56 protein-coding genes and 1 pseudogene (2 of these 57 only partly in view) are annotated in these 56,610 nt (G+C 53.0%); 31 read left to right on the forward strand and 26 right to left on the reverse strand.

Annotation, left to right across the window (positions count from 1 at the left end):
- The 7 genes from HV261_RS04075 to greB form a co-directional block, all read right to left on the reverse strand.
- On the reverse strand, positions 1-675 hold the 5' portion of the coding sequence (locus HV261_RS04075; protein ID WP_202037553.1) for an Rpn family recombination-promoting nuclease/putative transposase. Its footprint begins 276 nt before the window's first position; the window shows 675 of its 951 coding nt (coding positions 1-675); it begins with the start codon at positions 673-675; the stop codon falls past the left edge of the window.
- Positions 665-874, reverse strand: a complete 210-nt coding sequence (locus HV261_RS04080; RefSeq protein WP_202037554.1) for a hypothetical protein — start codon at positions 872-874, stop codon at positions 665-667. The genes HV261_RS04075 and HV261_RS04080 overlap by 11 nt, the downstream gene beginning before the upstream one ends.
- A gap of 38 nt (positions 875-912) precedes the next feature.
- Positions 913-1,149, reverse strand: a complete 237-nt coding sequence (gene feoC / locus HV261_RS04085) for a [Fe-S]-dependent transcriptional repressor FeoC (RefSeq protein WP_038634895.1) — start codon at positions 1,147-1,149, stop codon at positions 913-915.
- A gap of 11 nt (positions 1,150-1,160) precedes the next feature.
- On the reverse strand, positions 1,161-3,479 hold the full coding sequence (gene feoB, locus HV261_RS04090) for a Fe(2+) transporter permease subunit FeoB (RefSeq protein ID WP_202037555.1): 2,319 nt from the start codon (positions 3,477-3,479) through the stop codon (positions 1,161-1,163).
- Between the two features lie 18 nt (positions 3,480-3,497).
- Complete coding sequence (gene feoA, locus HV261_RS04095; RefSeq protein ID WP_115257296.1) at positions 3,498-3,725, reverse strand: ferrous iron transporter A; 228 nt, start codon at positions 3,723-3,725, stop codon at positions 3,498-3,500.
- Positions 3,726-4,156: 431 nt separating this feature from the next.
- Complete coding sequence (locus HV261_RS04100; RefSeq protein ID WP_202037556.1) at positions 4,157-6,487, reverse strand: Tex family protein; 2,331 nt, start codon at positions 6,485-6,487, stop codon at positions 4,157-4,159.
- Between the two features lie 98 nt (positions 6,488-6,585).
- A complete protein-coding gene (gene greB / locus HV261_RS04105) occupies positions 6,586-7,059 on the reverse strand; it encodes a transcription elongation factor GreB (protein WP_137383524.1) in 474 nt (157 codons plus the stop codon).
- A 225-nt stretch (positions 7,060-7,284) separates the two neighbouring features.
- Between greB and ompR the strand changes: the two genes are divergently transcribed.
- Both ompR and envZ read left to right on the forward strand, forming a co-directional pair.
- Complete coding sequence (gene ompR, locus HV261_RS04110) at positions 7,285-8,004, forward strand: osmolarity response regulator transcription factor OmpR (RefSeq protein ID WP_001157751.1); 720 nt, start codon at positions 7,285-7,287, stop codon at positions 8,002-8,004.
- The gene (envZ, locus tag HV261_RS04115; RefSeq protein WP_202037557.1) at positions 8,001-9,353 is read left to right on the forward strand and encodes a two-component system sensor histidine kinase EnvZ; all 1,353 of its coding nucleotides are present in this window, start codon (positions 8,001-8,003) and stop codon (positions 9,351-9,353) included. Before ompR ends, envZ begins: the two co-directional genes overlap by 4 nt.
- 80 nt (positions 9,354-9,433) lie before the next feature.
- Here the strand turns inward: envZ and pckA are convergent, their stop codons facing one another.
- A complete protein-coding gene (pckA, locus tag HV261_RS04120; protein ID WP_202037558.1) occupies positions 9,434-11,056 on the reverse strand; it encodes a phosphoenolpyruvate carboxykinase (ATP) in 1,623 nt (540 codons plus the stop codon).
- A 378-nt stretch (positions 11,057-11,434) separates the two neighbouring features.
- On the opposite strand from pckA, the gene HV261_RS04125 reads away from it, so the two are divergent.
- Positions 11,435-13,153: a DUF4153 domain-containing protein gene (locus HV261_RS04125; RefSeq protein WP_202037559.1), complete on the forward strand. Its 1,719-nt coding sequence runs from the start codon at positions 11,435-11,437 to the stop codon at positions 13,151-13,153.
- A gap of 93 nt (positions 13,154-13,246) precedes the next feature.
- On the opposite strand, the gene hslO is transcribed toward HV261_RS04125, so the two are convergent.
- The 4 genes from hslO to igaA form a co-directional block, all read right to left on the reverse strand.
- Positions 13,247-14,125, reverse strand: a complete 879-nt coding sequence (gene hslO / locus HV261_RS04130) for an Hsp33 family molecular chaperone HslO (protein ID WP_005121631.1) — start codon at positions 14,123-14,125, stop codon at positions 13,247-13,249.
- Positions 14,126-14,149: 24 nt separating this feature from the next.
- A complete protein-coding gene (gene hslR / locus HV261_RS04135) occupies positions 14,150-14,551 on the reverse strand; it encodes a ribosome-associated heat shock protein Hsp15 (RefSeq protein ID WP_048213553.1) in 402 nt (133 codons plus the stop codon).
- 10 nt (positions 14,552-14,561) lie between these two features.
- A complete protein-coding gene (yrfG, locus tag HV261_RS04140) occupies positions 14,562-15,230 on the reverse strand; it encodes a GMP/IMP nucleotidase (RefSeq protein ID WP_048213552.1) in 669 nt (222 codons plus the stop codon).
- A gap of 62 nt (positions 15,231-15,292) precedes the next feature.
- A complete protein-coding gene (igaA, locus tag HV261_RS04145; protein WP_202037560.1) occupies positions 15,293-17,428 on the reverse strand; it encodes an intracellular growth attenuator protein IgaA in 2,136 nt (711 codons plus the stop codon).
- Between the two features lie 322 nt (positions 17,429-17,750).
- On the opposite strand from igaA, the gene nudE reads away from it, so the two are divergent.
- Positions 17,751-18,311: an ADP compounds hydrolase NudE gene (gene nudE / locus HV261_RS04150; RefSeq protein ID WP_115602375.1), complete on the forward strand. Its 561-nt coding sequence runs from the start codon at positions 17,751-17,753 to the stop codon at positions 18,309-18,311.
- Positions 18,312-18,423: 112 nt separating this feature from the next.
- Here the strand turns inward: nudE and mrcA are convergent, their stop codons facing one another.
- Positions 18,424-20,976: a peptidoglycan glycosyltransferase/peptidoglycan DD-transpeptidase MrcA gene (gene mrcA / locus HV261_RS04155; RefSeq protein WP_202037561.1), complete on the reverse strand. Its 2,553-nt coding sequence runs from the start codon at positions 20,974-20,976 to the stop codon at positions 18,424-18,426.
- 120 nt (positions 20,977-21,096) lie between these two features.
- On the opposite strand from mrcA, the gene HV261_RS04160 reads away from it, so the two are divergent.
- The 12 genes from HV261_RS04160 (at position 21,097) to trpS (ending at position 31,280) form a co-directional block, all read left to right on the forward strand.
- On the forward strand, positions 21,097-21,876 hold the full coding sequence (locus HV261_RS04160) for a type IV pilus biogenesis protein PilM (RefSeq protein WP_202037562.1): 780 nt from the start codon (positions 21,097-21,099) through the stop codon (positions 21,874-21,876).
- The gene (locus HV261_RS04165; RefSeq protein WP_202037563.1) at positions 21,876-22,415 is read left to right on the forward strand and encodes a PilN domain-containing protein; all 540 of its coding nucleotides are present in this window, start codon (positions 21,876-21,878) and stop codon (positions 22,413-22,415) included. Before HV261_RS04160 ends, HV261_RS04165 begins: the two co-directional genes overlap by 1 nt.
- Positions 22,399-22,866: a HofO family protein gene (locus tag HV261_RS04170; protein WP_202037564.1), complete on the forward strand. Its 468-nt coding sequence runs from the start codon at positions 22,399-22,401 to the stop codon at positions 22,864-22,866. Before HV261_RS04165 ends, HV261_RS04170 begins: the two co-directional genes overlap by 17 nt.
- A complete protein-coding gene (locus tag HV261_RS04175; RefSeq protein WP_202037565.1) occupies positions 22,856-23,260 on the forward strand; it encodes a HofP DNA utilization family protein in 405 nt (134 codons plus the stop codon). Before HV261_RS04170 ends, HV261_RS04175 begins: the two co-directional genes overlap by 11 nt.
- Positions 23,172-24,410 (forward strand): DNA uptake porin HofQ, encoded by a 1,239-nt coding sequence (hofQ, locus tag HV261_RS04180; protein WP_202037566.1) that lies wholly within the window; start codon positions 23,172-23,174, stop codon positions 24,408-24,410. Before HV261_RS04175 ends, hofQ begins: the two co-directional genes overlap by 89 nt.
- A 404-nt stretch (positions 24,411-24,814) precedes the next feature.
- Positions 24,815-25,336 carry a shikimate kinase AroK gene (gene aroK, locus HV261_RS04185; RefSeq protein WP_003023552.1) on the forward strand — a complete coding sequence of 174 codons (522 nt, stop codon included), beginning with the start codon at positions 24,815-24,817 and terminating at the stop codon, positions 25,334-25,336.
- Between the two features lie 57 nt (positions 25,337-25,393).
- On the forward strand, positions 25,394-26,482 hold the full coding sequence (gene aroB, locus HV261_RS04190; protein WP_202037567.1) for a 3-dehydroquinate synthase: 1,089 nt from the start codon (positions 25,394-25,396) through the stop codon (positions 26,480-26,482).
- Positions 26,483-26,578: 96 nt separating this feature from the next.
- Positions 26,579-27,883, forward strand: coding sequence for a cell division protein DamX (damX, locus tag HV261_RS04195; protein WP_202037568.1), 1,305 nt, complete (start codon positions 26,579-26,581; stop codon positions 27,881-27,883).
- A gap of 117 nt (positions 27,884-28,000) precedes the next feature.
- Positions 28,001-28,837: an adenine-specific DNA-methyltransferase gene (gene dam, locus HV261_RS04200; protein WP_137361508.1), complete on the forward strand. Its 837-nt coding sequence runs from the start codon at positions 28,001-28,003 to the stop codon at positions 28,835-28,837.
- Between the two features lie 17 nt (positions 28,838-28,854).
- Positions 28,855-29,532, forward strand: a complete 678-nt coding sequence (gene rpe / locus HV261_RS04205; RefSeq protein ID WP_040231743.1) for a ribulose-phosphate 3-epimerase — start codon at positions 28,855-28,857, stop codon at positions 29,530-29,532.
- A complete protein-coding gene (gph, locus tag HV261_RS04210; RefSeq protein WP_202037569.1) occupies positions 29,525-30,283 on the forward strand; it encodes a phosphoglycolate phosphatase in 759 nt (252 codons plus the stop codon). The genes rpe and gph overlap by 8 nt, the downstream gene beginning before the upstream one ends.
- Entirely contained in the window at positions 30,276-31,280 is a 1,005-nt protein-coding gene (gene trpS, locus HV261_RS04215) for a tryptophan--tRNA ligase (RefSeq protein WP_148361397.1), read from the forward strand. The genes gph and trpS overlap by 8 nt, the downstream gene beginning before the upstream one ends.
- Before the next feature lie 70 nt (positions 31,281-31,350).
- Here trpS and HV261_RS04220 read toward each other — a convergent pair whose 3' ends face one another.
- The 6 genes from HV261_RS04220 to tsgA form a co-directional block, all read right to left on the reverse strand.
- Positions 31,351-31,518: a YhfL family protein gene (locus tag HV261_RS04220; protein ID WP_202037570.1), complete on the reverse strand. Its 168-nt coding sequence runs from the start codon at positions 31,516-31,518 to the stop codon at positions 31,351-31,353.
- 264 nt (positions 31,519-31,782) lie between these two features.
- On the reverse strand, positions 31,783-33,156 hold the full coding sequence (gene cysG / locus HV261_RS04225; protein ID WP_202037571.1) for a siroheme synthase CysG: 1,374 nt from the start codon (positions 33,154-33,156) through the stop codon (positions 31,783-31,785).
- Between the two features lie 26 nt (positions 33,157-33,182).
- A complete protein-coding gene (gene nirC / locus HV261_RS04230; RefSeq protein WP_202037572.1) occupies positions 33,183-33,986 on the reverse strand; it encodes a nitrite transporter NirC in 804 nt (267 codons plus the stop codon).
- Positions 33,987-34,158: 172 nt separating this feature from the next.
- On the reverse strand, positions 34,159-34,485 hold the full coding sequence (gene nirD, locus HV261_RS04235; RefSeq protein ID WP_045448391.1) for a nitrite reductase small subunit NirD: 327 nt from the start codon (positions 34,483-34,485) through the stop codon (positions 34,159-34,161).
- Positions 34,482-37,025: an NADPH-nitrite reductase large subunit gene (gene nirB / locus HV261_RS04240; protein ID WP_202037573.1), complete on the reverse strand. Its 2,544-nt coding sequence runs from the start codon at positions 37,023-37,025 to the stop codon at positions 34,482-34,484. Before nirB ends, nirD begins: the two co-directional genes overlap by 4 nt.
- 305 nt (positions 37,026-37,330) lie before the next feature.
- Entirely contained in the window at positions 37,331-38,512 is a 1,182-nt protein-coding gene (gene tsgA, locus HV261_RS04245; RefSeq protein ID WP_202037574.1) for an MFS transporter TsgA, read from the reverse strand.
- 266 nt (positions 38,513-38,778) lie between these two features.
- On the opposite strand from tsgA, the gene ppiA reads away from it, so the two are divergent.
- From ppiA to argD, 5 genes are all read left to right on the forward strand, one after another.
- On the forward strand, positions 38,779-39,351 hold the full coding sequence (ppiA, locus tag HV261_RS04250) for a peptidylprolyl isomerase A (RefSeq protein WP_137381141.1): 573 nt from the start codon (positions 38,779-38,781) through the stop codon (positions 39,349-39,351).
- Positions 39,352-39,457: 106 nt separating this feature from the next.
- Positions 39,458-39,625: a FicA/YhfG family antitoxin gene (ficA, locus tag HV261_RS04255; RefSeq protein ID WP_137381140.1), complete on the forward strand. Its 168-nt coding sequence runs from the start codon at positions 39,458-39,460 to the stop codon at positions 39,623-39,625.
- The gene (locus HV261_RS04260) at positions 39,615-40,217 is read left to right on the forward strand and encodes a putative adenosine monophosphate-protein transferase Fic (protein WP_202037575.1); all 603 of its coding nucleotides are present in this window, start codon (positions 39,615-39,617) and stop codon (positions 40,215-40,217) included. Before ficA ends, HV261_RS04260 begins: the two co-directional genes overlap by 11 nt.
- 31 nt (positions 40,218-40,248) lie before the next feature.
- Entirely contained in the window at positions 40,249-40,812 is a 564-nt protein-coding gene (gene pabA / locus HV261_RS04265) for an aminodeoxychorismate synthase component 2 (protein ID WP_202037576.1), read from the forward strand.
- A gap of 85 nt (positions 40,813-40,897) precedes the next feature.
- Entirely contained in the window at positions 40,898-42,115 is a 1,218-nt protein-coding gene (argD, locus tag HV261_RS04270; RefSeq protein ID WP_202037577.1) for a bifunctional acetylornithine/succinyldiaminopimelate transaminase, read from the forward strand.
- Between the two features lie 90 nt (positions 42,116-42,205).
- On the opposite strand, the gene HV261_RS04275 is transcribed toward argD, so the two are convergent.
- Together HV261_RS04275 and crp are read right to left on the reverse strand one after the other, a co-directional pair.
- Positions 42,206-44,293 carry a YccS/YhfK family putative transporter gene (locus HV261_RS04275; RefSeq protein WP_202039656.1) on the reverse strand — a complete coding sequence of 696 codons (2,088 nt, stop codon included), beginning with the start codon at positions 44,291-44,293 and terminating at the stop codon, positions 42,206-42,208.
- Between the two features lie 51 nt (positions 44,294-44,344).
- Positions 44,345-44,977, reverse strand: coding sequence for a cAMP-activated global transcriptional regulator CRP (gene crp / locus HV261_RS04280; RefSeq protein ID WP_000242758.1), 633 nt, complete (start codon positions 44,975-44,977; stop codon positions 44,345-44,347).
- Between the two features lie 308 nt (positions 44,978-45,285).
- On the opposite strand from crp, the gene HV261_RS04285 reads away from it, so the two are divergent.
- Complete coding sequence (locus HV261_RS04285; protein WP_202037578.1) at positions 45,286-45,690, forward strand: OsmC family protein; 405 nt, start codon at positions 45,286-45,288, stop codon at positions 45,688-45,690.
- A gap of 98 nt (positions 45,691-45,788) precedes the next feature.
- Here the strand turns inward: HV261_RS04285 and HV261_RS04290 are convergent, their stop codons facing one another.
- The 4 genes and pseudogenes from HV261_RS04290 to HV261_RS04305 all read right to left on the reverse strand — a co-directional run bounded on the left by HV261_RS04290 (position 45,789) and on the right by HV261_RS04305 (position 50,058).
- Positions 45,789-46,658: a phosphoribulokinase gene (locus tag HV261_RS04290; RefSeq protein ID WP_202037579.1), complete on the reverse strand. Its 870-nt coding sequence runs from the start codon at positions 46,656-46,658 to the stop codon at positions 45,789-45,791.
- A 53-nt stretch (positions 46,659-46,711) separates the two neighbouring features.
- Complete coding sequence (locus HV261_RS04295) at positions 46,712-46,930, reverse strand: YheU family protein (RefSeq protein ID WP_202037580.1); 219 nt, start codon at positions 46,928-46,930, stop codon at positions 46,712-46,714.
- Positions 46,927-47,995: pseudogene (locus HV261_RS04300) on the reverse strand (hydrolase). Before HV261_RS04300 ends, HV261_RS04295 begins: the two are co-directional and overlap by 4 nt.
- 161 nt (positions 47,996-48,156) lie before the next feature.
- A complete protein-coding gene (locus HV261_RS04305) occupies positions 48,157-50,058 on the reverse strand; it encodes an ABC transporter ATP-binding protein (RefSeq protein ID WP_202037582.1) in 1,902 nt (633 codons plus the stop codon).
- 132 nt (positions 50,059-50,190) lie between these two features.
- Here HV261_RS04305 and kefG point away from each other — a divergent pair, with 132 nt between their 5' ends.
- From kefG to slyD, 4 genes are all read left to right on the forward strand, one after another.
- Positions 50,191-50,742 (forward strand): glutathione-regulated potassium-efflux system ancillary protein KefG, encoded by a 552-nt coding sequence (gene kefG / locus HV261_RS04310; RefSeq protein ID WP_137381147.1) that lies wholly within the window; start codon positions 50,191-50,193, stop codon positions 50,740-50,742.
- The gene (kefB, locus tag HV261_RS04315; RefSeq protein WP_202037583.1) at positions 50,742-52,547 is read left to right on the forward strand and encodes a glutathione-regulated potassium-efflux system protein KefB; all 1,806 of its coding nucleotides are present in this window, start codon (positions 50,742-50,744) and stop codon (positions 52,545-52,547) included. The genes kefG and kefB overlap by 1 nt, the downstream gene beginning before the upstream one ends.
- Before the next feature lie 9 nt (positions 52,548-52,556).
- Positions 52,557-52,757, forward strand: coding sequence for a YheV family putative zinc ribbon protein (locus HV261_RS04320; RefSeq protein WP_005121675.1), 201 nt, complete (start codon positions 52,557-52,559; stop codon positions 52,755-52,757).
- A gap of 94 nt (positions 52,758-52,851) precedes the next feature.
- On the forward strand, positions 52,852-53,457 hold the full coding sequence (gene slyD / locus HV261_RS04325; RefSeq protein ID WP_003023634.1) for a peptidylprolyl isomerase: 606 nt from the start codon (positions 52,852-52,854) through the stop codon (positions 53,455-53,457).
- A gap of 197 nt (positions 53,458-53,654) precedes the next feature.
- Here the strand turns inward: slyD and HV261_RS04330 are convergent, their stop codons facing one another.
- Positions 53,655-53,873, reverse strand: a complete 219-nt coding sequence (locus HV261_RS04330; RefSeq protein ID WP_003023639.1) for a protein SlyX — start codon at positions 53,871-53,873, stop codon at positions 53,655-53,657.
- 231 nt (positions 53,874-54,104) lie between these two features.
- Here HV261_RS04330 and fkpA point away from each other — a divergent pair, with 231 nt between their 5' ends.
- From fkpA to tusB, 5 genes are all read left to right on the forward strand, one after another.
- Positions 54,105-54,923 carry an FKBP-type peptidyl-prolyl cis-trans isomerase gene (gene fkpA, locus HV261_RS04335; RefSeq protein WP_137381131.1) on the forward strand — a complete coding sequence of 273 codons (819 nt, stop codon included), beginning with the start codon at positions 54,105-54,107 and terminating at the stop codon, positions 54,921-54,923.
- 167 nt (positions 54,924-55,090) lie between these two features.
- On the forward strand, positions 55,091-55,813 hold the full coding sequence (locus tag HV261_RS04340) for a helix-turn-helix transcriptional regulator (protein ID WP_003023643.1): 723 nt from the start codon (positions 55,091-55,093) through the stop codon (positions 55,811-55,813).
- Positions 55,813-56,199, forward strand: coding sequence for a sulfurtransferase complex subunit TusD (tusD, locus tag HV261_RS04345; protein WP_202037584.1), 387 nt, complete (start codon positions 55,813-55,815; stop codon positions 56,197-56,199). The genes HV261_RS04340 and tusD overlap by 1 nt, the downstream gene beginning before the upstream one ends.
- Positions 56,199-56,558 (forward strand): sulfurtransferase complex subunit TusC, encoded by a 360-nt coding sequence (gene tusC, locus HV261_RS04350; RefSeq protein WP_202037585.1) that lies wholly within the window; start codon positions 56,199-56,201, stop codon positions 56,556-56,558. The genes tusD and tusC overlap by 1 nt, the downstream gene beginning before the upstream one ends.
- A gap of 7 nt (positions 56,559-56,565) precedes the next feature.
- Positions 56,566-56,610, forward strand: partial view of a sulfurtransferase complex subunit TusB gene (tusB, locus tag HV261_RS04355; RefSeq protein WP_202037586.1) — the 5' end (the start) only. 243 nt of this gene lie beyond the right edge of the window; only the first 45 of its 288 coding nucleotides appear in the window; its start codon is at positions 56,566-56,568; its stop codon lies beyond the right edge, outside the window.

The raw sequence follows: 56,610 nt of genomic DNA on the forward strand, positions 1-56,610 counted from the left end.
AAAATGTGTGGTGTTCCCGGCCTGCATTAAATAATTAAACAAGGCTTTCAACTGGTTGTCATTAGCGTGTCCTTTAACAAGCAGGATGGCCAGTTTTTCTACCAGCCCCATCAAATCGCGTTTACGAATATGTTTTTGGATAAGTTCCAGCAGCGCCATCCGGCGATGCTGCATGATCTCGTCATCGGGCACGACGGTGATATCGATCAGTGAAAACGCGGTGCTATAAAGTTGTCTGGCGGATTTTGGGTCATCAAACTCGTCCAGCCAACAAAGTGAGTAGGGGTATGGGCTTGCTGAGCCATGATAAAAAAGCATAGGTATCACCAGCGGGAGTTTCTTGTGGCCTGCAGCCAAATGACGATGCATTACCGCAATGGCATAACGCATTAGCCGAAACGCCATATGGGCATCGGCGGTACTCTGATGCTCAATGATGGTGTAAATATAGCCATCGCCTTCGCATGTTTTTAACGACCACAGCACATCAGAGTAGTATGCGCGCAAATCGTCCTCAATAAAGCTGCCCGATTCCAGTTGTAGCGTTTTCAGATCGCACAGTTTTTGCAAAGAGGCTGGAAGATGGAGCTGAAGAAAGTCACGTGCGGTCGCTGGGTGGTTTAAGAACGTTTTGAAAATCGCGTCATGTGGCGTAGTAGAAGTGTCAGTATTCATGGCGATCCGTCACCTGAGAAACAAGATGACGAGACTCTACTTTCCTGGTCGCCAGTAAGCATCCACGAATTAATAATGGTGCGCGGTAGGCTGAAAGATAGATCTGTTTTGCTGAAACAGAGATCTCTTCGTGGAATCCATTACGCAAAAAGCCGGATATCAGCGTAAACGCTTTATCCGGCCTGGACGTTTGCATCATTTGTAGGCCGGATAAGCGTCGCGCCATCCGGCATCGAACTAGCGTAAAGCCCACCACTCGCGCAGGCAGGCTTTGCCTTCCGGGCAGCTTTTGCAGCTTCCGGACAGACACCCATCGGCATCCTCCTGAATCCGCACCGCTTTGCCCATCTTTTCTAACTGATTCAGCATGGCGTCAATCATTGGCTGTGGGGTATGCAGCGTGTGGCTAATTTGCTTCGCCTCCATGCGCCCCCGCAGAGCCAGTAAATCACGAACCTGAATAAGCGATGCCATCGTCTATAACCTTAGTGGCAATCGCCAGTGGTGCTGGAACAGCAAGAACTCGCCGTCCTGTTGGTCGCCAGCAGCGCGAGATCCACCCGACTACGGGCACGACGCAGCAGGCCCAGCAACACGATGTTAAACAAGATGGCCGCTAAAATGCACACCAGACTGTAGGTCGGGTGCTCTTTGTAGCTGACCGTCTGATAAAACAACGTCGACAGAGAGTAGGCAATGTTCAGACCCCACAGAATCGAGAAGCTCATCCAGCCGCGGCTGGACTCACGTGCGATGGCGCCCATCACAGAAATGCACGGTACATACAGCAGCACGAAAATCAGGTAGCTGTATGCCGCAGCAGCGCTGCCGAATTTCTCGCCCATCACGCCCATCGCGCCAGTTGCCATCTCACCGTCACCTTTACTGGCTTCGATAGGGTTGGCCAGCACGCTCAAACTGAAGGTGTCTTTCAGGCTTTGCCAGGTTTCATCCACCGCACCGAGCAGCTCGTCACCGAGGTGGAAATCTGCCGGATTGAACTCTTCTTCCTGAATATTTTCTGCGGTATAGAGCGTGTTAAGTGTCCCAACAACCACTTCTTTTGCCATCGCACCGGTGAACAGACCGACGGTTGCCTGCCAGTTATCTTCGTGAACGCCAATCGGCTTGAAGACTGGGGTAATGACGCGGCTGACGGAGGCCAGAGCAGAATCGTTAATGTTGTCGACGATTTTCCCGCTCAGCGAGAAGCTGTTGAATGCGCTGAGGAAAATGCTGACGATGATAATGACTTTACCGGCACGCAGGACAAAGCCTTTCAGACGCTGCCAGGTCTGAATGATCAGACTCTTAATGTGCGGTACGTGGTACACCGGCAGCTCCATCACGAACGGCGTGGCTTCGCCGCGCATGATGGTGTGCTTGAGCATCAGGCCGGTCAGTACCGCCATAACGATACCCAGTACGTACAGCGAGAAGACCGCCAGTGCGCCGTTCTGACCAAAGAAAGCCGCGGCAAAGACGGCGAAAATCGCCAGGCGTGCGCCGCAGGACATAAACGGCGCCATCATAATGGTCATCAGACGCTCACGCGGGGCGTCCAGCGTACGTGCGCCCATTACTGACGGTACGTTACAGCCGAAGCCGACAATTAGCGGGACAAACGATTTACCTGGTAATCCCAGCGCCTGCATCAAACGGTCCATCACAAACGCAGCACGCGCCATATAGCCGGAGTCTTCGAGGAACGAGAGGAACAGATACATCATGCCGATTTGCGGTACCAGCGGCAGGACGGTGTTAATCCCGCCGCCAAGACCCTGTGCGAGGAAGATGGTCAGCCAGTCCGGGAAGTGCAGGGTGTAGCCAATCCACTGAATACCATGGATAAAGAGCGCCACGGAGCCGACGTCAAACAGCGGCTGCAGTGCGCCACCAATGTTGATGGCGAGCAGGAACATCAGGTACATCACGAACAGGAAAATCGGCAACCCGAGGAAGCGGTTGAGGATGATTTTGTCAACCGCGGTGGTGAAGCGGCTGGGTTCTGCGGTCAGGGTGTTGCTGACGGTATCGCAGATAGCGGCAATGCACTGGTAACGGGCATCGGCAATATGCAGCGCCGGATCGTCCATCGTTTCGCTCAGACGAGCAACGGCAGCATCCAGGTTTTGCGCGGCATCACCGGCGTAAGCGCGGCTGTAAATATCGCCTTCCAGCATCTGCAGGCCGAGCCAGCGACGCTGTTGCAGCGGCATCTCTTTGGCCATCGCGTCTGCCAGAGCGTCGGCTTCACGCAGCAGCGGTTGGGCATAATGCACCAGCTCGACGGTGTCGTTTTCCTTGTAGCGATCAATCGCCAGCTTCAGCGCTTCAATACCACGCGCACGGGTGGAAACCAGTGGCACCACCGGGCAGCCAAGACGGGCAGAAAGGGCGTCGATATCGATACGGATTTGCTGCTTCTCAGCAATATCCAGCATGTTCAGCGCGACGATGCAGGGGATGCCCAGCTCAAGCAGTTGCAACGTCAGGTAGAGGTTGCGCTCAAGGTTTGACGCATCGACCACGTTGATCAAGAGATCCGCATCACCGCTTAAAATGTAGTGGCAGGCAATCTGCTCATCGAGAGAGGTCTGCGATGAGATGGTCGTCAAAGAATAGGTGCCGGGTAAATCGACCAGCGTGACCTGATGGTCTGTGGTCGCGAAATGACCTTCTTTACGCTCGACGGTCACACCAGCCCAGTTACCCACACGCTGGCGTGCACCGGTGAGCTGGTTGAATAAGGTTGTCTTGCCGGAATTAGGATTACCAATTAAACCAATGGTTAGTTTTTTCATTTTTATAGACTCACTGTATTAACAGGAAACCGCTTCCACTTCTAATAACGCCAGATCTTTTTTCCGCAACACCAGGCTGACTCGGCGTGTTTCAATATGGATAGGATCGCCGAGCGGGGCGACGCGAACCACATTGAACGATGAGCCTGGCAGCATGCCGAGCGACAACAGCTTCTGCCGGTACGCCGGACTGATATCACGAGAAAAACCGGTAATTTTCCACGCAGTGTCTGGAGTGAATTGCATAGGGACCTACTTATATCTCGCTAACTGGATGATTACCTCATGGGGCGAAAGGCGGCATGAGACCAGATGATTAGCCAACGAAGGAAAGAGTAAATAATCAACAAAACAATGATAATGAGAATGGTTTCTATCATCAATAGAATAAATGTGACGGGATGTTGGATTGAAGGATAATTTGAGTCAATTTTGATATGGCTCAATATTTATTCTGGTCTGACACGAATGATTCGCGGGAGAAATTATTGGATTTTCTTAATGTTTAATTAAGGTTTCAGCTGTTAATAAAGTGATAAATATATTGTAAGAAAAAGCGGGAAATAGAGTAAATATGCCGGATGGCGATGTTTAAGCGCCTTATCCGACATACACATTAATTACGGCAACCTGGCCGGATAAGGTGTTTATACCGTTATCCGGCACAAGATTAAAACTTAACGTTTTTTACCCATTGCCGCCGCCAGCGCATCCATCATCGCGCTGTTGCCAGTAGGCTGCGCGTCACGACCGCGTGGTTTTGCGGCTTTCGGTACCGGGCGGTTGCCCTGATTGCGATCGTTGCCGCCACCGCGACGCGCATTGGTTTCGCCCGGCTGCTCGTCCAGACGCATGGTCAGGGCGATACGCTTACGCGGTAGATCAACCTCCAGCACTTTCACCTTCACAATGTCGCCGGCTTTCACCACGGTGTGCGGGTCTTCAACGAATTTGTTCGATAACGAGGAGATATGCACCAGACCGTCCTGATGAACGCCGATATCGACAAACGCACCAAAGTTGGTGACGTTGGTAACTGCGCCTTCCAAAATCATGCCTGGCAGCAGATCGTTCATGGTTTCTACGCCGTCAGCAAACTGTGCGGTTTTGAATTCAGGACGTGGGTCACGACCTGGTTTTTCCAGCTCTTTGATGATGTCGGTGACGGTTGGTACCCCGAAGCGATCGTCGGTAAAGTCGGATGCTTTGAGATGACGCAGCGCGTCGCTGTTGCCCATCAGGTCACGCAGCGATTGCTCGGTTGCTGCCAGAATGCGTTCCACTATCGGGTAGGCTTCCGGGTGAACGGTAGAGGCATCCAGCGGGTTATCGCCGTGGTTGATACGCAGGAAGCCCGCGCACTGTTCAAAGGCTTTTGGCCCCAGACGACTGACTTTTAGCAACTGCTGGCGGTTCTGGAACTGACCGTTCTCATCGCGCCAGGCGACGATGTTTTGCGCCATCATCCGCGTCAGGCCGGCAACGCGGGTCAGCAGCGGTACGGAGGCGGTGTTCAGATCGACGCCGACGGCGTTCACACAGTCTTCCACTACCGCATCCAGCTTACGCGCCAGCTGGGTCTGGCTAACGTCGTGCTGATACTGGCCCACACCGATAGATTTCGGATCGATTTTCACCAGTTCAGCCAGTGGGTCCTGCAGACGGCGAGCAATAGATACTGCGCCACGCAGCGACACATCGAGGTCCGGGAACTCCAGCGCCGCCAGTTCAGAGGCAGAGTAAACCGATGCCCCGGCTTCACTGACGATCACTTTCTGTGCGCTCACTTGCGGGAATTGCTTCTGTACGTCGAGGAAGAAACGCTCGGTTTCGCGCGACGCCGTACCGTTACCAATTGCCACCAGCTCAACGTTGTATTTCTCACATAACGCCGCAACGGCAACGGCGGCTTTGGCAGCCTGTCCGGTATGCGGATAAATGGTGTCGGTGGCGACCAGCTTGCCTGTCCCGTCAACAACCGCCACTTTTACACCGGTACGCAGGCCCGGATCGAGACCCATGGTGGCGCGCAGCCCGGCGGGCGCCGCCATCAGCAGGTCGTGCAGGTTGCGGGCAAAGACGTTGATTGCTTCATCTTCTGCGCGTTCGCGCACGGTGCCCATCAGTTCGGTTTCGAGGTGCATCAGCACCTTAATGCGCCATGTCCAGCTGACAACGCCTTTACGCCAGCTGTCTGCCGGTGCGTTGTTCAGTCGCAGGCCAAGGTGATCCTGAATGATTTGCTCGCCGTGGCTCTCTTTCGGCGGCTCATCGAACTGCGGATCGGCATTCAGGGACAGCTGTAAAATGCCTTCGTTACGGCCGCGGAACATGGCCAGCGCACGGTGAGACGGCACGGTAGAAATCGGTTCGTGGTGATCGAAGTAGTCGCGGAATTTCGCGCCTTCCTCTTCTTTACCGCTTACCACGGTGGAAACCAGATGCGCGTTCTTCCACAGGTAGTCACGCACTTTCGCCAGCAGCGCGGCATCTTCAGCGAAGCGTTCCATCAGGATGTAACGTGCGCCGTCGAGGGCGGCTTTGGTATCCGCCACGCCGTTGTCGGCGTTGAGATATTTAGCGGCTTCCGTTTCCGGGTGGTGAGACGGCTCGTTCCACAACAGGTCTGCCAGCGGCTCCAGTCCGGCCTCAATAGCGATCTGCCCACGGGTGCGGCGTTTAGGTTTGTACGGCAGATAGAGATCTTCGAGTTCGGTCTTACTTAATGTGCCGTTGATCGCGTTCGCCAGGTCGTCGGTCAGTTTGCCTTGCTCGCCGATAGATTTCAGGATCGCCTGACGGCGGTCTTCCAGTTCACGCAGATACCCCAGACGGGTCTCCAGATTACGCAGTTGCGTATCATCCAGACCGCCGGTGATTTCCTTACGATAACGTGCGATAAACGGCACGGTGTTCCCTTCGTCAAGCAGGCGAACGGCAGCTTCTACCTGTTCAGCACGAGCCTGAATTTCACCTGCGATAATGCGGCAGAAAGAATCATTCATCATGGATAGCTTCGTCTATAGGATAAAAAATCAGGGGATAGTTATACGGATTGACTGGCAAAAATGCCAGTCATCTACAGGGGCTTCGGATTGTTCCGGTCTCACTTCACGTATTCGATCTCATTGACGTACCAGCTGGCTTCCCCGGCAGGGGTGTTCACCACCGCGAGATCGCCGACCTCTTTTTTCAGCAGGGCACGCGCCATGGGGGAATCGATAGAGATGTAATCTTTACGACCGAAGATCTCATCATAACCAACAATACGGAATTTGCGGATGTCGCCATTGTCGTTTTCAATCTCGACCCACGCGCCAAAGAAGACTTTGCCTTCCTGTTGCGGGGAGTAGTCGACGATTTTCAGATTCTCCATGCACTTGGTCAAATAACGGACGCGGCGGTCGATCTCACGTAGGCGCTTTTTATTATACTGGTAGTCGGCATTTTCGCTGCGGTCGCCCAGGCTTGCGGCCCAGGTCACTTTTTTGGTGACTTCCGGGCGCTCTTCACGCCAGAGATAATTGAGCTCTTGTTTAAGTTTTTCATACCCTTCACGGGTTATCAGGGGCGTTTTCATCTTATTGTTTTACCTTCGACTCTGTGATGATGCGCACAATTAGTATTACGTGAGCATATCAACAGAATAAATAATGTATTGCGAGAAACATTGTATACTTAAGCTGCTGTTTAATATGCTTTGTAACAATTTAGCCTGGAATTCATACCAGAATTCGCTGGTGACTCACGCGAGCTTTCTTAAGAATATACACTTAATTGTTGCGAACCTTTGGGAGTAATAACAATGCAAGAGAACTATAAGATTCTGGTGGTCGATGACGACATGCGCTTGCGTGCGCTTCTGGAACGTTATCTGACCGAGCAGGGCTTCCAGGTTCGAAGCGTCGCAAACGCTGAGCAGATGGATCGTCTGCTGACCCGTGAGTCCTTCCACCTGATGGTGCTGGATTTAATGCTGCCGGGAGAAGATGGCCTGTCAATTTGCCGCCGCCTGCGCAGTCAAAGCAACCCGATGCCGATCATTATGGTCACAGCGAAGGGCGAAGAGGTTGACCGTATCGTTGGGCTGGAAATCGGTGCTGACGATTACATCCCGAAACCTTTTAACCCGCGTGAACTGCTGGCGCGTATTCGCGCGGTGTTGCGTCGTCAGGCGAACGAACTGCCGGGCGCGCCTTCTCAGGAAGAAGCGGTTATCGCTTTCGGTAAGTTTAAGCTGAACCTGGGGACGCGTGAAATGTTCCGCGAAGATGAGCCTATGCCGCTCACCAGCGGTGAATTTGCGGTGCTGAAAGCGTTGGTAAGCCACCCACGTGAACCGCTATCCCGCGATAAACTGATGAATCTGGCCCGTGGGCGTGAGTATTCTGCGATGGAACGTTCCATCGACGTGCAGATTTCTCGTCTGCGTCGTATGGTGGAAGAAGACCCGGCTCATCCTCGTTATATTCAGACCGTATGGGGTCTGGGCTACGTTTTTGTTCCGGACGGTTCTAAAGCATGAGGCGAATGCGCTTCTCGCCACGAAGTTCGTTTGCTCGCACGTTATTGCTTATCGTCACCTTGCTGTTTGCAAGCCTGGTGACGACCTACCTTGTGGTGCTGAACTTCGCGATTCTGCCGAGCCTCCAGCAGTTTAATAAGGTCCTGGCCTACGAAGTCCGTATGCTGATGACTGATAAACTGCAGCTGGAGGACGGTACGCAACTGGTAGTGCCACCTGCATTTCGTCGGGAAATTTACCGTGAGCTCGGTATTTCCCTCTACTCCAACGAAGCCGCTGAAGAAGCAGGTCTGCGTTGGGCGCAACACTATGAATTCTTAAGCCATCAGATGGCGCAGCAGTTGGGTGGCCCAACGGAAGTACGTGTTGAGGTCAACAAGAGCTCGCCTGTCGTCTGGCTGAAAACCTGGCTGTCGCCCAACATCTGGGTACGCGTGCCGCTCACTGAAATCCATCAGGGTGACTTCTCACCGCTGTTCCGCTATACGCTGGCGATCATGCTGCTGGCTATTGGTGGCGCGTGGCTATTTATCCGTATTCAGAACCGGCCGTTGGTGGATCTTGAACATGCGGCGTTACAGGTGGGGAAAGGTATTATTCCGCCGCCGCTGCGCGAGTATGGCGCCTCTGAGGTGCGCTCGGTGACCCGAGCCTTCAACCATATGGCCGCCGGCGTAAAACAGCTGGCCGATGACCGTACGCTGTTAATGGCGGGCGTGAGCCATGATTTACGCACCCCGCTTACGCGTATCCGTCTGGCGACGGAAATGATGGGCGAAGAAGACGGCTACCTCGCGGAGTCCATCAACAAGGACATCGAAGAGTGTAATGCCATTATCGAACAGTTCATCGATTATCTGCGAACGGGTCAGGAGATGCCGATGGAGATGGCCGATCTGAACTCGGTATTAGGAGAAGTCGTTGCCGCAGAAAGCGGTTACGAACGTGAGATTGATACCGCGCTGCAGCCTGGCTTTATTCAGGTGAAGATGCATCCGCTGTCGATCAAACGCGCGGTCGCCAATATGGTGGTGAACGCTGCCCGTTACGGTAACGGCTGGATCAAGGTTAGCAGTGGCACAGAGCCGCATCGCGCCTGGTTCCAGGTCGAGGATGATGGTCCGGGCATCAAACCGGAGCAGCGTAAGCATCTGTTCCAGCCGTTTGTACGCGGCGACAGTGCCCGCAGTACCAGCGGTACCGGTCTGGGCCTGGCGATCGTGCAGCGCATCATCGATAACCATAACGGGATGCTGGAAATTGGCACCAGTGAACGCGGTGGGCTGTCGATCCGCGCCTGGCTACCGGTTCCTGTTTCCCGTATACCGGGAACAACCAAAGACGCATAAAAAAGGGAGGCTTTCGCCTCCCTTTTCATCTCTTTAACAGCCTGATGACGCTACGCTTATCAGACCTACGAGTCTACTTATTACAGCTTCGGACCGGCGCTGACTAATGCAGCACCTGCAGGGGTGTCGGTATACTTTTCGAAGTTCTCGATAAACAGTTTTGCCAGCGCATTGGCTTTTTCCTGCCATTGTTCTGGTGACGCGTAGGTATTACGCGGATCGAGAATGCGCGTGTCTACTCCCGGTAGTTCGGTTGGGATTGCCAGGTCAAACATTGGCAGACGGAACGTTTCTGCGTTATCCAGAGAACCGTTCAGGATGGCATCAATAATGGCGCGGGTATCTTTAATAGAGATACGTTTGCCAGTACCGTTCCAGCCCGTGTTGACCAGATAGGCCTGCGCACCGGCAGCCTGCATGCGTTTCACCAGAACTTCTGCATACTGCGTCGGGTGCAGTGACAGGAATGCTGCGCCGAAACAGGCAGAGAAGGTTGGCGTTGGCTCAGTAACGCCACGCTCGGTGCCAGCCAGTTTGGCGGTAAAGCCAGACAGGAAGTGATACTGCGTTTGATCGGCCGTCAGGCGAGAAACCGGTGGCAGTACGCCAAATGCGTCGGCGGTCAGGAAGATGACTTTGGTTGCATGACCCGCTTTTGACACCGGCTTAACGATATTGTCGATGTGATAAATCGGGTAGGAAACGCGGGTGTTCTCGGTTTTGGAACCATCATCGAAATCGATGGAGCCATCTGCGCGCACGGTGACGTTTTCCAGCAGGGCATCACGGCGGATCGCGTTGTAGATTTCCGGCTCAGCATCTTTAGACAGTTTGATGGTCTTCGCGTAGCAACCGCCTTCAAAGTTAAACACGCCGTCGTCATCCCAGCCATGCTCATCATCGCCAATCAGGCGGCGTTTCGGGTCGGTGGACAGCGTGGTTTTACCGGTACCGGACAGGCCAAAGAAGACCGCTACATCACCTTTTTCACCGACGTTTGCTGAGCAGTGCATCGATGCAATGCCTTTCAGCGGCAGCAGGTAGTTCATGACGGAGAACATACCTTTCTTCATCTCGCCGCCGTACCAGGTGCCACCAATTAACTGAATGCGTTCAGTCAGGTTGAACGCCACGAAGTTTTCGGAGTTCAGACCCTGTTCTTTCCACTGTGGGTTAGTGCATTTTGCACCGTTCATCACGATAAAATCAGGTTTGAAATCAACCAGTTCTTCGTCGCTCGGGCGGATGAACATGTTTTTGACAAAATGTGCCTGCCAGGCGACTTCGGTAATGAAGCGCACGGAAAGACGGGTATCCGCATTAGCACCGCAGAAAGCATCAATGATAAACAGACGTTTGCCGGAGAGTTGATGGGTAACTAACCCTTTCAAATGCTGCCAGGTTTCCTGGGAAAGCGGTTTGTTGTCGTTCTTACCTTTACCTTTGTCGGACCACCAGAGCGTGTCTCGTGTGGTGTCGTCACGGACAATGTACTTATCCTTTGGCGAACGTCCGGTAAAGATACCGGTATCAACTGCAACGGCGCCCAGATTCGTTAACACGCCACGCTCGTAGCCTTCCAGGTTTGGATCAAGTTCTTCCTGATAAAGCGTGTCGTAGTCTGGGTTGTAAACGATATCCTGAACGTCATTGATACCATAAGCCTTGAGATCTTGCGGGGTTAAACTGTTGTTCACACGCATTTCACTGCTCCTTAGCCAATATGTATTACCTGGAATAGTAAGGTTTTTTAGGGATTGCTAACCGCGACAAGGCTCATAGATTTACGCATCCGGTAATTCCACGAATAACCGAATACGCTGCGACTCCTGTCACAAAGAGGCGGATATTATGGCAGGAAACCCTTTTTTGTTGTGGAAAATGTTCTTAAAACGTTAATGGAGAGTGTTTTTGGCGGGAATCTTGTGAGTGTAATCGCATTCATGTAAGAAAGAAACGTAACTCAAACATAAACAATATCGATTCACCTCGCGCAGTTGGGGTCCGAAATGGACCGACAAATACTCATATTTGTGAAGTTGATGCGATAATTAGATTTTATCTTCTTTCTGGAAAACGACATGGACAGTGTTGAGCTTTCACCAACGACCCGCTGGGGTATGGTCTTTATCGGACTGCTACAAGGGGGTGTGTGCTACCTGCTGATGGCGTATCTCGCGCCGCAGAACAGTGACTGGCTGTTCTACGGGATGCCCGTAACGATTGCACTCTCCTCTGCGCTTTTGCTGACTGTCGTCTCATTTAAGCAACGTGCGCTATGGTGCTGGATGGCGCTGATCTGCGTGGTTGTGCTGGCGATGAGTGTGTGGCTGAAGTGGAGTGTGGCGGGTAGTGACAGATGGCGACAGGATGACATTTTTTTTGCCTACGGTTGGCGCTTACTGTTGATGGCGATGCTGGCTTTGCCGTGGATTCAATATCAACTTCACTCCCGTCGTGAACAGGCTCGCTATCCGCAGTTTTATACCTACCTGTGGCTTAACTCACTGACGTTGCTGATCGCTGTTGTGGCCAACGGCCTGTTCTGGCTGGTGCTTCTGCTGTGGAGTGAAATGTTTCAACTGGTCGGAATCACTTTCTTCAACAGGCTTTTCTTTGAGACTGACTGGTTTGTCTATTTGGCTCTGGGCCTGATCACCGCACTGGCTGTGGTGCTGGCGCGTACGCAGTCACGTCTGGTTGCTGCGGTGCAAAAGTTGCTGACGTTCCTCGCCACAGGTTTACTCCCGCTGGTTGCACTGTTAGCGCTGATGTTTATGCTGACCCTGCCTTTCACCGGACTGGATGCCATCTCACAGCGCGTGTCAGCGGCTGGCCTGATGTCCACGTTGACGCTGATCTTCCTGTTGCTGATGGCCATCGTGCGCGAGCCGCACAAAGAGGCGTTACCTTATCCTGGTGCATTACGTTATTTGATTAACGCTTCACTGGTTGTTGCTCCTCTCTATATGCTGATTGCCGGTTGGGCAATGTGGCTGAGAATTCATCAGTATGGCTGGACGCCTGAGCGGTTGTATGGCGCATTGGTGGTCTTTGTATTACTGGTGTGGTCCCTCGGCTACCTGGTCAGTATTTTGCGCGCGGGAGGCAACCCGCTCGATATTCAGGGAAAAGTCATTCTTGGCGTTTCGCTCCTGACATTGGGCCTGTTGATTCTGCTGACGTCGCCGGTCATTGATGTCTGGCGTATTAGCGTCAACAGCCATATGGGGCGCTACTACAGCGGGAAAATTACGGCTGACCAGGTCAGCCTGTATATGCTGGATCACAGCGGAAAACCCGGTCACGCCGCACTGGAAGCATTACAAAAAGATGATGCGTTCAACAAAGACAGCAAACGCAGGCGTGATTTAAATGCCATTCTGCGAGGGCATCGCGATCCGGTAAATGAGCTGACGGCAACGCAGTTAGCGCCGAAGGTGATGATTGCGCCGGGAAGCAAGAAGCCCGATGACGCGTTTTGGACGTTTTTAAAGGGGCAGCGCTACCGGATCGCCTCCTGTATTGAGCAGGAGGCGTGTGTGTTGGTGGATCAGGATCTCAACGCGGATGGGCAGCCCGAGCACGTATTGTATGCTTTTGGTGATGGGGAGAGTCTGGTCTTTGGCGTTAAGGAGAACAAATGGGTGTTGATTGCGACAGCCCGGCTACCGGAGGGATTCAATAAAGAGCAACTGCTGCAGGCGCTGGCGAATCATCAACTGGATTCGGCTCCCAGAGTCTGGCGGGATATCACCATTAATGGCAAACGACTGCCGATGACTTATCACAATGAGTAAATCTGTTGCCGGATGGCGGCGCGAGCGCCGTATCCGGCCGACAACAGTTTTACCGTAGGCCTTAAAGCTGCGCGCCACCGGGCAAAACGGGGATTAATGCACCTGTGGATCAGCAGGGGAGGCGTTGCTGCGGATCTCTGCAATATCCATGGCGTTAAACAGATAGTGGCTACCGCAATAATCGCAGTGCATATCGATCTCACCTTCTTCTGCCAGAATGCTGTCAACTTCTTCATCCGGCAGCGTTTTCAGAGCGCCTGCGCAGCGTTCGCGTGAACAGGTACATTTGAACTCAACATCCTGCGGATCGTAGAGGGTGACTTCTTCTTCGTGGTACAAACGCCACAGAACTTCGTTGGCTGGCAGCGTCAGCAACTCTTCGGCTTTGATGGTTTCTGTCAGTGCTGCAAGGTGATCGAAATCATCTGCCTGTGCGTTTTGCGCTGGCATGACCTGTAACAGCATACCGCCAGCAGCAGGTTTGCCGTCGACGTCGCCAGTACGGATAAACAGACGCGTCGGCAGCTGTTCTGAACGCATGAAGTAATCTTCCAGGCAGGCCGCCAGCGTGTCACCTTCCAGACCGACCACGCCCTGATAGCGTTCGCCTTCTTCCGGTGTAATGGTGATCACCAGGTAGCCGTTGCCAACCAGTGTTTTCAGATCGGCATCTTCAGGGATATCGCCCTGTATACGAGCCACTCCGCGCATTTGCTGGTTGTTGTTGCCGTTAATTACCGCCAGGCTCAACGGGCCGTCGCCTTGCAATTGAACGGTGATATCACCGGCAAACTTCAGCGTCGCGGTCAGCAGGCTGGTGGCAACCAGCAGCTCCGCCAGCACGGTTTTGACCGGCTGTGGGTAAGTATGATTTTCGAGGATCTGTTGCAGGGTTTGTGAAACGGTTACCAGTTCGCCGCGCACGGCAAAGTTTTCAAACAGATAACGATGTAATTGGTCATGTTGCGGCATAATCATCTCTCTTGCAGGTGACAGTCATTCGCTGTCGCCGTGTTTAAATCGTAACAGGTCGCGGCGCTCTTTTTTGTCCGGTCGCCTGTCCGGGTGCGGCATGGTTAACGCGTTAAGTTTACGCGCTAGCGCCATTTTTTCGCGTTTTTCCACGCTTTCCGCGGTTTCTTCATACAGCATAACGGCTTCAGTTGCCGGGCGACGCTGCTCGCTAATGGCTTTAATAATGACCGTTCGTTCGTCATTTCCCTGGCGCAGGGTGAGGGTGGCATTTAGCTCGACAATCTTACTCGGCTTGCTGCGCTGCCCGTTGTAATGCACCTTACCGCCTTCAACCATTTCGCGGGCGACTGCGCGCGTTTTATAAAAGCGTGCTGCCCACAGCCATTTATCCAGCCTGACTTCGACAGGGGGCTTCTCTTTCATGGCGTCTCCTTCACATCAGTGAGGGGATCAGTCGGCGGTAGTCATTCAATGACGGATGACGTGCATACTGTTTTTCCGCTGTACCGGAGTCGGGATTGGTTACGCCGAGGCAGTAACGAATGCCGAATTGAGCAGCGGCGTCGAGAATGGGTTCGCTGTCGTCAATAAACAACGTCTTCTCTGCACTCATTCCCGTTTCTTCAGCGACAGCGTGCCATAACCGCTGATCCTCTTTGGGATAACCAAATGTGTGGGTGGAAAGTAATAAATCAAGGTGTGAGGCCAGACCGGTATGCTGAAGCTTCACCGCCAGGTTATGCGGATGCGCATTGGTGAGCAAAATACGACGTTTGCCGCTGGCTTTCAGGGCATCAAGGAACGGTACCGTATCTTCACGCAGTACGGCGCGCGGTCCCTGTGCGGTTGTCATGGCGCATATATCCAGACCCAGGCGTTCGCTCCAGTAATCCAGGCAGTACCAGTTTAGCGTATGCTGTACGGCATGATACTGCTGACGAATAAATTCCTGGGCTTCCTGGGGAGAGATACCCTGTTGCGCGCCGTAGGTCTCCGGCACCAGTTTTTGCCAGAAATAGTTATCGAATGCCAGATCGAGCAGCGTACCGTCCATATCCAGCAGAACGGTGTCGACGTCCTGCCAGGCAATATCTATGTGCATGGAAACTCCCCAGAGGAAAACAAGATGCGCGACAGGGTAGCATATTCCGTCGCGCGGGCGTGTTATCGAATCAGGCTTTCTGGGGTCTCAATCAGCGTTGGATTCAGGCAACTCTCGTAATATTCCTGAATTTCCGTGATGCGCGAACGATGACGCTGGTAACGTCTGAATGCCTGAACGCTGTTGTAGATAGCACATCCCAACATGGAGAGCATCAGCAGCGTGGTGCCAAGGTAGCGCCATAAACCAGAACGATCCGGGATTCGGTGCAGGCCAATGTGCTGGGTACCGTTGGCGTCGGTCGAGATGTTGGTGACAATCCCTTCAGCGCGAAATGGCGTTTGCATAAGCATCTGGGCAAGGCGCTGGAAGGCGTTCCATTGTTCTTGCGGCGGATAGTCGTACAACGAGGTCGCCGGCCAGGGCTGATCAACCAGGTCGCTGCCTTCGTCACTGATAATCAGGAAACCACCGGGGGCAGGGCTATTCAGTGCCTGAGCCGCCCGGGCGGTCTCGCGTGAAATGAATGGTGCCGTAGAGGTATTCACCAGGTTATCCAGTGATTCGGCGCTTACCGGGCGCAACAGCACATTTACACCATCCAGTTTCCCGGCGTTTGCTCGCTTAACCAGAGCGTTCCAGTCCTTACTGTTACCCAGGTTAACCAGGGCATTTTTCAGGCGTACGCATTCATCTTCGGCGGCACACAGATCGGCGGTTTTCAGGACAATATCGCCAAAATCATCCAGCAACACCATGCCGGACTTCTGAATAGCTGAGCGTAACGATGAGCTGACGCGAGAGTCATCGTCGGGTTTGGGGTGCAGTTGGCGGTTAACACTTTGGGTCAGCGCGGTTGCCTTATTGACCAGGTCGGACTCGGGCAGCGGCAGGGCGCGCGCGTCATTCCAGATAATCTGCGAACAATCAAATGGTATAAAAGGTGTCGCAGGTTGTGCGTTCCAGCTCCCCTGAGTGTGGATGTTACACATCCCCGTGCCACTCAGATGCAGCGTATCGCCCACGCGTACGCCTGCCTTTTCCAGTTGCTTAACGCTGGTGGCCTCAATAGTTTGCGCCCCTTTCATCCAGGAAAGCGTAAGTTTAATCGGCATATCCAACGGGACCCAAAACAGCAGCATTAGCAATACCAGCAACGAACCGCTGGCAATGACGGCGCTGCGTAGCCAGTGCTGCAACGGGAAGTTTTTCACCTCGTCATGCAACGATAAAAAACGCCCCTGGCGGACAACATGGCGATCCAGATAGATATCAATATCCGTTTGCTGGCCAAGGTCCTGTGCAATGTAAGGCTGCCAGTGTGGTGGATAAATCAGGTCAATAATACCCAGGGAGATATTATTAATTTGCTCCTGATCGTTTTCACCAAACAACCCCCAGCGGCGTGGAGTGCCACGCAGACAGTGGATTTCTCGTAGGGCCGTTTTAGACGGTGGTGCAAACAGGCCCCACAGACCCGCAGCCAGCAGCAATACTGCGCCACCGGCGGTCCACGGTACGAACGTGTCTGGCATGATTAAACAGAAAAAGAACAGCAGGAATGATGCGGCAATCAGTAACGCTTCGCGCAGTCCCGACGGGCGGCTGAGCGCATATTCTTCATGTGTTTCCTGGCGAATATTCAGCAGTTCAATCTGCTCGCTTTCTTCACCGCGTATGGACGCCTGGGTAGACGCGGTATGCTGTAGCGCATAGCCACGCGCTTCCTGCATATACTCTTTCAGCGTGTGGCCGTTCAACGAGATAACCAGCGGCAGCGTATTGGTGTGGATCAGCTCAACGCTGTTTTCATCATTGATGTATTGTTCCCAGAAGGGAGGCAAATGGACTTCGACGGAGTCGAGATAGTAGCGCCATTTGTTCGGATCGTCGGTGGTGATGCCATAGCGCGTAATGGAATGCGTCAGTATGATGACGCTATTACTTTGGGCATTCAGGGTTAACGATACCGGTGCCGAACTGGCACCTGTTGGGCCAGGCACCTGCTGAATTTGACTGAGGTTTTCGAGATAGTTTTCGACCGCACCACGTTCTTCGGGTGTTAGTTTACGCTTAGAGGCGTCAGAGAAGACGTTGCTCAACGGTAATTTTTGTTGTCTGAATTTTGATCTGAATCGCCACCCTGCAAGCAATGAGCAGGCCAGCAAAGCAGCTAAAAAAATCAGAATGGTGCTCATGCTTTCCCCATCTTACTTAGTCTGTCAGGCGTGGTCAGTCGCACCCTGTTCAATATTCGTGATTCTGTGGTTGGCTATCGGCAAGTGTGGAGTTGAACTTGAGCATCTTTAAGTACAGCCCAATAAATGCGAATAATAGCAAAATCACCAAAAATGGAATATCAGCAAATTCCTGGAGTTATTTCAACCTATTGACTTTTAATTTGAAATAGGGATTAACTTTTAGTACGTTACATAAATGTAAATAAACGGCAATTCACATTGCCGAAACCGTGCTGTATATCGCACAATAACCCCAGATTTCACAGCAAAGATCCTCATGATGAGCAAATCATTACAAAAACCCACGATTTTGAAAGTGGAAACCGTCGCACAATCCCGGCTATTTAAAGTCGAAAGCGTGGACCTTGAGTTCAGCAACGGCGTACGTCGTGTTTATGAGCGTATGCGCCCATCCACGCGCGAAGCGGTAATGATTGTGCCGATTGTGGATGACCACCTGATCCTCATTCGCGAATATGCGGTCGGAACCGAATCCTACGAACTTGGTTTTTCCAAAGGGTTAATCGATCCCGGTGAAAGCGTGTTTGAAGCGGCTAACCGGGAATTGAAAGAAGAAGTGGGCTACGGTGCGAAGGACCTGACGTTTTTGAAAAAACTCAGCATGGCGCCTTCCTATTTCTCCAGCAAGATGAATATTGTGGTCGCAGAGGATCTTTATCCTGAGTCGCTGGAAGGTGATGAGCCCGAGCCATTGCCACAGGTGCGCTGGCCGCTGGCGCATTTGATGGATCTGTTAGAAGACCCTGACTTCCACGAAGCGCGTAATGTCAGCGCGCTGTTCCTGGTTCGTGAATGGCTGAAAGGGCAAGGGCGATTGTAGTTTATGTTGCCGAATGTCGGCTGACGCCTTATCCGACCTACAACATCCAGCAATATCAAATGATTGCGCCGAAAATGTAGGCCGGATAAGCGAAGCGTCATCCGGCAAAAGATTAGAACAACTCGTGCGTCTCACCATTATCGATAATGGTTGTCCCCACCTCATGTACCGCCTGTTGCGTTGGCTGAGTACCTTCAATGAAATACTCCGCACGGCTGTTACCACCGTTCGCCAGTTGGCCGGTGCTACGATCGATATTGACGGTAACGATACCCGGTGGTGGCGTCAGCGGCTGCTCAGGGACACCTTCTAATACACTCTTCATGTAGGCATCCCACGCAGGTTGTGCACTCTTCGCACCGCCCTCGTAGCCGGAGATTTGGTCCTTGATCGCGCCGGATGCCGTCGTATGTCCGAGATCGCGACGATGATCATCAAACCCGATCCATACCGAGGTCACAACCCCTGGGCCATAGCCGGAGAACCAGGCATCTTTCGAGCTGTTGGTGGTCCCGGTTTTTCCGCCGATGTCATGACGCTGTAAATCACGTCCGGCACGCCAGCCGGTTCCCATCCAGCCTGGCTCACCAAAGATATTGGTGTTCAACGCGCTCTTGATCAGGAAGGCCAGCGGCGTGTTGATGACGTGTGGTGCGTATTCTTGTGTTCCGCTTTGTGCGACCAGCGCCTGGTTAGCTTGTTCCAGCTGTGGCATTGGCACGGCGGCGTTTTGTTGTTCCTGAGATACCGCAACATCTTCAACGTTACTGTTTTCCAGCACGTTAGACTTCTGCGTATCGCCATAAATTACCGGGATATCACATTCCGGGCAGGCAATTTTTGGCTTCGCCTCAAAGATAACGCCACCCATATCGCTTTCAATCTTACTGATGAAATACGGGTCGACCAGGAATCCGCCGTTTGCCATTACCGCGTAACCGCGAGCAACCTGCAGCGGAGTGAACGAGGCTGAACCTAGCGCCAGTGATTCAGTATGCACAATGTTCTGTGCCGGGAAGCCGAAACGTTGCAGATACTCTGCCGCGTAATCCACACCCATTGCGCGCATGGCACGAACCATCACCACGTTTTTCGACTGACCCAGCCCCTGACGTAGGCGGATAGGGCCAGCATATTGCGGCGGTGAGTTTTTCGGCTGCCAGTCAGAACCTGCACCGGCATCCCAACGGGAAATTGGTACGTCATTCAGCATACTTGCCAGCGTCAGGCCTTTATCCATCGCGGCGGTATAGAGGAAGGGTTTGATGTTCGAACCTACCTGGCGTAATGCCTGGGTCGCACGGTTAAATTTGCTCTGGTTGAAATCAAAACCACCCACCAGTGCCAGCACTGCGCCGTTTTGCGGGTTAATCGAAACCAGTGCGGAGTTAACGTCCGGCACTTGCGCCAGCCACCAGGCGTCGCCAACCTGGCGTACCCAGATTTGCTGACCGGCCTGAACCACATCGGTTACTTTACGCGGCGTCGGGCCTTGCTGTGTATCCGAACGATAAGGACGTGCCCAGCGCATGCCTTCCATACGTAATGAGACCGAGGTTCCATCCGCCAACGCTGCGGTCGCTTCCTGTGGGTTAGCGCTGGTAACAACCGCCGGCAGTAGCGGACCATAAGTCGGCAGCGCTTTCAGCGTATCGGTGATTTTTTTGCTGTCCCAACTGCTTTCACCCACTTTCCACAACACGTTAGATGGGCCGCGGTAGCCGTGGCGCATGTCGTAATCCATCACGTTGTTACGTACCGCCTGCTGGGCGGCCTGCTGGACTTTACGCGTAATGGTGGTGGTGATGCGATACCCGTCTTCATAGGCTTTTTCACCATAACGGTTATACATCTCCTGGCGCACCATCTCAGACAGATAAGGGGCTGAGAAAGCGATTTCCGGCGCGTGATAGTTGGCATCGATCGCTTCACTACGCGCCTGATCGTATTGGGCCTGAGTGATGTAGTTTTCGCTCAACATACGCGACAGTACAACGTTACGGCGCGCAGTTGCCCGGTCCATCGAATAGAGCGGGTTGAAGGTTGACGGCGCTTTTGGCAGACCGGCGATCACTGCGATTTCACTTAAGCTGAGTTGATCAACGGTCTTGCCGAAATAGACCTGCGCGGCAGCACCCACGCCATAGGCGCGATACCCCAGATAGATCTTGTTCAGATAAAGCTCGAGGATCTCGTCTTTACTCAGCAATTGCTCAATACGGATAGCCAGGAACACTTCTTTAATCTTACGCATCAGCGTACGTTCCGGACTCAGGAAGAAGTTTCTCGCCAACTGCTGGGTAATGGTACTTGCCCCTTGTGAGGCGTGGCCGGAGAACAACGCGACGCTGGCCGCACGGAAGATCCCCACCGGGTCCACCCCGTGGTGCTCATAGAAGCGGCTGTCTTCTGTAGCGATAAAGGCTTTAACCATTACCGGCGGCATTTGATCCAGCGTAACCGGAATTCGACGTTTCTCGCCATATTGCGCGATGAGTTCGCCATCAGCACTGTAAACCTGCATTGGGATCTGCAGACGCACATCTTTTAGCGTCGCGACGTCAGGTAATTGTGGCTCGATATAGCGATAGAGGCCATAGATCGAGCCTGCTCCCAGCAGGATGCAACATACTGCAAGGATTAATAAATACTTTACGAACTTCACTGGAGATTTCCCATTTAGTGGCATTTGGGCAGTTTATAAACAAACGCGCGGTAGTATAAAGGCAAGCCAGACGCATTGATATACCCGTTGAAGGAACGGGTGATAAGGAGATCATCAGCAATGGCTTTTCGTATATGGAAAATTGGCCTGCATATTCAGCAACATGACGTGCTGGCTGTCGCTATCGTTCGTGACGCGTCCGGTTGGGTGCTACAACGCTGGTGGCGTATGCCGCTGGCACATCAGGTTATCGTCGATGGCCACATTCGTGAGCCGGAACAGCTTACTGCGGTGCTCCTGCCGTGGAGCCGTGAGCTACCGCACAGGCACCATATTCACCTTTCTTTTCCTGCCAACAGGACGTTACAAAAAAAGTTACCCCGTCCAGCAATGACCCTGCGCGAACCAGAGCAAACGGCATGGTTGTCTGGGGCAATGGCTCGCGAACTGGATATGGAGCAGGATGCGCTGCAGTTTGATTATAGCGAAGACACGCTAAGCCCGGCGTTCAACGTGACGGCGGCACAAAGCAAAGAAATATCGGCACTCCTGACGCTGATGCATCCCCTGAAGGTACAAGTTACGGCCATTACGCCGGATGCCAGCGCCTTGCAGCGATTAATTCCTTATTTACCCAAGCATCAATCATGTCTGGCATGGCGTGACGATACCCAATGGCTCTGGGCGAGCCGCACGGCATGGGGACGTAAATCGACGGGGGAAATTGACGATATCGGTGCGCTTGCCGCGGCATTATCTCTTTACCCTGCGGATATTGCGCTATGTGACGCCGGTGGCTTTGATCCCTTAAATGCGGTGTCCGTCCGCCAGCCACCGATTCCTACGGAAAGCCACAACTTTGCTGTTGCGCTTGGGCTGGCGATGGGAGGTGTGTACTGATGACGGCGACCATCAATCTTTTGCCCTGGCGTCAGTCGCGGCGGTATGCCTGTCTGCAATGGTGGGGAGCGTTATTGAGTGGATCTTTACTGGTTATTGTGGGCATCGCATTGGGTTATTACGCGCTTTCTCGCGTAGATAATAGGGTCGAATTACTGTTGGCTGATGCCGAAAAAATACGGGCTGAAACCCTGATAGCACTCAAGCCGCGCCTGCAACAGCGTCAACAACAATGGCAGCAGGCGCAACAAAGAGAAAAACGGCGTGAACAGATGCGAAGCTGGCAGTCTGTTTTACAAGGGATGGCCGCGTTACTGCCAGAACAGGCGTGGTTAACAGGAATGACCTGGCAGCAGGATACGCTGGAGCTGACGGGGCTGACGCTGAACGTTGCTGCGCTTCATCGACTGGAGACGCAATTACGTAAACACCCTGGGTTTCAGTTGGGAAGCTCAGGGGAAACGCGCCAAGATGCGCAGGGACGCTGGCAGTTTCACTATTGTCTGATACGGAGCGTTATGCATGCAGACGCTTTGTGATGGCTGGTTAGCGCAGACGCCGCGGTTTCGACTTTTGTGCTGGGGCGGCTGGATATTGGTCCTGATCGCGGCTGCGCTGTTGTGCCTTTATCCTGTAGAGCAGCAACGGAAAGCGCAGCAGGCAGCATTAGTCCGCCAACGCGTGGCGATTCAGGATCAATGGCGCAATCTGTATCTGTTGGCGTCATCGGTTGGGAAACCCTTTTCTCCCACTGAAGCGAGGCCGGTTCCTTTTTCCCCATTGGTCTATCAAAGCTCTCTTACACGTCTGATCCACTGGCAGCCCTCCGTACGGGGAGGCGAACTGGCGCTGAAAACTGCGTGGGATGCGGTCCCACAGATGTTTACCCAACTGGCGGAACAGGGGATGAGTACGAGCCAGTTTTCGCTTAGTACAGAAGATGCTGATGTGTTGTTGACGATACAGCTGGAGCGTCTGAATGATGACTAAGCGCTTGCTGTTCGCGTGTTTTAGCGTGCTGCTGCTGACCGGCATGCGCAATCCCTTTCAGCCGCCAGAGGATCACTGCCGGATGACTGAGTTGTCGGCATGGCGTTATCAGGGGGCGGTGATCCAGGGGGGACGCTCAATTGGTTTTATGCAGGATGGTCAACACAAATGGCGGAGGGTCGAGCAGCGAGATGTACTGAATAGCATCTGGAGGGTATCTCAGGTGACAGCCCAAAGCGTAACTATCGATACAGGGAACGATTGCGAGCCATCACGGTGGCAGTGGCAACGACAAGGAGAGGCGAATGAAGCGGTGGATAGTCATCGTGCTGATGACCGTAATACCCAGCGTGCTGGCCGGGAAGGCACAAAACGTGACGCTGGTGGTGGATGATGTTCCCGTTGTCCAGGTGCTGCAGGCGCTGGCGGTGCAGGAGAAGAAAAATCTGGTGGTGTCACCGGATGTCAGTGGCGTGCTGTCATTGCATCTGACGGATGTGCCGTGGAAACAGGCATTGCAGACGGTGGTCAAAAGCGCCGGACTGGTGTTACGCCAGGAGGGAAACATCCTGCATGTGCATACTGTACGCTGGCAAAACGAAAATACAGCCCGCCAGGAGAGTGAACAAGCGCGGATTCAGGCCGGCTTGCCGCTGGAACATCGCAGCATAATTTTGCAATACGCAGATGCTACGGAGCTGGCAAAAGCCGGTGAAAAACTGCTGAGTGCTAAAGGAAGTATAACGGTCGATAAACGTACCAACCGCCTACTGCTGCGAGACAACCCTGTTGCGCTAAACATACTGGAACAGTGGGTGGCGCAAATGGACTTGCCCGTTGAACAGGTCGAGCTGGCGGCGCATATCGTCACGATTAATGAAAAAAGTTTGCGTGAGCTGGGGGTGAAGTGGTCGCTGGCAGATGCGCAGCAGCCAGGGGCGGTGGGGAATGTCACCACGCTTGCCAGCGATCTTTCCGTGTCTACTGCAACATCGCGGGTGGGATTTAATATTGGCCGCATTAATGGTCGTTTGCTGGAGCTTGAGTTGTCCGCACTGGAGCAAAAACAGCAGCTCGATATTATTGCCAGTCCTCGATTACTGGCTTCTCATCTGCAACCTGCCAGTATTAAGCAGGGCAGTGAAATCCCGTATCAGGTCTCCAGCGGTGAAAGCGGCGCGACTTCCGTCGAATTTAAAGAAGCGGTGCTGGGGATGGAGGTAACGCCGACCGTGCTGCAGAAAGGGCGGATCAGACTGAAACTGCATATTAGCCAGAATGTCCCCGGGCAGGTGCTACAGCAAGCGGATGGCGAAGTGTTGGCCATCGATAAGCAGGAAATTGAAACCCTGGTGGAGGTTAAGAGCGGTGAAACGATCGCGTTGGGCGGGATTTTTTCACATAAAAATAAATCAGCAGCTGACAGTGTGCCGTTACTCGGCGACATTCCGTTGCTCGGCCATTTCTTTCGTCATGATGGTAAAGAAGATGAGCGGCGTGAGTTAGTGGTTTTTATCACGCCCAGACTGGTCCCAACAGAATAACTTATGCATGAAAACCCGTTGTTTTTGCGCTGAACACGTTTCAGGGATTTGACGTGCGGGTGTATTTAGCATACAAGGAGTACCGATTTGAGTGTCGGGACTTTTCTTTACTTATGCAGCAGTGAATACGCTTCGCCTTTCCGGTGGTGTGTCATAGGCTTATTTGGCGTCATTTGGCTACACGACACGTCGTCAGGTCAGATGTTTGCAGGGTAGCATGCCTGCCACGACCAGAAATGCGTAAGGTTTGGTGATTTATTCAGTTGCCAAACCCGCTTGAGTATTGAGATAATTTTCAGTCTGACTCTCGCAATATCTTATGAGGTTTCAGTTCATGTCCTGCTGCGCTGGGTGTCTGCGAAGCGGGTTTACCATTAACGAATAGTCTTAGTAGTACCGAAAAAATGGCAGAGAAACGCAATATCTTTCTGGTTGGGCCTATGGGTGCCGGAAAAAGCACTATTGGGCGCCAGTTAGCTCAACAACTCAATATGGAATTTTACGATTCTGATCAAGAGATTGAGAAACGAACCGGAGCTGATGTGGGCTGGGTCTTCGATGTAGAAGGTGAAGACGGCTTCCGTGATCGCGAAGAAAAAGTCATCAACGAGTTGACGGAAAAACAGGGTATTGTGCTGGCAACTGGCGGTGGCTCTGTAAAATCACGTGAAACACGTAACCGTCTTTCCGCGCGTGGCGTCGTGGTCTATCTTGAAACGACAATTGAAAAACAACTTGCACGTACTCAACGTGACAAGAAACGCCCGCTGCTGCAGGTAGAATCGCCGCCGCGTGAAGTTCTGGAAGCATTGGCTGACGAACGCAATCCTCTGTATGAAGAGATTGCCGACGTGACCATTCGCACCGACGATCAGAGCGCGAAAGTCGTAGCAAACCAGATTATTCATATGTTGGAAAGCAACTAATTCTGGCTGAATACACACTCGTCTGCGGGTACAAGTAACTAAGGTGGATGTCGCGTAATGGAGAGGATTACAGTCACTCTAGGGGAACGTAGTTACCCTATCACCATCGCGGCTGGTTTGTTTAATGAGCCAGCTTCATTCTTACCGCTGAAATCGGGCGATCAGGTTATGTTGGTGACCAACGAAACCCTGGCTCCCCTTTATCTCGATAAGGTTCGCGGCGTACTTGAACAGGCGGGTGTTAACGTTGATAGCGTAATCCTTCCCGATGGCGAGCAGTATAAAAGTCTGACGGTGCTGGATACGGTCTTCACTGCGTTACTGCAAAAACCGCATGGTCGCGATACCACGCTGGTCGCACTTGGCGGCGGCGTGATTGGCGATCTTACCGGTTTTGCAGCAGCCAGCTATCAGCGTGGTGTTCGTTTTATTCAAGTCCCGACAACGCTGTTGTCGCAGGTTGACTCCTCCGTCGGCGGTAAAACCGCTGTAAACCATCCCCTCGGTAAAAACATGATTGGCGCGTTTTACCAACCGGCTTCCGTGGTGGTGGATCTCGACTGTCTGAAAACGCTTCCTGCGCGTGAATTGGCATCGGGCCTGGCGGAGGTTATCAAATACGGCATCATCCTTGACGGTGAATTTTTCAGCTGGCTGGAAGAAAATCTGGACGCATTATTACGTCTGGATGGTCTGGCAATGGCGTACTGTATTCGCCGTTGTTGTGAGCTGAAAGCAGAAGTCGTCGCAGCGGACGAGCGCGAAATGGGCTTACGTGCTTTACTGAATCTGGGACACACGTTTGGCCATGCTATCGAAGCTGAAATGGGTTATGGCAATTGGTTACATGGTGAAGCCGTCGCAGCAGGTATGGTAATGGCTGCCCGCACGTCAGAACGTTTGGGCCAGTTTACCTCCGCTGAAACGCAGCGCATTATTACGCTGTTGCAGCGCGCAGGTTTACCGGTGAATGGGCCGCGTGAAATGTCTACACAGGCTTATTTGCCGCACATGCTGCGAGATAAAAAAGTGTTGGCGGGAGAGATTCGTTTAGTGCTTCCGCAGGCAATAGGGAAGAGTGAAGTCCGCGGCGGAGTGTCGCACGAGGTGGTTCTTAACGCGATTGCTGATTGCCAGCAGGCGTAACAACAAGAAAGGTCAGGCTTGCGTTGTAAAGCGTAAGTCTTTTAGCTTCAGGTTATGTGCAAAGTCGTAAGCATTAACCTTTGAGTGGGGTGTTAAATGGATGAATTCAAACCAGAAGACGAGCTGAAACCCGATCCCAGCGATCGTCGTACTGGTCGTTCTCGTCAATCGTCTGAACGCGATAATGAGCCGCAAATCAATTTTGATGATGTTGATCTGGATGCCGACGATCGCCGTCCTGCGCGCGCACGTAAAGAGCGTGATGAAGAGCAGGACATTGAAGAAGACTATGAATCTGATGACGATGTTGTGGATGAAGAACGTGTAGAACGTCGCCCACGCAAGCGTAAAAAAGCGGTCAGTAAACCAGCCTCCCGTCAGTACATTATGATGGGTGTGGGTGTTCTGGTACTGCTGCTGCTGATTGTCGGTATCGGTTCCGCACTGAAGGCCCCCTCATCTTCCTCTTCCAGCGAGCAGGCTGCGTCTGGTGAGAAGAGCATCGATCTTTCTGGCAGCAATGCGACGGATCAGGCGAACACCACAATGCCTGCGACGGGGGCTGAGCAGACCGCTGGCAATACGCAGCAGGATGTTTCTCTGCCGCCGATTTCCTCTACCCCGACTCAAGGCCAGGCACCTGCCACAGCAGAAGGTCAGCAGCGCGTTGAAGTTCAGGGCGATCTGAACAATGCGCTAACACAGCCGCAAGGTCAGGCACAGGTTAACAACGTCGTCGTCAACTCTACGCTGCCAACTGAACCTGCTACCGTAGCACCAGTTCGCAATGGCAATGCAGGGCGTCAGACTGCGAAGACTGAGCCAGCAGAACGTACCGCAGCTGCACATCAGGAACGCAAACAGGCTGTTATTGAGCCGAAGAGCAAGCCGCAGACCACGGTAAAAGCGACGCCGGCAGAGCCGAAACCTGTCGCTCAGGCGAAACCGACTGTGACTGCGACCGCGCCGACGACAACAACGAAAGCACCAGTGGTAACCGCTACACCTAAAGCGTCAACTGAGCCAAAAGCAACGGCAAGCACCGCGCCAGCTCAGCAGACTGCAACACCTGCACCAACGACAGCAACACCGGTTGCGGGTGGTGCGAAAAGTGCAGGGAACGTTGGTGCGTTAAAATCAGCGCCATCCAGTCACTACACGCTGCAGCTCAGCAGTTCCTCTAACTACGACAACCTGAATGGTTGGGCGAAGAAAGAGAACCTGAAGAACTACGTGGTGTACCAGACGACGCGTAACGGTCAACCGTGGTATGTTCTGGTGACGGGTGTGTATGCGTCTAAAGAAGATGCGAAACGTGCAGTGTCTACGTTACCCGCCGACATTCAGGCGAAAAACCCGTGGGCAAAACCGCTGCACCAGGTTCAGGCCGATTTGAAGTAAGATAGGATATGTTCTGCAATGGTTTGCTGTTTCGCCCAATTGCGGGACAAAGACTAAAGCGCAGGATGCTGTCGGAGCTTTCTCCACAGCCGGAGAAGGTGTAATTAGTTAGTCAGCATGAAAAAAAATCGCGCTTTTTTGAAATGGGCAGGGGGGAAATACCCCCTGCTTGATGATATCAAACGGCATTTACCTCAGGGTGAGTGCCTGATTGAACCCTTCGTGGGTGCCGGGTCGGTGTTTCTCAACACCGACTTTTCTCGTTATATTCTTGCCGATATCAACAGCGACCTTATCAGTCTCTATAACATCGTGAAGACGCGTACCGATGAGTATGTGCAGGCTTCACGTGAGCTGTTTATGCCTGAAACGAATCAGGCTGAGGTGTACTACCAGTTCCGGGAAGAATTTAATGCCTGCCAGGACCCGTTCCGACGTGCAGTGCTGTTCTTATATCTCAACCGTTTTGGCTATAACGGGTTATGCCGTTATAACCTGCGCGGTGAGTTTAACGTCCCCTTTGGTCGTTATAAAAAACCCTACTTCCCGGAAGCCGAGTTGTACCATTTTGCCGAAAAAGCGCAAAATGCAGAGTTCCATTGCCTCTCCTATGAAGAGTGCATGGATCGCGCGGATACCAACTCTGTGGTCTACTGTGACCCGCCATATGCACCGCTCTCGGCGACGGCAAATTTCACCGCGTATCATACCAACAGCTTTAGCCCGAAAGAGCAGGCGCATCTGGCCGAGATGGCTGAAAAGCTGGTCAGTAAGCAGATCCCGGTGTTAATTTCGAATCATGACACGCCGGATACCCGTGAATGGTATCGAGCGGCAAAACATTTTCAGGTCAAAGTGCGGCGCAGTATAAGCAGCAACGGCGGCACACGTAAAAAGGTGAACGAACTGCTGGCGCTATACAAACCAGGAGTCGCAACGCCTGCGAAAAAATAATTCTCAAGGAGAAGCGGATGAAACAGTATTTGATTGCCCCCTCAATTCTGTCGGCTGATTTTGCCCGCCTGGGTGAGGACACCGCGAAAGCGCTGACCGCAGGTGCTGATGTCGTTCACTTCGACGTCATGGACAACCACTACGTGCCAAACCTGACCATCGGCCCGATGGTACTGAAATCGCTGCGTAAATATGGTATCACCGCTCCGATTGATGTTCATCTGATGGTGAAGCCGGTCGATCGTATTGTCCCTGACTTCGCAGCGGCCGGTGCCAGCATCATTACTTTTCACCCGGAAGCCTCCGAACACGTCGATCGTACTTTGCAGCTGATCAAAGAGCATGGCTGTAAAGCGGGGCTGGTGTTCAACCCGGCCACTCCGCTGAGCTATCTGGACTATGTCATGGATAAGCTGGATGTGATCCTGCTGATGTCTGTTAACCCAGGTTTTGGTGGACAGTCCTTTATCCCGCAAACGCTGGATAAGCTGCGCGAAGTACGTCGTCGTATTGATGAGTCTGGCTATGACATTCGTCTGGAAGTGGATGGCGGCGTCAAGGTGAACAACATTGGTGAAATTGCGGCTGCCGGTGCGGATATGTTTGTCGCAGGCTCTGCTATTTTCGACCAACCAGACTACAAAAAAGTCATTGATGAAATGCGCAATGAGCTGGCGAAGGTAAGTCATGGATAACTTTCAGGACATTCGGGGCGTAGCATTTGACCTCGACGGCACGCTGGTCGACAGCGCGCCGGGATTAGCCGCTGCGGTGGATATGGCGCTGTATGCGCTGGAACTGCCGGTTGCCGGTGAAGAACGCGTTATCACCTGGATTGGCAACGGTGCCGATGTGTTGATGGAGCGTGCGCTTGCCTGGTCTCGTCAGGAGCGTGCGACCTTACGTAAAACGATGGGTAAACCGCCCGTTGATGATGATATTCCCGCCGAGGAACAGGTGCGAATTCTGCGCAAGCTGTTCGACAGATATTACGGCGATGTCGCCGAAGAGGGGACGTTCCTGTTCCCTGATGTCGCCGACACGTTGGGCGCACTGCATGCCAACGGATTGCCGCTGGGTCTGGTGACCAACAAACCGACCCCGTTTGTCGCGCCGTTACTTGATGCGCTGGATATTGCCAAATACTTTAGCGTGGTCATCGGTGGTGATGACGTACAGAACAAAAAACCGCATCCGGACCCGCTGCTGCTGGTGGCAAGCAAGCTTGGCATCAAGTCTGAGCAAATGCTCTTCGTAGGGGATTCACGCAATGATATTCAGGCGGCAAAAGCTGCTGGCTGCCCGTCGGTTGGCCTGACCTATGGCTACAACTACGGTGAGTCGATCGCGCTGAGCCAGCCCGACGTTATTTACGACCGTATTAATGAACTACTGCCCGCTCTCGGGCTTCCGCATAGCGAAAATCAGGAATCAAAAAATGACTAAGCCCATCGTTTTTAGTGGCGCACAGCCCTCAGGTGAATTGACCATTGGCAACTATATGGGTGCGCTGCGTCAGTGGGTAAGCATGCAGGATGACTACCATTGCATTTATTGCATCGTTGACCAACATGCTATCACCGTTCGTCAGGATGCCCAGCAACTGCGTAAAGCCACGTTGGATACGCTGGCGCTGTACCTGGCGTGTGGTATCGATCCTGAAAAAAGCACCATCTTCGTCCAGTCGCACGTGCCGGAACATGCACAGTTAGGCTGGGCGCTGAACTGCTACACCTATTTCGGTGAACTGAGCCGTATGACCCAGTTCAAAGACAAATCCGCACGTTATGCAGAGAACATCAACGCTGGGTTGTTTGATTACCCGGTGCTGATGGCGGCGGATATTCTGTTGTATCAGACCAACCAGGTACCGGTTGGTGAAGATCAGAAACAGCATCTGGAACTGAGCCGCGATATCGCCCAGCGCTTCAACGCCCTGTATGGCGACATCTTCAAAGTGCCTGAGCCGTTCATTCCGAAATCCGGCGCACGCGTGATGTCGTTGCTGGAGCCGACGAAGAAAATGTCCAAGTCGGATGATAACCGCAACAACGTGATCGGCCTGCTGGAAGATCCGAAATCTGTGGTTAAGAAAATCAAACGTGCAATGACCGACTCTGAAGAGCCGCCGGTTGTACGCTACGACGTGCAGAACAAAGCGGGTGTTTCCAACCTGCTGGATATCCTCTCTGCGGTCACCGGTAAAAGCATTCCGGAGCTGGAGCAGCACTTTGAAGGCAAAATGTATGGTCATCTGAAAGGTGAAGTCGCAGAGGCCGTTTCCGGCATGCTGACCGAGCTTCAGGAGCGCTATCACCGTTTCCGTAACGATGAAGCTTTCCTACAGAAAGTGATGAAAGACGGTGCGGAAAAAGCCAGCGCGCGTGCCTCTGTTACGCTGAAAGCCGTTTACGAAGCGATTGGCTTTGTTGCCAAGCCGTAATACTTTCTGCGTTGCTGAAAAAACCGGGAATTTCCCGGTTTTTTTGTATCTGCGCAAAGAGATTTATTGATTATTCAGCCGCTGGGCCGCAACCGCCAATCATTTTAGAAATCGAAATTGCCGGGTGCAGCAGGTAATCGTACGAGCAGGTTTTATTACGGTTTTCAATATGACCCGTACAAGCGGTCAGCGTCGCCAGAATTCCTGCCACAGCGGTAATTTTTGCAATCTTAAACATAACGAAATCCTTGTAGATATAACTATTTATATATATGAAAAAAATGGAAAAAATCCATTTCCCGCCGGTGAAAGTATCAAGTAATGGAGCAGGGAGGTAGTCCAGATAAGGACTACCCAAAGGCAAGGGCATATGCTTTTAAAAAAACAGGTGGGAAATAAAAACGGCAGTCAGGAAAGAGATTCCAGGACTGCCGTTTGCGTTAATTAGCGGAACGATTTCAGAACGGTATACGGTTGGTTATTTCGCGGAGTATGTTGTGAATCAATGGTTAGAGAACCAGTTCAGCTTATCGCGTAATGCCACAACACGACCCACGATAATCAGCGCCGGGCTTTCAACCTGTTTTGCCAGTTCACCGAGCTGTGTCAGCACACCGCTGACGACGCGCTGTGTTACGGCAGTACCATTCTCGACCAGGGCAACCGGCATATCAGCTTGCATACCAAACTCGATGAGTTTTTCCTGAATCGTTGCCGCCTGATTCAGTCCCATGTAGAACACCAACGTTTGTTTCTCTGCCGCCAGGTTCTCCCAGTCCAGCTCACCGCCTGTTTTCAGGTGCCCAGTGACCAGGCGTACGCTCTGCGCATAATCGCGATGGGTCAGTGGGATACCGGAATAAGCAGAACAGCCAGAAGCCGCGGTAATGCCTGGCACGACAGAGAATGGAATACCCGCATGGCACAGGGTTTCCAGCTCTTCGCCCCCGCGGCCAAAGATGAACGGATCACCGCCTTTCAGTCGTACTACGCGTTTACCTTGTTGCGCTTCACGCAGCAGGATCTGGTTGATCTCTTCCTGCGGTACGCAGTGATAACCCGCACGTTTACCGACGAACACACGATCTGCGTCGCGACGCACGAGGTTCATGATATCGTCGGAAACCAGACGGTCATACACCACAACATCAGCTTGCTGGATCTGCTGTAACCCTTTCAGCGTCAGCAGTCCGGCATCGCCTGGACCGGCACCAACCAGTACCACTTCACCGCGATGATCCAGCGGTTCGCTGAGCAACTGCTCGGTGGTTTCCTCTACGGCTTGCTGGTCGTTGTTCGCCAGTGACTGCGCCAGGCGGTCATTAACAAACAATTTTTCCCAGAAGCGGCGACGTTCACCCATGCTGGCGAACTGTTTTTTCACGCGGGAGCGCAGTTGCCCGGCATATTGTGCGACCTGGCCCAGATGCTGCGGCAGCACGGATTCGAGTCTTTCACGCAGCAGGCGGGCAAGAACAGGGGATGTACCGCCTGAGGAGACCGCCACCATCAGCGGAGAGCGATCAATAATGGAGGGCATGATAAAACTGGCCGCTTTTGGCGCATCGACCACGTTACAGAAAATACGGCGTGTCTCTGCGGCATTGCTGACGCTAAGGTTAACGGCATCGTCATCAGTAGCGGCGATAGCCAGCCAGCAAGAGTCGAGCAGGGCTTCATCGAATGGCCCCTCAACCAGCGTCAGCATGCCTTCATTTGCCCATACGGTGAACTGCGGAATAAACGCCAGCGCATTGACCGTTAAACGGGCGCCCGCTTCCAGCAGTAACCGCGCTTTGCGTTCTGCGACATCACCACCGCCGACGATCAAGCAGTCGCGGTCACGTAGTTGACAAAATATAGGCAAATGATCCACGACATTACCCCTTAATTATTTGGCTGTTATGCCAGATTCTCAGCTTGGTTGATTTTTGCCGGAACAGGACGCTCCGATTTTGGCGTAGCATACCAATAACCTAATCCCATGAATACGACACCGGACAAAGTATTACCGAGTGTCACCCACAGAAGGTTATGACCAATTCCGGACAGGGTATAGGCCTCGCTGTGATGGCCGAACCAGGAAAGGGCAAACAGCGTCATATTGGCCACGGAGTGTTCATAGCCGGACGCGATAAACGCCAGCAGACACCACCAGATTGCAAGGAACTTCGCCGCGCCTTCGGTGCGGATTGCCATCCAGATTGCCAGGCAAACCAACCAGTTACACAACGCGCCTTTAAAGAACAGTACGCTGGCAGGGGCTGTAGTTTTCGCCAGGGCAACGCTATGTACGATGCTGGTATCGACCGGTAGCAGACTACCACCGCCCCAACTATACAGCAGAGCGACAAACACAGAGCCCACGAGGTTGCCAAGCCAGGTTTGCGGCAGAATCGCCCACATTTGACCGTGGCTGATGGTGCCCGCTTTAACCCCGAGCGTCAGGAACATGGTGTGACCGGTGAACAGTTCAGAACCGGCGATAATCACCAGCGTTAAGGCAATACCAAAGGTTGCACCCATTACCAGAGGACGTACGGATGGATCGAGTAAATTACCGAGAGTGAAAATAAGAATGATGCCGAGCCCAACGTAGGCCCCTGCCATTGCTGAACTGACCCAGAATCCGAGCGGATTATTTGCCGACAGGCGTGCGATGCGCGCAGCGTTAGCCGCACACTTATTGATAGTGTCTGTGAACATGTGTTGATTATCCTTGAAGTACAAAAATAAAAAGAAATCGTAACCGTAGGCCGGATAAGGCATTTATGCCGCCATCCGGCAATTGCCTGATGGCGCTACGCTTATCAGGCCTACCAATAAAAGACCTACAAATACGTCAAAAAAGGGAGGCGTTGCGCCTCCCAAAAATAAGTTAACCGCGCAGTTGCACCATGCCGTCTTTCACTCGGGCTTCGTAATGCTTCACGGAAAACTGTTCGTCTTCCATGCACAGACCGTCGCTTAAGCGAAAACGCTGTTTTTTCAGCGGACTGGCGACCCACAGCTCACCCTGATGCTCAGCAATCAACCCACGCGACAGTACGCTGGACTCAAAGAATGGGTCGATATTGCTGATCGCAAACACCTGATCGCTGTGATACGGGCGGAAAATAGCAACCTGCTCAGTTCCTAACAGGGCGCAGACGCCTGTCGCAGGCAGAATGTCATCGATTTTGCAGATGTTTTTCCACTGGCTCATGCGTTTTCCTCCACCAGAGTCACCGGAATACGCTCATAAGGCGTCGCCGGACGATGTTGTTCGCGCTCAGGTACCACCTGAACATTCGGATCGCGTTTATCGCTGTTGATAAAGTGTTTGAAACGAACCTGCGCGGACGGCGTGTTGACCGTTTCTGTCCACTCACACACTACCGCTTCACGCAGACGGGCCATCTCTTCTTCCAGATGCTGGTTCAGGCCCAGTTTGTCGTCGATGATGACTGATTTCAGATAGTCGATGCCGCCTTCCAGGTTATCTAACCACGGTGCAGTACGGGTCAGTTTGTCCGCAGTACGGATGTAGAACATCATAAAGCGGTCAAGGTACTTGAGCAGCGTTTCACGATCGACATCGGCCGCCAGCAGGTCTGCATGGCGAGGTTTCATCCCGCCGTTACCACAAACGTACAGGTTCCAGCCTTTCTCGGTGGCGATGATACCGACGTCTTTACCCTGGGCTTCCGCACATTCACGGGTACAGCCGGAGACACCAAACTTCATCTTGTGCGGTGTACGAATGCCTTTGTAGCGGTTTTCCAGCTCGACGCCGAAGCCAACGCTATCGCCGACGCCGTAACGGCACCAGGTGCTGCCTACGCAGGTTTTCGCCATACGCAGCGCTTTGGCATACGCGTGACCGGTTTCAAAACCGGCTTCAATCAGCTGACGCCAGATTTCCGGCAGGTCATCTTTCTGCGCGCCGAACAGACCGATACGCTGAGAACCGGTAATTTTGGTGTACAGGTTAAATTCACGCGCGATACGGCCCACAGCCACCAGGCCTTCAGGGGTAATTTCCCCCCCCGCAGAGCGCGGGATCACGGAGTAAGTACCATCTTTCTGGATATTGGCGAGGAAGTTGTCGTTGGTGTCCTGCAGCGGCGTATGCTGTGGTTTGAGGATGTACTCATTCCAGCAGGAGGCCAGCAGGGAACCTACGGTCGGTTTACACACTTCACAGCCGTAACCTTTCCCGTGTTTAGCCAGCAACTCTTCGAAAGTTTTAATGCCTTCTACGCGGATCAGGTGGAACAGTTCCTGACGTGAATACGGGAAGTGTTCACACAGGTTGTTATTCACTTCGATACCCTGTTTCGCCAGTTCGGCGTTCAGGACCTGGGTCACCAGCGGGATACACCCGCCGCAGCCGGTACCGGCTTTGGTCTCGGCTTTCAGCGCCGCAACGGTGTGGCAACCTTTGTTGATCGCGGCAATCAGCATGCCTTTAGTGACGTCGAAGCAGGAACAAATCTGCGCGCTGTCCGGGAGTTTATCCACGCCGATTGATGGTTTACCGCTGCCTGCGTGCGCTGGCAGAATCAGCGAGTCCGGGTTTTCCGGCAGTTCGATGGCGTTCAGCACCAGCTGTAGCAGGTTGCCGTAATCGCTGGTATCACCGACCAGAACCGCACCCAGCAGGGTTTTGTTATCTTCACTTACGATGAGGCGTTTGTAGACTTCTTTGCTTTCATCAAGGTAGACATAGCTGCGGGCACCCGGCGTGCGCGCATGCGCGTCGCCAATCCCGCCAACATCTACGCCGAGCAACTTCAGTTTGGCGCTCAGATCCGCACCTTCGAAAGCGTTTTCAGTTTCGAGGATATGATCCACGGCGACCTGGGCCATTTTGTAACCCGGCGCGACCAGACCATATACGCGGTTGTTCCAGCTGGCGCATTCGCCAATCGCATAGATATCCGGGTCAGATGTCTGGCAGCTGTCGTTAATGACAATGCCGCCGCGCGGAGCGACGTCCAGACCGCACTGGGTGGCCAGTTTGTCGCGTGGGCGAATACCGGTGGAGAAGACGATGAAATCAACTTCCAGCTCGCTGCCGTCGGCAAAACGCATGGTTTTGCGCGCTTCACTGCCTTCCTGGACGATCTCTTTGGTGTTCTTGCTGGTGTGCACACGCACGCCCATGCTTTCAATTTTGCGACGTAACTGCTCGCCACCCATATGATCCAGCTGTTCAGCCATCAGCATGGGGGCGAATTCAATCACGTGGGTTTCCACGCCGAGGCTTTTCAGCGCTCCGGCGGCTTCCAGACCTAACAGGCCACCACCGACGACGGCACCGCGTTTGCTACGGCGGGCGCAAGCCTCAATGGCGTTGAGATCTTCGATGGTACGGTAAACGAAGCAATCCTGGGTTTCGGAACCTTTAATCGGTGGGATCCACGGATAGGAACCGGTCGCCATGATCAGCTTGTCGTAATAGACCGTACGGCCCGCGCTGGAGTGGATTACCTTCTCCTGGCGGTTGATGGTAATTGCACGTTCACCGACTAACACCTTAACGCCGTGCTTCTCATAGAACCCTTCACGCACCAGAGAAAGCTCTTCAGCGGTGTGGTGAGAGAAGTAAGATGACAGGTGTACGCGGTCGTACGCTTTGCGGGGTTCTTCACAGAAGACGGTAATATCAAAATTGGCAGCGTCGGATTTATCAAGAAGATCCTCAATAAAGCGATGGCCGACCATACCATTACCGATAATAGCGAGTCTGACTTTGCTCATTTTTGCCTCGATTTCTTTTCTATTACTGCCTACCTTAACGATTCAGCAACCGCGCTTATTGATACAAATCAAATTCGGCCTTATATACTCCTTAAGGGGTATATAACTGATTTGTCAGCATTTTTATAAGTGACGGAATTGACAGGCTTTTCATATTTGTACAATTAGCATACAAATTGAGGGGTTTTAGTGTGTTTGGGCCGACATCGCCAGCGAAAGAAGAGGGTATGAGAATAGGCCGGATGGCGCAGACACCATCCGGCAGTGTGCAGGCCGGGCAAGCGAAGCGCCCTCCGGCACTGGGATTAATGCGTTGCTGGCGCGTTATGCAGACGATGACGCGTGACGAACCCAAGGATAAAGCACATCACGAACACCACGGCATACAGTCCGTTCGCAGTCTGTAATGCGGCTAATGGACCACTGTGCGCTACGATAGGACCGGTGACGACGAAGGTGAGCATGGTACCAATGGTGCCGCAGGTCAGCACAAAGTTAACCAGTTTAGGTGAGGCAACTTTGGTCTGCTGAGAACCAAGGGTAATAATGGTGGTATAAATCGCGCTGGAGAAGAAGCCCAGCGTCAGAATGAACCACGGCATATGCTCTGGCGTACCGGTGATGAACAGATACATCAGCACGGTGGCCAGTCCCGCCAGTACGGTCAGAATACGCTGCAAATCGAAGAAACGCAGAATAAAGCTAAACGCCCACATGCCGACCATGTAAGACATCCAGAAGTCGCTAACCAGTTTACCGGCATCGTTCAGGCTCATGCCCAGGCTCTTGGCGTATTCCGGAACCCAGGAGATAAAACCAAGCTGACCGAGGATGTAACACAGTGCCGCAATCGCCAGGAACAGTACGCCAATGCCCCATTTTTCTTTAACGACCGGCGCATCTGGCTGCTGCGCATGTTTGCCCAGCGCCGGGAATTCGCAGCCGAAGGTCAGCAGGAAAATGGCGACATACACCAGGCCGATACAAGCATAGACCCAGTACCATTCAATGCTGCGCGCGAGCAGGAAGGCCGCAACCATGGGGAAAATCATGCCCGCCATGCTGAAGAAGGAGTCGGTAAACAGCAGGCGGGAGCCACGCTGGCGACCTTCATACATCTGAGTCACCAGGAACGTACCAATCGACATGGTGATACCACTCACCAGGCCCAGCACAAACATTGCCGCAGAGAACAACGCCAGGCTATGGCTGAGCATCAGTCCGGCGATTGCCAATACCATCAGGATGAAGCCAAAACGCAATTGCGTTTTCAGCGGCACGATTTCCATCAGCCAGGCATTCAGAAAAATAGAGATCAGGATACCTGCATTCAGGAAGGTGAAGGTGTTACTCATACTGGAAACGGGCAAATGGAAATAATCTGCGATGTTTCCCATCACCATCCCGGTGACAATTACCAACGCACCTGTCAGGGCGTAGGAGAGAAAGCTAATCCATGTGAGCTTAATGCGATTGCTGTTAGTCATGACTGGCCTGTATAGAAGTGTAAGGCGCATTAACGGCGCCGTGAGCGGGCAGATTTTAGGCGTTTTAGTGATGTATTTAAATATTTTTTGGTAATTACTGAGTCCGTTACATTTTTGTATGTGATCGTGATCACATAGATATTTACAGCTATGAGGTTACATTTGTTTCAAGTACGTAAAATTAGGTAAAGGGATGGCCTTGTTCATGAAGGCTCTTTAGAATCAATCCACTTGCTTTAGTTTCTGCTCTCGTTTAAGGAAATCTCATGCTCAAATCGACTCTGGCGGCTGTTGCAGCTGTTTTCGCTCTTTCTGCTATCTCTCCCGCAGCGCTGGCAGCGAAAGGGGATCCGCACGTTCTGCTGACAACCTCTGCCGGTAACATTGAACTGGAACTGAACAGCCAGAAAGCCCCGGTTTCAGTGCAAAACTTTGTCGATTATGTCAACAGCGGTTTCTATAACAACACCACGTTCCACCGTGTGATCCCGGGATTTATGGTGCAGGGTGGTGGGTTTAACGAGCAGATGCAGCAGAAAAAACCTAACCCGCCAATCAAGAATGAAGCGGATAACGGGCTGCGTAACACCCGAGGCACGATTGCTATGGCGCGTACTGCGGATAAAGACAGTGCGACCAGCCAGTTCTTTATCAACATTGCGGACAATGCATTCCTCGATCATGGTCAGCGTGACTTTGGTTACGCCGTGTTCGGTAAAGTTGTGAAAGGTATGGATGTTGCGGACAAGATTGCGCAGGTACAGACCCACGATGTCGGTCCTTACCAGAATGTTCCATCAAAACCGATTGTTATCCTTTCCGCTAAAGTCCTGCCGTAAGCCTGTTTTGCGCGGGTAGTTCCTGCCCGCGTTCTCCCCCTTCTCTGCGTAACCCGAAATTGCTGCTTATACTTGTGGCAAGTGTCGGCTCATTCAGGGAGGTCACGTGAAAAAACTCACCGATAAACAAAAGTCCAGGCTCTGGGCGCAGCTGCGAAATGCCAATTTCCAGGCAAGCCGGCGACTGGAAGGCGTGGATATTCCACGGGTTACTCTGAGCGCTGAAGACGCCCTGGCGCGGCTTGAAGAATTGCGGAGGCACTATGAGCGATAAATTCGGTGATGGACGTGACCCCTATTTGTATCCTGGGCTGAACGTTATGCGTAACCGGCTGGGGGTTCATCAGGCGCAGCGTCTGGCGCAGGCAGCTTATGAATTGACGGCGCTGCGTGCTGCCACGATTGAACTGGGGCCGTTAGTTCGTGGTTTACCCTACCTGTGCGCTATTCATCGCCAGCTTTATCAGGATATTTTCGACTGGGCTGGCAAGCTACGCGAAGTGGATATTTATCAGGGCGACACACCTTTCTGCCATTTTGCCTGGATAGAGAAAGAGGGCAACGTGTTGATGCAGGACCTGGAAGACGAGTCCTGGCTGGTGGGATTGCCGCAAGAAAAGTTTGTGGACCGCCTCGCACACTACTACTGTGAAATTAACGTGCTGCACCCGTTTCGCATTGGCAGTGGTCTGGCGCAGCGTATTTTCTTCGAACAGTTGGCGATTCATGCCGGGTATATACTCAACTGGGAGGGCATTCAGGTTGAGGAGTGGAACCAGGCAAATCAAAGTGGCGCCATGGGGGACCTGTCCGCACTGCAAGCGATATTTCGTAAAGTGGTAAGCGAAGCCCTGGAAACTGAGTAGAATAGCGCGGTTCTTCTGTACCGGAGCCGCCATGATCCTGCTTATCGATAACTACGATTCTTTTACCTGGAACCTGTATCAATACTTCTGCGAACTGGGCGCAGATGTCCTTGTCAGACGCAACGACGCGCTGACGCTGGCGCAAATTGATGCGCTGAATCCGCAGAAAATCGTCATTTCCCCGGGGCCATGCACGCCGGATGATGCGGGCATCTCGCTGGATGTCATTCGCCATTATGCGGGTAAGATCCCTGTGCTGGGCGTTTGTCTGGGCCATCAGGCAATGGCACAAGCCTTTGGCGCGACCGTTGTGCGGGCGGCGAAAGTGATGCACGGTAAGACTTCACCCATTACGCATACCGGGCAAGGTGTTTTTCAGGGATTGGCAAACCCGCTAACGGTGACGCGCTACCATTCGTTGGTGGTCGCGCCTGAGACGTTGCCTGAGTGCTTTGAAGTGACGGCGTGGAGTGAAACGCAGGAGATTATGGGCATTCGTCACCGGGAGTGGGATATGGAAGGGGTGCAATTTCACCCGGAGAGCATCCTAAGCGAACAGGGACATCAGCTGCTGGCTAATTTCCTTAACCGGTGATTTAGGGTTGCTATTCAGTGATTTTTTATTCATATTTTGTGATTATAATTTCACTAGCATTTCTGCTTAACAGGGTGGTAATGACATGGCAACTGAACAAACTGCAATTACGCGCGCAACATTCGATGAAGTGATTCTGCCGATTTATGCACCGGCAGAGTTTATCCCGGTAAAGGGGAAAGGAAGTCGAGTCTGGGATCAGCAGGGTAAAGAGTACGTTGATTTCGCGGGCGGCATTGCAGTGACCGCGTTAGGGCATTGCCATCCGGCACTGGTCGAGGCATTAAAAACCCAGGGTGAAACTCTGTGGCATACCAGTAACGTGTTCACCAATGAGCCAGCGTTGCGTTTAGGTCGCAAAATCATTGATGCCACTTTCGCCGAACGCGTGTTGTTCATGAACTCTGGTACCGAAGCTAACGAAACCGCCTTTAAGCTGGCGCGGCACTATGCCTGCGTGCGTCATAGCCCGTTCAAAACCAAGATTATTGCCTTCCATAATGCGTTTCACGGTCGTTCACTGTTTACCGTTTCTGTCGGCGGGCAGCCGAAATACTCTGATGGCTTTGGACCAAAGCCCGCGGATATCATCCATGTACCGTTTAACGATCTGCATGCGGTCAAAGCGGTGATGGATGATCATACCTGTGCGGTGGTGGTTGAGCCTATTCAGGGTGAGGGAGGGGTTACCGCTGCCACGTCAGAATTCCTGCAGGGGCTGCGCGAACTGTGCGATCAACATCAGGCGCTGCTGGTGTTTGATGAAGTGCAGTGTGGGATGGGGCGTACCGGTGACCTGTTTGCGTATATGCACTACGGCGTGACGCCGGATATCCTCACCAGCGCGAAGGCGCTCGGTGGCGGTTTCCCGGTGAGCGCGGTACTGACGACGCAGGAGATAGCCTCCGCGTTCCATGTTGGCTCACACGGTTCGACCTACGGCGGTAACCCGCTGGCCTGCGCGGTTGCAGGAGCGGCGTTCGATATCATTAACACCCCGGAAGTGCTGGAAGGTATTCAGGCCAAACGTCATGCCTTTGTGCAGCATTTGCAGAAAATTGATCAGCAGTTTGATATTTTCAGCGATATTCGCGGCATGGGGCTGTTGATTGGCGCTGAGTTGAAGCCGCAGTTTAAAGGCCGGGCGCGTGATTTCCTCTACGCTGCTGCGCACGAAGGGGTGATGGTGCTGAATGCCGGACCGGACGTGATGCGTTTTGCGCCGTCGCTGGTGGTAGAACAGGCTGATATCGACGAAGGGATGCAGCGTTTTGCCCAAGCGGTAGCGAAGGTGGTGGGCTGATTGCCGGATGGCGGCGCGAGCGCCTTATCCGGCCTACAGGGTAGGGTGTGATTCGTAGGCCGGATAAGCGTAGCGCATCCGGCAAATCTCTTAACCCTTCATGTCCCGCAGTCGGCGGCTCAGCCAGATCCCGTGGTGCGGTCGCTGGCGCCAGGCAACAGAAGAGATGGTGTGCATGGTGTTAAGATGCCCCAGTATTCGTTGTAGATGCTGCTCAAGCGTACTTAATGGGCCGTGTGAGAGCATCTCTGGTGATTCGAGAATATTCACATCACCAGAACTTCCCGGTCCGTCATATTCCAGCCGCTGTTGACAGCGCTGGAGCGCAATTTCGCAGGATTCCAGATACCGCTGCGCTAGATCCGGCGTCAACATCGTGTGCTCCCTTGCCAGGGTCGTCATTGCATTGATGTGCTCGACGATGAACTGGCTGTGCGTAACCCACAGTTTCATATCTGCCAGATAGTGCGAGTTAAACCCGGGTTCCTGCATGGCCTGGTTTAAGGAGTTAAACAGCGTGTTTTGCGCCTGATTGACCCGCATGCGCTGATACGCCAACGGCGTGGCCTGCGGATCGTTGCTGAGGATTAGGCGGATGGCTTCTTGATCTGCTCCTAGCGCATCGTGAGCGTTCTTACGTAGTAAACCACTCTGCCATTGCGGCCACAGCCAGAGCGTACCGCCAAAGGCGATCAAACAGCCGATTACGGTGTCGACAAACCGGGGCACGATAAACTGTTCCCCATTCAACGTGAGTAACTGTAGGGTATATACCGCTGTGACCGTAAAGCCCACGGTAGCCCAGCCGTAGTTTTTACGGATGATCAGATAGCTCACCAGGGTTATCAGCAGCATAGCCGCCAGCGTGAAGCCCTCAGGAATATGAAAGTGCAACGTGACGCCGGCAATGACCAGTCCGACAAGCGTGCCCACCGAGCGGTGTAAAATACGCACCCGGGTTGCGCCGTAGCCATTTTGCGTGACGAACAGGATCGTCATCAGGATCCAGTAAGGTTTTGGCAGGTGCAAAGCGCTACCCATCAGGCTTGCGATACTCAACATGACGCTGATGCGTCCGGCGTTACGCAGCGCCGGTGATTTCAACGACAGGTAGTTTTTCAGTGCAGGAATTAACGGTAATCGACGCTGTTTATCAGCCATCAAATCCCGGGCATACAGTGGGCGTTGGGTACGCAGTACACGGGCAATGCGGCTGAAATGCCAGTAGCAAAATTGTCCCACCGGATTGTCCGGATGTTGCCTGGCGATTTTCTCCAGCGTGCCAATCTGCTTTTCCATCGAGAAACGGGTTGGCAAGCGGTGATATAAAATATCATCGGCCAGTACGCGCAGACGTTCCGCAACGGTGCGAGCATTCCAGCGAATCACCTGTTCGGCGTGGCTACGCTCAACCAGTTTTTGCACTTCTTCTGGCTGGTGGAGGCTAACGGAAATATGTTCCTGTAAATCGAGCGCCTCCTGAAAGGCACGCAGCAGGCGTTTGTATTCGTTGTTGTGATGCGCCGACAACATATGCATTTGCTGGTAGCACTGGGTAATCAGATCCACGGCTTTTTGTTGACGGACCAGCAGGGGCGGTAGCGCTTTTTCGGGATCGGCATGCTGGGTCAACATGCTGTATTTGGCCTCACAGTAATCGGCTAATTCGCGGTACAACAAACTGAGTGATTCGCGCAGCGGTTGTTCACGCCACATCCAGAACCAGAACCAGTTAAACAGGCCGTACCATACTGTCCCCAGCGCGTAGATCAGCAGCGGTTCCCAGACCGGCATGTTGCCGGCCAGACTCAGTGTGAAAATCGCCGCGATCAGCGAGGCGGGCAGAAGTCGCGCATGCAACGGGCTTAGCTCGGCGGTCACACCGAGAATCAGCGTCAGGCCGGTGAGGATCAGCGGCAGGGGTATAGTCTGTGCCAGCAGTAACTGCATTATCAGGCTGCAGCCGGCAAACAGCGACGCGCCAATCACTAAGCGTTTGAAAAAGCGCTTATGTGGGGTATCAAGACCCGCAATATTGCAGCAGGCAGGGACGAGGGAAAATAAGAGCCCCAGATGAAGCTGACCAATGATAAGACCGACAGCCACAGGTAAACATAGCACCAGCGTCTGTCGTAGTGCGTAGTTGATCTCGGGGTGATAAATCAGTCTTCGCCACATCGGAGCAAACAAAAATGGCGCATTACGACGTAACACGCCATGTCGATGGGATTAACGCGTGCCGTAGACGACGATGGTCTTACCATGCGCGGAGATCAGGTTCTGATCTTCCAGCATTTTCAGGATACGACCAACGGTTTCACGGGAACAGCCAACGATCTGGCCAATTTCCTGACGGGTGATTTTAATCTGCATGCCGTCCGGGTGGGTCATTGCGTCAGGCTGTTTCGCCAGATTCAGCAGAGTCTGGGCGATACGACCAGTTACGTCGAGGAAGGCAAGGTTGCCTACTTTTTCAGACGTTACCTGCAGACGACGAGCCATCTGAGAAGACAGGCGCATCAGAATATCTGGGTTGACCTGGATTAATTGGCGAAATTTTTTGTATGAAATTTCAGCGACTTCACATGCGGTTTTGGCACGTACCCAGGCGCTACGTTCCTGGCCTTCTTCAAACAGGCCTAATTCACCAATGAAATCGCCCTGATTCAGATAAGAGAGGATCATTTCTTTCCCTTCTTCATCTTTGATCAGCACTGCCACTGAGCCTTTAACGATGTAATACAACGTTTCCGCTTTTTCACCCTGGTGAATCAGCGTGCTCTTCGATGGGTACTTATGAATATGGCAATGAGACAAGAACCATTCGAGAGTCGGGTCTGTTTGCGGTTTGCCAAGCACCATGCGCGGTTATCCTCTGTTATAAGCTGTCTCCAGAGCCAGAACACGACGCTGTCTCTGGGGTTGCAAAAATGTGCTTCCCGCTACCTGGGAAGGGGGCTGCTAAAAATAGATTGCAGCCTGTAATGTGATGTCCTCTGCATACATGCAGTACGTCAATGTATTACTGTAGCATCCTGACTGTTTTAGCATAGCTTTCGCCGTGTGTCTCCTGGTGTCTCGCTTCAGCATGACGCAGGTCGCCTTCCATTGCGAGAATTGTTATGTACGCGTAATCTGTCAGGAAAATTGAAACATTGGAGTTACGAAATATGCAAGCGCGTGTAAAGTGGGTTGAGGGGTTAACCTTCCTCGGTGAGTCCGCCTCTGGCCACCAAATCTTGATGGACGGTAACTCCGGTGATAAAGCGCCGAGCCCGATGGAAATGGTGTTAATGGCGGCAGGGGGGTGTAGCGCCATCGATGTCGTGTCCATTCTGCAAAAGGGACGCCAGGATGTCACCAACTGCGAAGTGAAGCTCACCTCTGAGCGCCGTGAAGAAGCACCGCGTCTGTTTACCCACATCAATCTGCATTTCATCGTGACGGGTCGCGACCTGAAAGATGCGTCTGTGTCTCGGGCGGTTGATCTTTCTGCTGAGAAATATTGCTCCGTGGCGTTGATGCTGGAAAAAGCGGTGAATATCACCCATTCCTATGAAGTGATTGCTGCTTAACACATGATGCCGGATGGTGGCGTAGCCTTATCCGGCCTACATAACGATACCGACTCGCAGGCCCGATAAGCGTAGCGCCATCGGGCACATCCCATACATCACTCTATCTTTTTACCTTCCATCAATCGCTGGACCAATGGCAGCATGATCAATTCCATCGCCAGCCCCATTTTGCCGCCCGGTACGACTAACGTATTGATATGGGAAATGAATGAACCCTGCAGCATCGCCAGCAGCCAGGGATAATCGATGCCTTCCAGATTGCGAAAATGAATCACGACAAAGCTCTCATCCAGTGACGGAATACTCTTTGCCGCAAAGGGGTTGGAAGTGTCGACGGTGGGCACACGCTGGAAGTTAATATGCGTGCGGGAAAACTGCGGCGTAATGTAATTGATGTAATCGTCCATGGAGCGCACCACCGAGTCCATTACCGCTTCACGGGAATGTCCACGCTCGCTGGTATCGCGGGTGAGTTTCTGGATCCACTCGAGGTTGACGATCGGCACCACGCCGACCAGCAGATCAACATGCCGTGCCACGTTTTGCTGCGGCGTCACCACGCCGCCGTGCAGGCCTTCATAGAATAAGACGTCCGTCGGTTCAGGCAGCGGCTGCCACGGAGTAAACGTCCCCGGAACCTGATTCCACGGCACGGCTTCATCGTAGGTGTGCAGATATTTTCGTGACTGGCCTTTGCCGGTCTGGCCGTACTCGCTGAAGGTGTGTTCCAGCAGGCCGAAGTCGTTGGCTTCGGGGCCAAAATAGCTGATGTGCCGCCCGGCATCCCGCGCTTTACGGATCGCCATGTCCATTTCCGGACGGGTATAGCGGTGAAAACTGTCGCCTTCCACCTCGGCAGCGCGCAGATTTAACTGAGCGAAAATTTTACGAAACGCGAGGCTGGTGGTGGTGGTCCCCGCGCCGCTGGATCCTGTTACCGCAATCACCGGATGTTTGGCAGACATAACAACTCCATAAATAGGTTGGGTTTTTATTATAGTCGGCCAACGGCAGCAGGTTACTCGTGAAGCTGTTTCCTCGGCATTATGTTGACCGTTTCATGCAGTTCGGACCACACCAGCACAGCTTCACCTGATTGTAGTTGGCGTTTGACGTCGGCGACTTTTTGTTCGAGCGAGCGTTCATGTTCACCATAATCGGTGCCTTCGCGCAAGACAAAGCTTTCAATCAGGTTATCCAGCGCGTCCGGGGAGATGTCTTGCCAGGGAATCATCATGATGATGCCTCCAGATATGTTGTCAGCCAGTCTGGAATACGCGATTCCAGCCACATCTCAGGGCGACGTAACGTGCCGCCAATAAATCCGACGTGTCCACCGTGCTCGGTGAGTTGATACTCCACCTGCGGGGGCAGATTCTCGGGTTGCGGGATGACATGACTGTCCATAAACGGATCGTCTTTGGCGTGGATAATCAGCGTCGGTTTGGCTATCTGATTGAGCAGCGGCATGGCGCTACACTGACGATAGTAATCTATAGCATCAGCAAAACCGTGGATTTTAGCCGTGATCAAATCGTCGAAATCGCGAATACGACGCAGGGACTTCAACTGGGCCAGACTCACCGGCAGCGAACCCGGATAGGCCTCGAGCTTACGTGAGGCATTGGCTTTTAACAGATTGAGCAGGTAGCGCTGATAGACGCGGGAGAAACCGGTCTCCATATGATAACTACAGGCTTCCAGCACGAATGGCGCAGAGACGATAACCGCCGCATCTATCGGAATATCGTTGCCTTCTTTGGCCAGCAGGCAAGCCAGCATGTTTCCACCGAGTGAATAGCCTACCGCTGCGGTCGGTACGCGACCGAACTCACGCTCCAGCCAGTGTAAAAACCAGGTGCCGTCTTCTGTTTCACCAGAGTGATAAATGCGGTTCAGGCGATTGGGTTCGCCGCTGCAACCGCGAAAATGCATTACCACGCCCAGCCAGCCGCGCTTTTGTGCTGCTTCAATCAGGCCATGTGCGTAGGGGCTGTTCAGACTGCCTTCCAGACCGTGAAAAACCACCAGGCGCGGTTTGTGTTTCGCCTGTTGCGGATCTTCACTCCACGCCAGATCGACGAAATCACCGTCAGGCAATTCCAGACGCTGCCAGTGGGCGTCGAACTTCACCTTGCGGCGAATTAAACGCGGCAGCATCGTCTGCAGATGGCGGTTACTGATACCGCGCATCGGGCGGAATTCTCGCGAATCGTCGGTAGGTGGGGTCATTTCTGTGGACGTGATTTCAACCATAACACCGGAGCAATTAATAATCGGAAAGAATAACTATACCGCGCACAGCGCGTGCGGGTTAGCCAATATGTGATTTTGTCGCCAGTCAGTTAGCCGGTTACGCGAGCCTGGACCGAAACGTAGGCCTGATAAGACGCACGAACGTCGCCATCAGGCATTTTCGGCTCCGGTGCCGGATGGCAGCTTCGCCTTATCCGGCAATCAGGGCTACTCAGCCAGCATCTGCTCAAGCTGTTCCTGCGCATCCAGCCAGGCCATTTCACACTCTTCCAGCCCGGACTTCGCGCTTGCCTGTTGTTGCAGACATGCCGTGAGCTCAGCTTTGCGGCTTTGGTCGTACAGTTCGCTGTCGCCGAGTTTCTCTTCTGCCTGCGCCAACTGCGCGTGCAGTTTCTCCATCTCTTTTTCCAGACGGGTAATCTCTTTACGCAAGGGTTGTGTCAGGGTGCGCAGTTCCGCTTCACGACGCTTCTGGTCTTTACGTGCCTGGGCACTGTTAACGCTCTCTTTCGCTGGTTCGTCGCCCTGATTTTCCTGTTTCTGGACATCACTCAGCCACTGCTGATAATCCTCCAGATCGCCGTCAAACGGCTCGACTTTCTTGTCGTGTACCAGATAGAGGTCGTCTGTGGTGGAGCGGATCAGGTGACGGTCGTGCGAGACGACAACCAGCGCGCCTTCAAAATCGATCAGCGCCTCGGTCAGCGCCTGGCGCATATCCAAATCCAGGTGGTTAGTCGGTTCATCGAGCAGCAGCAGATTCGGGCGCTGCCAGACGATCAACGCCAGCACCAGACGCGCTTTTTCGCCACCGGAGAAGCGGCGTGTCTCTTCGCTGACTTTATCGCCCTGGAAGCCGAATCCACCCAGGTAGTCACGCAGTTTCTGCTCCAGCTCTTGCGGCGCCATGCGTGCCAGATGCTGAATGGGTGATTCATCGGCGCGTAAAAACTCCAGCTGGTGCTGTGCGAAGTAGCCCAGTTTGATGCCTTTCGCTAGGCCAATCTCGCCGCTGATGGGGGCCAGTTCGCCTGCCAGCAGCTTGATCAGCGTGGATTTACCCGCACCGTTGCGCCCTAACAGGCCGATGCGAGAACCCGGCACCAGATTCAGTTTGATGGAGTCGAGGATTGTGCGATCGCCGTAGCCAGCACTCACTTTTTCCATTTTCAGCAGCGGGTTAGGCAGGCTTTCCGGTTCACGGAAGCTGAAATGGAACGGGTTATCGACATGGGCTGGCGCGATAAGCTCCATGCGCTCCAGCATTTTGATACGGCTCTGCGCCTGTTTTGCCTTGGTTGCTTTCGCGCGGAAACGATCGATATAGCTTTGCAGATGCGCCACGCGCTCCTGCTGGCTCTCGTACATTGCCTGTTGCTGCGCGAGGCGGGTCGCACGCTGGATTTCAAACGCGCTGTAGTTGCCGGTGTACTCGAACATGGTTTGCTGTTCGATATGAATAATTTTATCCACCACCGGATCGAGGAAGTCCCGGTCGTGGGAAATCAAAATCAGTGTGCCCTGATAGCTTTTCAACCATCTTTCCAGCCAGATTACCGCGTCAAGATCGAGGTGGTTGGTGGGTTCATCGAGCAGCAGCAGGTCTGAACGGCAAATCAGCGCCTGGGCCAGGTTGAGACGCATACGCCAGCCACCGGAGAAATCGCTGACCGGGCGGTCGAGCTGCTCGTTAGAGAAACCGAGACCGTGCAGCAGGCTGGCCGCGCGTGAGCGAATGGTCCAGGCGTCTATGGCGTCCAGCTTTCCGTGTACGGTGGCAATGGCGTGTCCATCGTTACGTTCGTTGGCATCGTTTAACTGGGCTTCCAGTTGACGATATTCGCGGTCGCCATCAATCACGTATTCCAGCGCTGGCTGTGGTAACGCAGGCGTTTCCTGATTCACCCATGCGAGTTGCCAGTTTCCCGGAAACGTAAATCCGCCGGCGTCAGCGCTGATTTCATTTTTCAGCAATGCCAGCAGGGTAGATTTACCGCAGCCATTTTTACCCACCAGGCCAACCTTCTGCCCAGGATTAATGGTGGCCGTGGCATTGTCCAGCAAGACGCGCACGCCGCGACGAATTTGTAACGATGAGAAAACAATCATAAGGCGCCGTATGTTCAGACTATGTTAATTTATCATTATGATAATGTAATGTGTGGGCCGTTTGCCGCACCGAGGCGCAATGGTAGCCCAAAACGCTGAAAATAGACAAAAGACAAAACCGGGAGGGGGATGATGTCCCAGCCAGCGAAAGTGTTGCTGCTGTATGCCCATCCGGAATCTCAGGACTCGGTCGCGAACCGGGTTCTGCTTAAACCGGCCATGCAGCTCAGTAATGTTACCGTGCACGATCTTTACGCGCACTATCCCGATTTTTTTATCGATATTTCGCACGAACAGGAACTGTTGCGTGAGCATGACGTGATTGTTTTTCAGCATCCGCTCTATACCTATAGCTGCCCGGCCCTGCTAAAGGAGTGGCTTGACCGCGTACTGAGCCGTGGGTTTGCCAGTGGCCCCGGGGGGAACCAACTGGCGGGAAAGTACTGGCGGAGTGTGATCACCACTGGTGAGCCAGAAAGTGCGTATCGGTATGACGCGCTGAACCGCTATCCGATGAGTGATGTGTTACGTCCTTTTGAGCTGACGGCAGGAATGTGTCGGATGCACTGGATGAGTCCCATCATCGTTTACTGGGCCAGACGGCAAACGAAGCAGGAGCTGGACAGCCATGCTAAAGCGTATGGTGACTGGCTGGCGAATCCGATTCCTGTGGGAGGCCGCTGATGGAAGGTTCTGATTTATTGACCGCGGGAGTGCTGTTCCTCTTCGCGGCGGTGGCTGCGGTGCCGTTGGCATCGCGGCTGGGTATTGGGCCGGTACTGGGTTACTTGCTGGCGGGAATTGCTATCGGCCCATGGGGACTTGGCTTCATCAGCGACGTGGATGAAATTCTGCACTTCTCCGAGCTGGGCGTGGTCTTCCTGATGTTCATCATCGGGCTGGAACTTAACCCGGCCAAACTATGGCAATTGCGGCGTTCAATTTTTGGTGTCGGTGCCGCGCAGGTGTTACTTAGCGCGCTTGTCCTGGCAGGGTTATTGATGCTCACTGACTTTTCCTGGCAGGCGGCGGTAGTCGGTGGGATTGGTTTGGCGATGTCATCGACGGCAATGGCGTTACAGCTGATGCGGGAAAAAGGGATGAACCGCAGTGAATCCGGACAACTGGGCTTTTCGGTGCTGTTGTTCCAGGATTTGGCGGTGATCCCCGCGTTGGCGCTGGTTCCGCTGTTAGCAGGATCAGCCGATGAGCATTTTGACTGGATCAAAGTGGGCATGAAAGTGTTGGCTTTTGCTGGCATGTTGATTGGCGGACGCTATCTGCTGCGTCCTGTATTTCGCTATATTGCGGGGTCCGGCGTGCGGGAAGTGTTTACCGCAGCCACGCTGCTACTGGTATTGGGTTCTGCGTTATTTATGGATGCGCTGGGCCTGTCGATGGCGCTGGGAACGTTTATCGCTGGCGTGCTGTTGGCGGAAAGCGAATATCGACATGAACTGGAAACGGCGATTGATCCCTTTAAAGGGCTTTTGCTCGGGTTATTTTTCATCTCGGTGGGGATGTCACTTAACCTTGGCGTGCTTTACACCCATATTTTGTGGGTAACGGCGAGCGTGATAGTACTGGTCATCGTGAAGACGCTGGTGCTCTATGTGTTGGCGCGGCTGAACGGCATGAGAAGCTCGGAGCGGATGCAATTTGCGGGGGTGCTAAGCCAGGGCGGAGAATTTGCCTTTGTGCTTTTTTCAACAGCATCTTCCCAGCGGCTGTTTCAGGGCGATCAGATGGCGTTTTTGCTGGTAACGGTCACGCTGTCGATGATGACCACGCCACTGTTGATGAAGTTGATTGATAAATGGCTCTCTCGCCAGTTCAACGGCCCGGATGAAGAAGATGAAAAACCCTGGGTGGAAGACGATAAGCCGCAGGTTATCGTGGTGGGGTTTGGGCGTTTTGGCCAGGTGATCGGCCGTTTGCTGATGGCGAACAAAATGCGTATTACCGTCCTGGAGCGGGATATCAGTGCGGTGAATCTGATGCGTAAATATGGCTATAAGGTTTATTACGGTGACGCCACGCAGGTGGAGCTTTTACGTTCCGCTGGCGCAGAGGCGGCGCAGTCTATTGTGATCACCTGCAATGAACCTGAAGACACGATGAAGCTGGTGGAACTGTGCCAACAGCATTTTCCGCATTTGCATATTCTTGCGCGAGCGCGCGGACGTGTAGAGGCGCATGAGTTATTACAGGCGGGTGTCACGCAGTTTTCCCGAGAAACCTTCTCGAGCGCACTGGAACTGGGTCGCAAAGCGCTGGTGTCATTGGGGATGCATCCGCATCAGGCGCAGCGCGCCCAGTGGCATTTTCGTCGACTCGATATGCGCATGCTACGGGAATTGATCCCGATGCACACCGATACGGTGCAAATCTCTCGTGCCAGAGAGGCCCGGCGTGAGCTGGAGGAGATTTTTCAGCGGGAGATGCAGAAAGAACGGCGCCAGCTGGATGGCTGGGATGAATTTGAGTAGAGGATAACCATGGCAATTCGTAAACGTTTTATTGCAGGCGCAAAATGTCCGTCCTGCCAGGCGCAGGATTCACTGGCGATGTGGCGCGAAAATAATATCGATATTGTTGAGTGTGTTAAGTGCGGTCATCAGATGCGCGAGGCCGATAAAGAGGCCCGCGAGCACGTTCGCAAAGAAGAGCAAGTGATCGGGATTTTTCATCCGGACTAGCGATATGCCGCAGCTTTTTTTAAGCTAGAGGGTACACGGGTGCAGAATTCCGCTACAATCTGCGCCACTATTCTTTCCATGCTCAGGAGATATCATGAAAGTAGCAAAGGACCTGGTGGTCAGCCTGGCCTATCAGGTACGTACAGAAGACGGTGTGTTGGTTGATGAGTCTCCGGTGAGTGCACCGCTGGACTACCTGCATGGTCACGGTTCCCTGATTTCTGGCCTGGAAACAGCGCTGGACGGTCATGAAGTTGGCGATAAATTCGACGTTGCTGTAGGCGCAAACGACGCTTACGGTCAGTATGATGAAAACCTGGTGCAGCGCGTGCCTAAAGACGTCTTCATGGGCGTTGACGAACTGCAGGTTGGCATGCGTTTCCTGGCTGAAACTGACCAGGGTCCGGTACCGGTAGAAATTACCGAAGTGGAAGACGACCACGTTGTGGTTGACGGTAACCACATGCTGGCTGGCCAGAATCTGAAATTCAACGTAGAAGTTGTTGCTATCCGTGAAGCGACCGAAGAAGAGCTGGCCCACGGCCACGTTCACGGTGCGCACGGTCACGACCACGATCATGACCACGGTCACGATGGTTGCTGCGGCGGTCACGGCCACGACCATGGTCACGAGCACGGCGGCGAAGGCTGCTGCGGCGGTGGCGGTAAAGGTAACGGCGGCGGCTGCGGTTGCCACTAATACCCTTCGTCTTTCAACCCACAGCGGTGTTGGCTGCGCTTTCGAATCCCGGTCACATAGTTATCTATGCTCCCGGGACTTCCTCAAGCTTGCCGCCTTGCTGTGATTTGAAATCCTTTGGGTATATGTGAGTAGATCCGATAAGCGTTAGCGCCTTCGGACACAAAAAAGCGGGGAAACCCCGCTTTTTTTACGTCTCAATAATGTGGCGGCGGGGTCTCTTCAGACTGCGACGCGATATGAGACGGCTGAGTGGCTTTGAGCTTTTCTGTCAGCAGACGCAGATGGTCGCGCAGTTTGGCCATTTCCAGTTCATGTGCGGTCACGGTTACGTTCAGCTCTTCAATGGTTATTTCCTGAAACGCCAGGCGACTCTCCAGCTCAGCCAGGCGAGTTTCCATCGTTGTATCCTGCATGATTCACCTCTTCTGTTTTCTCCGGCAGATCGCGGACTGCGGCGAATTCTACTTAACTTTGCCTGTTTGCACAGCACTCATTCCTCAGCAACGAAACTAATTTAAACAAAAAGTGTCTGAAAAGTGGTGATAATAGGGCGTGCCTGTATGTTGATTTGTTCTACAACGCTTTATAGTACGTTTTTATGTTAGCTAACCCTGGGGTGAGATGCCCCGGCCCTGGAGAGATGGATGAAATCACTGTTTAAAGTAACGCTGCTGGCGACCACAATGGCCGTTGCACTGCATGCCCCGATCACCTTCGCTGCTGATGCTGCGAAACCAGCCGCTACCGCTGACAGCAAAGCAGCATTCAAAAATGACGACCAAAAAGCCGCTTACGCGCTGGGCGCGTCCTTGGGTCGTTACATGGAAAACTCCCTGAAAGAACAGGAAAAACTGGGCATCAAACTGGATAAAGATCAGTTGATCGCGGGTGTTCAGGATGCGTTTGCAGATAAGAGCAAACTGTCTGACCAGGAAATCGAACAAACTCTGCAGGGGTTTGAAGCTCGCGTGAAGAGCTCCGCTCAGGCGAAAATGGAAAAAGACGCGGCTGACAACGAAGCCAAAGGTAAAGTTTACCGCGAGAAATTTGCTAAAGAGAAAGGCGTTAAAACCTCTGCTACTGGCCTGGTCTACAAAGTAGAGAAAGAAGGTACCGGTGAAGCACCGAAAGACAGCGATACGGTGGTTGTGAACTACAAAGGTACGCTGATCGATGGTAAAGAGTTTGATAACTCTTACACCCGTGGTGAGCCGCTCTCTTTCCGTCTTGACGGCGTTATTCCAGGCTGGACTGAAGGCCTGAAAAACATCAAGAAAGGCGGCAAAATCCAGCTGGTTATCCCACCGGATCTGGCATACGGTAAAACGGGCGTTCCGGGCATTCCGGCAAACTCCACGCTGGTCTTTGATGTTGAGCTGTTAGATATCAAACCGGCACCGAAAGCAGATGCGAAGCCAGATGCTGCACCGGCTGATAAAGCTGCAGACAGCAGCAAAAAGTAAATGATTAGAAACCGCCGCCCACAGGGCGGCGGTTTTTTATTATCGGCAGGATATAATTAATACTGGAAAGCGCCTTGTGCGCTGTATTACTTTAGATGCCCCTATAATAGTGATGAGCCTGCCCTGACAACATAACGACAGGCTCCTGAAAAGGAGTGCTTTTTTTCATGTCCAGGTCGCTTTTAACCAACGAAACCAGTGAGCTAGATTTACTGGATCAACGTCCTTTCGATCAAACCGACTTCGATATCCTTAAATCCTATGAAGCGGTAGTGGACGGGTTGGCGATGCTCATTGGTTCCCATTGTGAAATCGTATTGCACTCTTTGCAGGATTTGAAATGCTCGGCCATTCGCATCGCTAACGGTGAACACACGGGCCGTAAAATTGGCTCGCCGATTACCGACCTTGCGTTGCGTATGCTGCATGATATGACGGGTGCGGATAGCAGCGTGTCGAAGTGTTATTTCACACGCGCGAAAAGCGGTGTCTTGATGAAGTCGGTGACGATTGCCATTCGCAACCGTGAGCATCGCGTGATTGGTCTGCTGTGCATCAACATGAACCTTGATGTCCCTTTCTCGCAGATAATGAATACCTTTATCCCGCCGGAGACCCCGGAAGTGGGATCAGCCGTGAACTTCGCGTCCTCAGTCGAAGATCTGGTGACCCAGACGCTGGAGTTCACCATTGAAGAAGTGAACGCCGATCGTAACGTCTCCAACAATGCCAAGAATCGTCAGATCGTCCTGAACCTGTATGAGAAAGGGATCTTCGATATTAAAGATGCGATCAATCAGGTTGCCGATCGTCTGAACATCTCCAAGCACACGGTCTACCTCTATATTCGCCAGTTCAAAAGCGGTGATTTCCAGGGGCAAGATAAGTAATGCGTTTTGCCATCATGGTAACCGGGCCCGCCTACGGCACACAGCAATCGAGTAGCGCATTGCAATTTGCGCATGCGCTACTCGAAGAAGGACACGAATTGTGTAGCGTCTTCTTTTATCGTGAGGGCGTGTATAACGCGAACGTTCTGACATCGCCCGCCAGTGATGAATTTGATTTAGTGCGAGCCTGGCAAAAGCTTCACCAGCAGCATGGTGTGGCGCTGAATATCTGTGTTGCGGCAGCCTTGCGGCGTGGTGTTGTTGATGAGACTGAGGCAACACGGCTAGGGTTGTCTGGTGCTAATTTACAGTCGGGATTTACTCTCAGCGGTCTTGGATCGCTGGCTGAAGCATCCCTGACGTGCGATCGCGTGGTGCAGTTTTAATGAAACGTGTTGCCTTTGTTTTTTCTACTGTGCCGCACGGCAGCGCATCCGGTCGCGAAGGACTGGATGCTTTACTGGCGACATCTGCATTAACGGAAGATCTCGGCGTGTTCTTTATCGGTGATGGTGTCTTCCAGATCCTCCAGGGGCAACAACCGGATGTCGTTCTGGCGCGAGACTATATCGCGACTTTTAAACTGTTAGGATTGTACGATATAGAACAATGCTGGCTTTGTGCGGCCTCATTGCGTGAGCGAGGCCTGGCAGAGGGGGCGAGTTTTGTGGTTGATGCGACGGCGCTTGAACCGGAAGATTTGCGTCGTGAGCTTGGCAACTATGACGTCATTTTGAGGTTTTGAGGCTCTCATGCTGCATATTTTACATCGCTCTGCGTGGCTAACCGACTTCTCC

The organism is Citrobacter sp. RHBSTW-00671 (genome assembly GCF_014103415.1).
Taxonomy (GTDB): Bacteria; Pseudomonadota; Gammaproteobacteria; order Enterobacterales; family Enterobacteriaceae; genus Citrobacter.

What these genes read in the sequence shown, in the direction of transcription:
- hslO (WP_005121631.1), bottom strand. Translation starts at nt 14,125, where the DNA reads ATGCCGCAACATGACCAATTACATCGTTATCTGTTTGAAAACTTTGCC.
- HV261_RS04285 (WP_202037578.1), top strand. Translation starts at nt 45,286, where the DNA reads ATGCAAGCGCGTGTAAAGTGGGTTGAGGGGTTAACCTTCCTCGGTGAG.
- rpe (WP_040231743.1), top strand. Translation starts at nt 28,855, where the DNA reads ATGAAACAGTATTTGATTGCCCCCTCAATTCTGTCGGCTGATTTTGCC.
- HV261_RS04080 (WP_202037554.1), bottom strand. Translation starts at nt 874, where the DNA reads ATGATGCAAACGTCCAGGCCGGATAAAGCGTTTACGCTGATATCCGGC.
- damX (WP_202037568.1), top strand. Translation starts at nt 26,579, where the DNA reads ATGGATGAATTCAAACCAGAAGACGAGCTGAAACCCGATCCCAGCGAT.
- HV261_RS04170 (WP_202037564.1), top strand. Translation starts at nt 22,399, where the DNA reads ATGCAGACGCTTTGTGATGGCTGGTTAGCGCAGACGCCGCGGTTTCGA.
- HV261_RS04275 (WP_202039656.1), bottom strand. Translation starts at nt 44,293, where the DNA reads ATGTGGCGAAGACTGATTTATCACCCCGAGATCAACTACGCACTACGA.
- trpS (WP_148361397.1), top strand. Translation starts at nt 30,276, where the DNA reads ATGACTAAGCCCATCGTTTTTAGTGGCGCACAGCCCTCAGGTGAATTG.
- fkpA (WP_137381131.1), top strand. Translation starts at nt 54,105, where the DNA reads ATGAAATCACTGTTTAAAGTAACGCTGCTGGCGACCACAATGGCCGTT.
- HV261_RS04305 (WP_202037582.1), bottom strand. Translation starts at nt 50,058, where the DNA reads ATGATTGTTTTCTCATCGTTACAAATTCGTCGCGGCGTGCGCGTCTTG.
- feoC (WP_038634895.1), bottom strand. Translation starts at nt 1,149, where the DNA reads ATGGCATCGCTTATTCAGGTTCGTGATTTACTGGCTCTGCGGGGGCGC.
- HV261_RS04340 (WP_003023643.1), top strand. Translation starts at nt 55,091, where the DNA reads ATGTCCAGGTCGCTTTTAACCAACGAAACCAGTGAGCTAGATTTACTG.
- ompR (WP_001157751.1), top strand. Translation starts at nt 7,285, where the DNA reads ATGCAAGAGAACTATAAGATTCTGGTGGTCGATGACGACATGCGCTTG.
- tusC (WP_202037585.1), top strand. Translation starts at nt 56,199, where the DNA reads ATGAAACGTGTTGCCTTTGTTTTTTCTACTGTGCCGCACGGCAGCGCA.
- aroB (WP_202037567.1), top strand. Translation starts at nt 25,394, where the DNA reads ATGGAGAGGATTACAGTCACTCTAGGGGAACGTAGTTACCCTATCACC.
- dam (WP_137361508.1), top strand. Translation starts at nt 28,001, where the DNA reads ATGAAAAAAAATCGCGCTTTTTTGAAATGGGCAGGGGGGAAATACCCC.
- kefG (WP_137381147.1), top strand. Translation starts at nt 50,191, where the DNA reads ATGTCCCAGCCAGCGAAAGTGTTGCTGCTGTATGCCCATCCGGAATCT.
- envZ (WP_202037557.1), top strand. Translation starts at nt 8,001, where the DNA reads ATGAGGCGAATGCGCTTCTCGCCACGAAGTTCGTTTGCTCGCACGTTA.
- pckA (WP_202037558.1), bottom strand. Translation starts at nt 11,056, where the DNA reads ATGCGTGTGAACAACAGTTTAACCCCGCAAGATCTCAAGGCTTATGGT.
- kefB (WP_202037583.1), top strand. Translation starts at nt 50,742, where the DNA reads ATGGAAGGTTCTGATTTATTGACCGCGGGAGTGCTGTTCCTCTTCGCG.
- HV261_RS04260 (WP_202037575.1), top strand. Translation starts at nt 39,615, where the DNA reads ATGAGCGATAAATTCGGTGATGGACGTGACCCCTATTTGTATCCTGGG.
- HV261_RS04165 (WP_202037563.1), top strand. Translation starts at nt 21,876, where the DNA reads ATGACGGCGACCATCAATCTTTTGCCCTGGCGTCAGTCGCGGCGGTAT.
- hslR (WP_048213553.1), bottom strand. Translation starts at nt 14,551, where the DNA reads ATGAAAGAGAAGCCCCCTGTCGAAGTCAGGCTGGATAAATGGCTGTGG.
- HV261_RS04125 (WP_202037559.1), top strand. Translation starts at nt 11,435, where the DNA reads ATGGACAGTGTTGAGCTTTCACCAACGACCCGCTGGGGTATGGTCTTT.
- crp (WP_000242758.1), bottom strand. Translation starts at nt 44,977, where the DNA reads ATGGTGCTTGGCAAACCGCAAACAGACCCGACTCTCGAATGGTTCTTG.
- HV261_RS04290 (WP_202037579.1), bottom strand. Translation starts at nt 46,658, where the DNA reads ATGTCTGCCAAACATCCGGTGATTGCGGTAACAGGATCCAGCGGCGCG.
- HV261_RS04175 (WP_202037565.1), top strand. Translation starts at nt 22,856, where the DNA reads ATGATGACTAAGCGCTTGCTGTTCGCGTGTTTTAGCGTGCTGCTGCTG.
- HV261_RS04220 (WP_202037570.1), bottom strand. Translation starts at nt 31,518, where the DNA reads ATGTTTAAGATTGCAAAAATTACCGCTGTGGCAGGAATTCTGGCGACG.
- tusD (WP_202037584.1), top strand. Translation starts at nt 55,813, where the DNA reads ATGCGTTTTGCCATCATGGTAACCGGGCCCGCCTACGGCACACAGCAA.
- slyD (WP_003023634.1), top strand. Translation starts at nt 52,852, where the DNA reads ATGAAAGTAGCAAAGGACCTGGTGGTCAGCCTGGCCTATCAGGTACGT.
- igaA (WP_202037560.1), bottom strand. Translation starts at nt 17,428, where the DNA reads ATGAGCACCATTCTGATTTTTTTAGCTGCTTTGCTGGCCTGCTCATTG.
- HV261_RS04330 (WP_003023639.1), bottom strand. Translation starts at nt 53,873, where the DNA reads ATGCAGGATACAACGATGGAAACTCGCCTGGCTGAGCTGGAGAGTCGC.
- greB (WP_137383524.1), bottom strand. Translation starts at nt 7,059, where the DNA reads ATGAAAACGCCCCTGATAACCCGTGAAGGGTATGAAAAACTTAAACAA.
- nirB (WP_202037573.1), bottom strand. Translation starts at nt 37,025, where the DNA reads ATGAGCAAAGTCAGACTCGCTATTATCGGTAATGGTATGGTCGGCCAT.
- hofQ (WP_202037566.1), top strand. Translation starts at nt 23,172, where the DNA reads ATGAAGCGGTGGATAGTCATCGTGCTGATGACCGTAATACCCAGCGTG.
- HV261_RS04100 (WP_202037556.1), bottom strand. Translation starts at nt 6,487, where the DNA reads ATGATGAATGATTCTTTCTGCCGCATTATCGCAGGTGAAATTCAGGCT.
- yrfG (WP_048213552.1), bottom strand. Translation starts at nt 15,230, where the DNA reads ATGCACATAGATATTGCCTGGCAGGACGTCGACACCGTTCTGCTGGAT.
- HV261_RS04320 (WP_005121675.1), top strand. Translation starts at nt 52,557, where the DNA reads ATGGCAATTCGTAAACGTTTTATTGCAGGCGCAAAATGTCCGTCCTGC.
- HV261_RS04295 (WP_202037580.1), bottom strand. Translation starts at nt 46,930, where the DNA reads ATGATGATTCCCTGGCAAGACATCTCCCCGGACGCGCTGGATAACCTG.
- feoB (WP_202037555.1), bottom strand. Translation starts at nt 3,479, where the DNA reads ATGAAAAAACTAACCATTGGTTTAATTGGTAATCCTAATTCCGGCAAG.
- argD (WP_202037577.1), top strand. Translation starts at nt 40,898, where the DNA reads ATGGCAACTGAACAAACTGCAATTACGCGCGCAACATTCGATGAAGTG.
- tsgA (WP_202037574.1), bottom strand. Translation starts at nt 38,512, where the DNA reads ATGACTAACAGCAATCGCATTAAGCTCACATGGATTAGCTTTCTCTCC.
- nudE (WP_115602375.1), top strand. Translation starts at nt 17,751, where the DNA reads ATGAGCAAATCATTACAAAAACCCACGATTTTGAAAGTGGAAACCGTC.
- gph (WP_202037569.1), top strand. Translation starts at nt 29,525, where the DNA reads ATGGATAACTTTCAGGACATTCGGGGCGTAGCATTTGACCTCGACGGC.
- HV261_RS04160 (WP_202037562.1), top strand. Translation starts at nt 21,097, where the DNA reads ATGGCTTTTCGTATATGGAAAATTGGCCTGCATATTCAGCAACATGAC.
- ppiA (WP_137381141.1), top strand. Translation starts at nt 38,779, where the DNA reads ATGCTCAAATCGACTCTGGCGGCTGTTGCAGCTGTTTTCGCTCTTTCT.
- aroK (WP_003023552.1), top strand. Translation starts at nt 24,815, where the DNA reads ATGGCAGAGAAACGCAATATCTTTCTGGTTGGGCCTATGGGTGCCGGA.
- nirD (WP_045448391.1), bottom strand. Translation starts at nt 34,485, where the DNA reads ATGAGCCAGTGGAAAAACATCTGCAAAATCGATGACATTCTGCCTGCG.
- feoA (WP_115257296.1), bottom strand. Translation starts at nt 3,725, where the DNA reads ATGCAATTCACTCCAGACACTGCGTGGAAAATTACCGGTTTTTCTCGT.
- nirC (WP_202037572.1), bottom strand. Translation starts at nt 33,986, where the DNA reads ATGTTCACAGACACTATCAATAAGTGTGCGGCTAACGCTGCGCGCATC.
- pabA (WP_202037576.1), top strand. Translation starts at nt 40,249, where the DNA reads ATGATCCTGCTTATCGATAACTACGATTCTTTTACCTGGAACCTGTAT.